Source organism: Streptomyces sp. NPDC096176 (assembly GCF_044763255.1).
Taxonomy (GTDB): Bacteria; Actinomycetota; Actinomycetes; order Streptomycetales; family Streptomycetaceae; genus Streptomyces.
Genome location: NZ_JBIWFV010000004.1, coordinates 608,059 through 663,521 on the forward strand (window position 1 = coordinate 608,059; position 55,463 = coordinate 663,521).

Annotated in this window: 49 protein-coding genes, 1 tRNA gene and 4 pseudogenes (1 of these 54 running past the window's edge); 27 read left to right on the forward strand and 27 right to left on the reverse strand. The window is 70.3% G+C overall.

Going from position 1 to position 55,463, the window contains the following annotated elements; all coding sequences use genetic code 11:
* From ACIQ7Q_RS14470 to ACIQ7Q_RS14480, 3 genes are all read right to left on the reverse strand, one after another.
* Positions 1-692 carry the 5' portion of a ketoacyl-ACP synthase III gene (locus ACIQ7Q_RS14470; protein WP_403860351.1) on the reverse strand. 340 nt of this gene lie to the left of the window's left edge, so the window shows 692 of its 1,032 coding nt (coding positions 1-692); its start codon is at positions 690-692; the stop codon falls past the left edge of the window.
* 14 nt (positions 693-706) lie between these two features.
* Positions 707-1,621 (reverse strand): ACP S-malonyltransferase, encoded by a 915-nt coding sequence (locus tag ACIQ7Q_RS14475; RefSeq protein ID WP_403860354.1) that lies wholly within the window; start codon positions 1,619-1,621, stop codon positions 707-709.
* A gap of 89 nt (positions 1,622-1,710) precedes the next feature.
* The gene (locus ACIQ7Q_RS14480) at positions 1,711-2,895 is read right to left on the reverse strand and encodes a PucR family transcriptional regulator (protein ID WP_403860357.1); all 1,185 of its coding nucleotides are present in this window, start codon (positions 2,893-2,895) and stop codon (positions 1,711-1,713) included.
* Positions 2,896-2,987: 92 nt separating this feature from the next.
* Here ACIQ7Q_RS14480 and ACIQ7Q_RS14485 point away from each other — a divergent pair, with 92 nt between their 5' ends.
* The gene (locus tag ACIQ7Q_RS14485) at positions 2,988-3,644 is read left to right on the forward strand and encodes a pirin family protein (RefSeq protein WP_403860360.1); all 657 of its coding nucleotides are present in this window, start codon (positions 2,988-2,990) and stop codon (positions 3,642-3,644) included.
* 18 nt (positions 3,645-3,662) lie between these two features.
* Here ACIQ7Q_RS14485 and ACIQ7Q_RS14490 read toward each other — a convergent pair whose 3' ends face one another.
* On the reverse strand, positions 3,663-4,016 hold the full coding sequence (locus ACIQ7Q_RS14490; protein WP_403860363.1) for a hypothetical protein: 354 nt from the start codon (positions 4,014-4,016) through the stop codon (positions 3,663-3,665).
* A 659-nt stretch (positions 4,017-4,675) separates the two neighbouring features.
* On the opposite strand from ACIQ7Q_RS14490, the gene ACIQ7Q_RS14495 reads away from it, so the two are divergent.
* Both ACIQ7Q_RS14495 and ACIQ7Q_RS14500 read left to right on the forward strand, forming a co-directional pair.
* A complete protein-coding gene (locus tag ACIQ7Q_RS14495; protein WP_403860365.1) occupies positions 4,676-9,481 on the forward strand; it encodes a ricin-type beta-trefoil lectin domain protein in 4,806 nt (1,601 codons plus the stop codon).
* 13 nt (positions 9,482-9,494) lie between these two features.
* Complete coding sequence (locus ACIQ7Q_RS14500; protein ID WP_403860368.1) at positions 9,495-10,145, forward strand: hypothetical protein; 651 nt, start codon at positions 9,495-9,497, stop codon at positions 10,143-10,145.
* Positions 10,146-10,228: 83 nt separating this feature from the next.
* Here the strand turns inward: ACIQ7Q_RS14500 and ACIQ7Q_RS14505 are convergent, their stop codons facing one another.
* Positions 10,229-11,086, reverse strand: a complete 858-nt coding sequence (locus ACIQ7Q_RS14505; RefSeq protein WP_403860370.1) for a dienelactone hydrolase family protein — start codon at positions 11,084-11,086, stop codon at positions 10,229-10,231.
* Positions 11,087-11,182: 96 nt separating this feature from the next.
* Between ACIQ7Q_RS14505 and ACIQ7Q_RS14510 the strand changes: the two genes are divergently transcribed.
* Complete coding sequence (locus ACIQ7Q_RS14510; protein WP_403860373.1) at positions 11,183-12,157, forward strand: GlxA family transcriptional regulator; 975 nt, start codon at positions 11,183-11,185, stop codon at positions 12,155-12,157.
* Between the two features lie 10 nt (positions 12,158-12,167).
* Here the strand turns inward: ACIQ7Q_RS14510 and ACIQ7Q_RS14515 are convergent, their stop codons facing one another.
* Together ACIQ7Q_RS14515 and ACIQ7Q_RS14520 are read right to left on the reverse strand one after the other, a co-directional pair.
* Positions 12,168-12,431, reverse strand: coding sequence for a DUF397 domain-containing protein (locus ACIQ7Q_RS14515; RefSeq protein WP_403860376.1), 264 nt, complete (start codon positions 12,429-12,431; stop codon positions 12,168-12,170).
* Positions 12,397-13,239, reverse strand: coding sequence for a helix-turn-helix domain-containing protein (locus tag ACIQ7Q_RS14520; RefSeq protein ID WP_403860379.1), 843 nt, complete (start codon positions 13,237-13,239; stop codon positions 12,397-12,399). Before ACIQ7Q_RS14520 ends, ACIQ7Q_RS14515 begins: the two co-directional genes overlap by 35 nt.
* 83 nt (positions 13,240-13,322) lie before the next feature.
* Here ACIQ7Q_RS14520 and ACIQ7Q_RS14525 point away from each other — a divergent pair, with 83 nt between their 5' ends.
* Positions 13,323-13,739: an ATP-binding protein gene (locus ACIQ7Q_RS14525; protein ID WP_403860382.1), complete on the forward strand. Its 417-nt coding sequence runs from the start codon at positions 13,323-13,325 to the stop codon at positions 13,737-13,739.
* Positions 13,740-13,793: 54 nt separating this feature from the next.
* Here ACIQ7Q_RS14525 and ACIQ7Q_RS14530 read toward each other — a convergent pair whose 3' ends face one another.
* On the reverse strand, positions 13,794-14,981 hold the full coding sequence (locus tag ACIQ7Q_RS14530) for an Ig-like domain-containing protein (RefSeq protein WP_403860385.1): 1,188 nt from the start codon (positions 14,979-14,981) through the stop codon (positions 13,794-13,796).
* 187 nt (positions 14,982-15,168) lie between these two features.
* Here ACIQ7Q_RS14530 and ACIQ7Q_RS14535 point away from each other — a divergent pair, with 187 nt between their 5' ends.
* The 5 genes from ACIQ7Q_RS14535 to ACIQ7Q_RS14555 are packed head-to-tail and all read left to right on the forward strand — an operon-like array spanning position 15,169 to position 20,947.
* Entirely contained in the window at positions 15,169-16,341 is a 1,173-nt protein-coding gene (locus ACIQ7Q_RS14535) for a lipid II:glycine glycyltransferase FemX (RefSeq protein WP_403860388.1), read from the forward strand.
* 8 nt (positions 16,342-16,349) lie between these two features.
* Positions 16,350-18,095, forward strand: a complete 1,746-nt coding sequence (gene murJ, locus ACIQ7Q_RS14540; protein ID WP_403860391.1) for a murein biosynthesis integral membrane protein MurJ — start codon at positions 16,350-16,352, stop codon at positions 18,093-18,095.
* 37 nt (positions 18,096-18,132) lie between these two features.
* The gene (locus tag ACIQ7Q_RS14545; RefSeq protein ID WP_403860394.1) at positions 18,133-18,816 is read left to right on the forward strand and encodes a response regulator; all 684 of its coding nucleotides are present in this window, start codon (positions 18,133-18,135) and stop codon (positions 18,814-18,816) included.
* The gene (locus ACIQ7Q_RS14550; protein WP_403860397.1) at positions 18,813-20,300 is read left to right on the forward strand and encodes an ATP-binding protein; all 1,488 of its coding nucleotides are present in this window, start codon (positions 18,813-18,815) and stop codon (positions 20,298-20,300) included. The genes ACIQ7Q_RS14545 and ACIQ7Q_RS14550 overlap by 4 nt, the downstream gene beginning before the upstream one ends.
* The gene (locus ACIQ7Q_RS14555; RefSeq protein WP_403860400.1) at positions 20,297-20,947 is read left to right on the forward strand and encodes a hypothetical protein; all 651 of its coding nucleotides are present in this window, start codon (positions 20,297-20,299) and stop codon (positions 20,945-20,947) included. The genes ACIQ7Q_RS14550 and ACIQ7Q_RS14555 overlap by 4 nt, the downstream gene beginning before the upstream one ends.
* Here the strand turns inward: ACIQ7Q_RS14555 and ACIQ7Q_RS14560 are convergent.
* Positions 20,913-21,728: a serine hydrolase domain-containing protein gene (locus ACIQ7Q_RS14560; RefSeq protein WP_403860402.1), complete on the reverse strand. Its 816-nt coding sequence runs from the start codon at positions 21,726-21,728 to the stop codon at positions 20,913-20,915. The genes ACIQ7Q_RS14555 and ACIQ7Q_RS14560 overlap by 35 nt on opposite strands.
* Positions 21,729-21,886: 158 nt before the next feature.
* A complete protein-coding gene (locus tag ACIQ7Q_RS14565) occupies positions 21,887-22,351 on the reverse strand; it encodes a GNAT family N-acetyltransferase (RefSeq protein WP_403860405.1) in 465 nt (154 codons plus the stop codon).
* Between the two features lie 87 nt (positions 22,352-22,438).
* Here ACIQ7Q_RS14565 and ACIQ7Q_RS14570 point away from each other — a divergent pair, with 87 nt between their 5' ends.
* Positions 22,439-22,894, forward strand: coding sequence for a MerR family transcriptional regulator (locus ACIQ7Q_RS14570; RefSeq protein WP_403860408.1), 456 nt, complete (start codon positions 22,439-22,441; stop codon positions 22,892-22,894).
* A gap of 9 nt (positions 22,895-22,903) precedes the next feature.
* Positions 22,904-23,917 carry an aldo/keto reductase gene (locus ACIQ7Q_RS14575; protein WP_403860411.1) on the forward strand — a complete coding sequence of 338 codons (1,014 nt, stop codon included), beginning with the start codon at positions 22,904-22,906 and terminating at the stop codon, positions 23,915-23,917.
* Between the two features lie 166 nt (positions 23,918-24,083).
* Here ACIQ7Q_RS14575 and ACIQ7Q_RS14580 read toward each other — a convergent pair whose 3' ends face one another.
* The 4 genes from ACIQ7Q_RS14580 to ACIQ7Q_RS14595 form a co-directional block, all read right to left on the reverse strand.
* Positions 24,084-24,776, reverse strand: coding sequence for a hypothetical protein (locus tag ACIQ7Q_RS14580; protein ID WP_403860414.1), 693 nt, complete (start codon positions 24,774-24,776; stop codon positions 24,084-24,086).
* A gap of 171 nt (positions 24,777-24,947) precedes the next feature.
* On the reverse strand, positions 24,948-25,814 hold the full coding sequence (locus ACIQ7Q_RS14585; protein WP_403860417.1) for a DUF4429 domain-containing protein: 867 nt from the start codon (positions 25,812-25,814) through the stop codon (positions 24,948-24,950).
* 84 nt (positions 25,815-25,898) lie between these two features.
* The gene (locus tag ACIQ7Q_RS14590) at positions 25,899-27,101 is read right to left on the reverse strand and encodes an alpha/beta hydrolase (protein WP_403860420.1); all 1,203 of its coding nucleotides are present in this window, start codon (positions 27,099-27,101) and stop codon (positions 25,899-25,901) included.
* A 257-nt stretch (positions 27,102-27,358) separates the two neighbouring features.
* On the reverse strand, positions 27,359-28,006 hold the full coding sequence (locus ACIQ7Q_RS14595; protein WP_403860423.1) for a TetR/AcrR family transcriptional regulator: 648 nt from the start codon (positions 28,004-28,006) through the stop codon (positions 27,359-27,361).
* A 115-nt stretch (positions 28,007-28,121) separates the two neighbouring features.
* Here ACIQ7Q_RS14595 and ACIQ7Q_RS14600 point away from each other — a divergent pair, with 115 nt between their 5' ends.
* The gene (locus ACIQ7Q_RS14600) at positions 28,122-29,735 is read left to right on the forward strand and encodes an MFS transporter (RefSeq protein ID WP_403860425.1); all 1,614 of its coding nucleotides are present in this window, start codon (positions 28,122-28,124) and stop codon (positions 29,733-29,735) included.
* 150 nt (positions 29,736-29,885) lie between these two features.
* The gene (locus ACIQ7Q_RS14605) at positions 29,886-30,266 is read left to right on the forward strand and encodes a peptidase inhibitor family I36 protein (RefSeq protein WP_403860428.1); all 381 of its coding nucleotides are present in this window, start codon (positions 29,886-29,888) and stop codon (positions 30,264-30,266) included.
* 444 nt (positions 30,267-30,710) lie between these two features.
* Here the strand turns inward: ACIQ7Q_RS14605 and ACIQ7Q_RS14610 are convergent, their stop codons facing one another.
* Positions 30,711-30,905, reverse strand: coding sequence for a hypothetical protein (locus tag ACIQ7Q_RS14610; RefSeq protein ID WP_403860432.1), 195 nt, complete (start codon positions 30,903-30,905; stop codon positions 30,711-30,713).
* A 170-nt stretch (positions 30,906-31,075) separates the two neighbouring features.
* Between ACIQ7Q_RS14610 and ACIQ7Q_RS14615 the strand changes: the two genes are divergently transcribed.
* A complete protein-coding gene (locus ACIQ7Q_RS14615) occupies positions 31,076-32,209 on the forward strand; it encodes a glutathione-independent formaldehyde dehydrogenase (protein WP_403860435.1) in 1,134 nt (377 codons plus the stop codon).
* Positions 32,210-32,449: 240 nt separating this feature from the next.
* On the opposite strand, the gene ACIQ7Q_RS14620 is transcribed toward ACIQ7Q_RS14615, so the two are convergent.
* Positions 32,450-33,232, reverse strand: a complete 783-nt coding sequence (locus tag ACIQ7Q_RS14620) for a potassium channel family protein (RefSeq protein WP_403860438.1) — start codon at positions 33,230-33,232, stop codon at positions 32,450-32,452.
* A 71-nt stretch (positions 33,233-33,303) separates the two neighbouring features.
* Positions 33,304-36,036, reverse strand: coding sequence for a pyruvate dehydrogenase (acetyl-transferring), homodimeric type (aceE, locus tag ACIQ7Q_RS14625; RefSeq protein WP_403860441.1), 2,733 nt, complete (start codon positions 36,034-36,036; stop codon positions 33,304-33,306).
* Positions 36,037-36,474: 438 nt separating this feature from the next.
* On the opposite strand from aceE, the gene ACIQ7Q_RS14630 reads away from it, so the two are divergent.
* The 6 genes from ACIQ7Q_RS14630 to ACIQ7Q_RS14655 all read left to right on the forward strand — a co-directional run bounded on the left by ACIQ7Q_RS14630 (position 36,475) and on the right by ACIQ7Q_RS14655 (position 40,974).
* A complete protein-coding gene (locus ACIQ7Q_RS14630) occupies positions 36,475-36,915 on the forward strand; it encodes a DUF3052 domain-containing protein (RefSeq protein WP_356640238.1) in 441 nt (146 codons plus the stop codon).
* A gap of 134 nt (positions 36,916-37,049) precedes the next feature.
* Positions 37,050-37,508, forward strand: a complete 459-nt coding sequence (locus tag ACIQ7Q_RS14635; protein ID WP_403860444.1) for a peroxiredoxin — start codon at positions 37,050-37,052, stop codon at positions 37,506-37,508.
* A gap of 135 nt (positions 37,509-37,643) precedes the next feature.
* Positions 37,644-38,219 (forward strand): TerD family protein, encoded by a 576-nt coding sequence (locus ACIQ7Q_RS14640; protein WP_403860447.1) that lies wholly within the window; start codon positions 37,644-37,646, stop codon positions 38,217-38,219.
* A 109-nt stretch (positions 38,220-38,328) separates the two neighbouring features.
* A complete protein-coding gene (locus ACIQ7Q_RS14645) occupies positions 38,329-38,904 on the forward strand; it encodes a TerD family protein (protein ID WP_403860450.1) in 576 nt (191 codons plus the stop codon).
* 71 nt (positions 38,905-38,975) lie between these two features.
* Positions 38,976-40,121 carry a DUF475 domain-containing protein gene (locus ACIQ7Q_RS14650; RefSeq protein WP_403860452.1) on the forward strand — a complete coding sequence of 382 codons (1,146 nt, stop codon included), beginning with the start codon at positions 38,976-38,978 and terminating at the stop codon, positions 40,119-40,121.
* A gap of 109 nt (positions 40,122-40,230) precedes the next feature.
* Positions 40,231-40,974 (forward strand): Tellurium resistance, encoded by a 744-nt coding sequence (locus ACIQ7Q_RS14655; protein WP_403860455.1) that lies wholly within the window; start codon positions 40,231-40,233, stop codon positions 40,972-40,974.
* A gap of 150 nt (positions 40,975-41,124) precedes the next feature.
* Here ACIQ7Q_RS14655 and ACIQ7Q_RS14660 read toward each other — a convergent pair whose 3' ends face one another.
* The gene (locus ACIQ7Q_RS14660) at positions 41,125-41,898 is read right to left on the reverse strand and encodes a TerD family protein (protein WP_403860458.1); all 774 of its coding nucleotides are present in this window, start codon (positions 41,896-41,898) and stop codon (positions 41,125-41,127) included.
* A 202-nt stretch (positions 41,899-42,100) separates the two neighbouring features.
* On the opposite strand from ACIQ7Q_RS14660, the gene ACIQ7Q_RS14665 reads away from it, so the two are divergent.
* From ACIQ7Q_RS14665 to ACIQ7Q_RS14675, 3 genes are read left to right on the forward strand one after another with little or no spacing between them, the layout of a single operon-like run.
* Positions 42,101-43,264, forward strand: a complete 1,164-nt coding sequence (locus tag ACIQ7Q_RS14665; protein ID WP_403860461.1) for an HpcH/HpaI aldolase/citrate lyase family protein — start codon at positions 42,101-42,103, stop codon at positions 43,262-43,264.
* The gene (locus ACIQ7Q_RS14670; protein ID WP_403860464.1) at positions 43,264-45,705 is read left to right on the forward strand and encodes a phosphoribosyltransferase; all 2,442 of its coding nucleotides are present in this window, start codon (positions 43,264-43,266) and stop codon (positions 45,703-45,705) included. Before ACIQ7Q_RS14665 ends, ACIQ7Q_RS14670 begins: the two co-directional genes overlap by 1 nt.
* Entirely contained in the window at positions 45,702-46,559 is an 858-nt protein-coding gene (locus tag ACIQ7Q_RS14675) for an HAD family hydrolase (RefSeq protein WP_403860467.1), read from the forward strand. The genes ACIQ7Q_RS14670 and ACIQ7Q_RS14675 overlap by 4 nt, the downstream gene beginning before the upstream one ends.
* On the opposite strand, the gene ACIQ7Q_RS14680 is transcribed toward ACIQ7Q_RS14675, so the two are convergent.
* Positions 46,528-47,346 (reverse strand): DedA family protein, encoded by an 819-nt coding sequence (locus ACIQ7Q_RS14680; protein WP_403860469.1) that lies wholly within the window; start codon positions 47,344-47,346, stop codon positions 46,528-46,530. The two genes, ACIQ7Q_RS14675 and ACIQ7Q_RS14680, sit on opposite strands and share 32 nt — an antisense overlap.
* A gap of 43 nt (positions 47,347-47,389) precedes the next feature.
* Between ACIQ7Q_RS14680 and ACIQ7Q_RS14685 the strand changes: the two are divergent.
* Together ACIQ7Q_RS14685 and ACIQ7Q_RS14690 are read left to right on the forward strand one after the other, a co-directional pair.
* Positions 47,390-48,016 (forward strand): annotated as a pseudogene (locus ACIQ7Q_RS14685) (sensor histidine kinase); the annotation flags it as partial.
* A pseudogene (locus ACIQ7Q_RS14690) lies at positions 48,007-48,650 on the forward strand (response regulator). The pseudogenes ACIQ7Q_RS14685 and ACIQ7Q_RS14690, both read left to right, overlap by 10 nt.
* Positions 48,651-48,726: 76 nt before the next feature.
* Here the strand turns inward: ACIQ7Q_RS14690 and ACIQ7Q_RS14695 are convergent.
* From ACIQ7Q_RS14695 to ACIQ7Q_RS14710, 4 genes are all read right to left on the reverse strand, one after another.
* Entirely contained in the window at positions 48,727-48,954 is a 228-nt protein-coding gene (locus ACIQ7Q_RS14695) for a zinc ribbon domain-containing protein (RefSeq protein WP_403860472.1), read from the reverse strand.
* Between the two features lie 9 nt (positions 48,955-48,963).
* Entirely contained in the window at positions 48,964-49,725 is a 762-nt protein-coding gene (locus ACIQ7Q_RS14700; protein WP_403860475.1) for a DUF4383 domain-containing protein, read from the reverse strand.
* A 176-nt stretch (positions 49,726-49,901) separates the two neighbouring features.
* Positions 49,902-51,302 carry a hypothetical protein gene (locus ACIQ7Q_RS14705; protein WP_403860478.1) on the reverse strand — a complete coding sequence of 467 codons (1,401 nt, stop codon included), beginning with the start codon at positions 51,300-51,302 and terminating at the stop codon, positions 49,902-49,904.
* Between the two features lie 83 nt (positions 51,303-51,385).
* Positions 51,386-52,174 (reverse strand): DUF4097 family beta strand repeat-containing protein, encoded by a 789-nt coding sequence (locus ACIQ7Q_RS14710; RefSeq protein ID WP_403860480.1) that lies wholly within the window; start codon positions 52,172-52,174, stop codon positions 51,386-51,388.
* Between the two features lie 288 nt (positions 52,175-52,462).
* On the opposite strand from ACIQ7Q_RS14710, the gene ACIQ7Q_RS14715 reads away from it, so the two are divergent.
* A tRNA-Val gene (locus tag ACIQ7Q_RS14715) sits at positions 52,463-52,537 on the forward strand.
* Positions 52,538-52,632: 95 nt separating this feature from the next.
* Here the strand turns inward: ACIQ7Q_RS14715 and ACIQ7Q_RS14720 are convergent.
* The 4 genes and pseudogenes from ACIQ7Q_RS14720 to ACIQ7Q_RS14735 form a co-directional block, all read right to left on the reverse strand.
* Positions 52,633-53,892, reverse strand: coding sequence for a tyrosine-type recombinase/integrase (locus ACIQ7Q_RS14720; protein WP_403860483.1), 1,260 nt, complete (start codon positions 53,890-53,892; stop codon positions 52,633-52,635).
* A 48-nt stretch (positions 53,893-53,940) separates the two neighbouring features.
* Positions 53,941-54,195: pseudogene (locus tag ACIQ7Q_RS14725) on the reverse strand (Arm DNA-binding domain-containing protein); the annotation flags it as partial.
* 26 nt (positions 54,196-54,221) lie between these two features.
* Complete coding sequence (locus tag ACIQ7Q_RS14730) at positions 54,222-54,800, reverse strand: GNAT family N-acetyltransferase (protein WP_403860486.1); 579 nt, start codon at positions 54,798-54,800, stop codon at positions 54,222-54,224.
* Positions 54,801-54,865: 65 nt separating this feature from the next.
* A pseudogene (locus ACIQ7Q_RS14735) lies at positions 54,866-55,315 on the reverse strand (transposase); the annotation flags it as partial.
* Between the last annotated feature and the right edge of the window lie 148 nt (positions 55,316-55,463).

Genomic DNA, 55,463 nt, shown 5'->3' on the forward strand with positions numbered 1-55,463 from the left:
TGCGTGATGGCGGGGAACTTGACCTCGCCACGCTCGTTGAGCGGCAGCTTCGAGACGTCGCCGAGGTGGAAGTCGTTCCACGGCACGGTCTGCTTGATGGTCTCGGACTTGTCGCCCTCGGAACCCCAGACCGTGGGGCCGATGTGCGGCTCGTCCGAGGGGCCGACGACGACCGCGCCCGCGCCGTCACCGAACAGGAAGGCCGTGGCGCGGTCTTCGAGGTCGGTCAGGTCGCTCAGCCGCTCGACGCCGATGACAAGCACGTACTCCGCGGAGCCCTCGACGATCATTCCCTTGGCGAGGGTCAGGCCGTAGCCGAAACCCGCGCAGCCGGCGGAGATGTCGAACGCGGCCGGCTTGCCGGCGCCGACCTTGTCTGCGATCTCGGTGGCCACGGCCGGGGTCTGCTTGAAGTGCGAGACGGTGGAGACGATGACGGCGCCGATCTGTTCGGCGGCGATCCCGGCATCGGCGATCGCCTTGCCGGAGGCCTCGACCGACATCGCGGTCACGGTCTCCTCGGGGGAGGCCCAGTGACGGGTGGCGATACCGGAGCGGGAGCGGATCCACTCGTCCGACGAGTCGATCTTCTCGAGGATCACCTCGTTGGGCACGACCCGGGTCGGACGGTAGCCGCCGACACCCAGGATGCGTGCGTACGGGGCGCCCTTGCTGGGCTTGATCTTCGACATGCTCTACGGCTCCTTCAGGCAGTGTGCTCGGCGAGCAGCGTGCGGGCCGCGTCGAGGTCGTCGGGGGTCTTCAGCGCCAGCGTCGCGACGCCCGGCAGGGCACGCTTGGCCAGGCCCGTGAGAGTACCGCCGGGGCAGACCTCGACCAGGGCGGTGACGCCCTGCTTCTTGAAGGTCTCCATGCACAGGTCCCAGCGGACCGGGTTGGCGACCTGACCCACCAGACGGGAGATGACGTCGGCGCCGTCGGCGACGATCTGCCCGTCCTTGTTCGAAACGTACGGGACGGCCGGGGCGGAGACCGAGAGGGCCTTGGCGGCCTCCTCGAGCTTCGCGACCGCGGGCGCCATGTGGTGCGTGTGGAACGCTCCGGCCACCTGCAGCGGCAGCACGCGGCGGACGCCTTCCGGCTTGTCCTCCGCGAGCGCGGCGAGCTGTTCGGCGGTGCCGGCGGCGACGATCTGGCCGGCGCCGTTGACGTTCGCCGGGGTCAGACCGAGCTTCTCGAGGTGCGCGACGACCGTCTCCGCCTCGCCGCCCAGGATGGCCGACATGCCGGTCTCGGTGATCGCGGCCGCCTCGGCCATCGCGAGGCCACGGGCGCGAACGAGTCGCAGCGCGGAGGTGTCGTCGATGACACCGGCGAACGCGGCGGCCGTGATCTCGCCGACGCTGTGGCCGGCGACCGCGCCGGGATTCACCTCGCCGAGGGCGGCCGCGGACAGCAGTCCGGCGGCGACGAGCAGCGGTTGGGCGACCGCGGTGTCGCGGATCTCGTCCGCGTCGGCCTTCGTGCCGTAGTGGGCAAGGTCGAGCCCGATGGCGTCGGACCACTCCGCGATGCGGGCGGCGGCGCCGGGAAGGTCGAGCCAGGGAGTCAGGAAGCCGGGCGTCTGAGCGCCTTGGCCGGGAGCGACGAGTACGAGCACCCTCACACTCTCTCTTGTGGACGGCTTCCCCCGCCCGTGAGGACAGGGACGAAGAACCGTCAGGGGAATTGTCGGTGTTCCACAAAAGTCTAGAGCTGGGCATCTCCGTCGGCCAGACGCCCGAGGATGAGGGCGATTCGCAGTGTGAAGGCGGAGCGTACATCGGAGGGTGACCAGCCGGTGACGTCTGTCACACGTCGGAGCCGGTAGCGCACGGTGTTGGGGTGAACGAACAGCATGCGTGCCGCGCCTTCGAGGCTGCTCGCCTGCTCCAGATAGACACTCAGAGTTTCCAGCAGAGCCGACCCGGCCTCTTCCAGTGGTCTGTAGATCTCCTCCACCAACTGCTCACGCGCCGCAGGGTCGGAGGCGATGGCGCGTTCCGGCAGCAGATCGTCCGCGAGTACCGGCCGCGGCGCGTCCTGCCACGCGGAACACGCCTTGAGCCCCGCCGCGGCGGCCTGCGCGGACCGGGTCGCGGCCAGCAGGTCGGGCACGATCGGGCCGGCGACGACGGGCCCCGCCGCGTAGGGGCCGATGAGGGCCTTGGCGACATGGAGCGGGTTGTCGCTGCCTCCGGCGATGACGACGAGCCGGTCGCCGAGCACTCCGGTCAGCACTTGGAGCTTGGCGTGCCGCGCGGCACGGCGGATGGCCTCGACGGTCAACTCGCTGTCGCCGTCCGGTGCGGTGCCGAGGATCACACACACGTACTCGGGCGAGTTCCAGCCGAGTGCCGCGGCACGGGAGACGGCGCCCTCGTCGGCCTCGCCGGACAGCACCGCGTTCACCACGAGCGACTCGAGCCGGGCGTCCCAGGCGCCGCGGGCCTCGGCGGCCTGGGCGTACACCTGGGCGGTGGCGAAGGCGATCTCCCGTGCGTAGACGAGCAGCGCCTCGCGCAGGACGGACTCGTCGCCGGGAGCGGCGACCTCCTCGATCGCCGTCTCCATGACCTCGATGGTGGTGCGCACCATCTCGACGGTCTGGCGCAAGGTGATGGCCCGGGTCAGCTCCCGCGGGGCCGTGCCGAAGACGTCGGTCGAGATCGCCTGCGGGGTCTCCGGATGCCGGAACCACTCGGTGAACGCCGCGATACCGGCCTGGGCGACCAGTCCGATCCACGACCGGTTCTCCGGTGGCATCGCCCGGTACCAGGGCAGTGACTCGTCCATGCGGGCGATGGCGTTCGCGGCGAGCCGGCCGGCGGACTGCTCGAGGCGGCGCAGGGTCGCGGAGTGCGGGTGGGAGGAGTTCGCTGCAGGTTCGGGCACGGGACAAGAGTGCCTTATCAGGACGCGGGGGCTGAGTGCCGGGTTCTTCTTCATCGCGCCGACACCTGCCGGCTCCCGGCTACGGTGGGGGCGTGATTTCCGTTCGGCGCGCCGGCGAGCGCTACAGCGGCGGCGACCCCGCGGCCGGCATCGAGTCCCTGCACGCCTTCTCCTTCGGGCGCCACTACGATCCGGACAATCTGCGCTTCGGCACGATCCTCGCCTGCAACGAGGAGCGCCTCGCTCCGGGCGCCGGCTTCGACGAGCACCCGCACAGCCACACCGAGATCGTCACCTGGGTCGTCGAGGGCGAACTCACCCACCGCGACTCGGCCGGGCACGCCACCGTCGTCGGCCCCGGCGACGTCCAGCGCCTCAGCTCGGCGGGCGGGGTGCGGCATGTGGAGCGCAACGACGCGGACGTGCCGCTGGTCTTCGTGCAGATGTGGCTCGCCCCGCTGGAGCCGGGCGGGGAGCCGTCGTACGAGATCGTGCGCGGCATAGCCGACTCCACGCCCTACGCCCTGCCCGAGGCGGGCGCGATGCTCCACGTGCGGCGGCTCGCGGCCGACGAGCGGACGGCCGTGCCGGACGCGGCGTTCGTGTACGCCCACGTGGTGCGCGGCCAGATACGCCTGGGCGAGGCCGCGTTGGGGCCGGGAGACGCGGCGCGGATCACGGACGCGGACGGCCTGGAGCTGACGGCTGAGGGGACGGCGGAGGTGCTGCTGTGGGAGATGAGCCGGTGAGCGGCTCCGGGCCACGGGTCAGTCCTGCGAGGAGAACAGCAGCGTCCCGACACTCAGAGGGTTCCGGTCGCCGACGTAGTAGACGCACAGGTCGGTGACCGTGATGCCGCTGGTCGTGTCGTCGATCCAGCGGAAGCCGGCGGCTTCGAGGGCGTCGCGGGAGGAGCCGCAGCGGCGCCCCGTGGCGAACGGGCCCAGGGTGCTGATCAGGACCGCGTTGTCGGCCTCGCCGTAGGCGATGCGGTGGTACGTGCCGCCGCCCTGCTTGTATTCGTCACCGCAGGAGACCGGCGGCTCAGGGAAAAGACTGCACAGTTGTTCGGGATCGACTCGGCGTCCCCCGCGCGGGAGTAGCGCCTCTATGTATCGCATCGCGGGGCTGCTGCGTGCCAAGTCTTGGGCACGGGGCGGCATTTCATGCCCCCGTGCCGGTGATGACGCGGGACGGAGCATCGGCCCGGCTACCGATGAGTACGCGACTTCCGGTCAATTTATGACAGAGAACCATCGCTGTCTACACGTCTTCCTTACACATCTCACACATGTAAGGCCCGGTTTGAGCGGGGAGTTCAGGCGTCTCGAGCCGCACGGGAGCACGCAAGGGGTTTTCCCGTTCCGCGGCCCGGATGCCGAAGTCAGTGCTTGCCAGAACCAGTTGGCCCGTGTCTAAGGTGAGCGCCGCGCTCATGGGCGGACCTAGACCACCTGGCCATGACGCGCGCACGTCATTCGGCGGCCGGGGGATCGGTGCCGCTGTGGGGGAGGGATGGTTCGTCATGCCGCGATACCGGCTCGCTGTGAACGCCTGCTCGGCCGCTGCTGCCTGCTGCCCCTGTTCCCGCGCCGGGTCAGAGGGCTGACCCGCGCGTTTCGCCACCGCCTCTCGGGGCGGTCACCCCCGCCTGCCCTCGTTCGCTACGAAGGATGCTCCTTTGCGTCTCAGACCGGGCTTGTTCCCACCCAGATCACGAATCTCCGCAACGCTCACCTCAGCCGTCACGTCCGTCGTCGCCTTGGCCGTCCTCGGTGGCATGGCCGTCCAGCCCGGGTCGCTCGGCCGGAATGCCGAACTGCCCGTGGACCTGGTGGCTGATTCGTACGACGGCTATGACACCAAGGCGGCCGAACGGCTGCGTGAGGACCAGTGCCTGGCCGGCGAAGCCCTGCGCACGGGCGGACCCAGCATGTTCGCCCTTGCACGGGAGGCCCTCGCGCTGCCGCCCGATCAGCTTCACGAGAAGCTCGAACGGGACATCTTCAGCGACAAGACTCCGCTGCATCAGGCCTACAGAGCGGACAGCGACAGCAAGGATCAATGGGTCGACAAGGTCCAGAAGCAGGGGTACGCGTGGTCGAGTGCCACAAGCGGCCTGGAGTCCTACCCCGGCGAACCGCGCGACGCGAACAAGATCTACGACCGGATCGGGCTGCTGTCGTGGCTGTGGCAGTCGTACTCCAGTCCGGAGTTGGGGGTTCTCAACCCGTTCTGGGACCCGTCGCCCACCGCTGACGACAAGACGAAAGCCGCCGCGCTCGCGATCGGCGACCCGCTGTACACCACAGGCGGGACGCCGAAGGAACGGGAGGCGTGGGAACTGTGGAAGAAGAACTCGGGGAAGGTCGAACCCAACCAGTTCTTCGTTCCCAGGGTGTTCGCCGATGACGCCCGGATCTTCCTCGCCTCCGGCGGCTTCCCCCGCACGGCACCGGCCCCGGGCACGCCGGAGTCCCGCATCGCGGTCGAGGACCTGAAGGCCCGCTTCGCGTCGTGTGCGTGGCACGACCCGATCGACCCGAACCGCGTTCTCGGCAAGGAGGTGGCGCAGGCGTCCTCCGAGTGGCAGCAGGAGATCGCCTCGCAGGCCACGCAGCGGCAGCAGATTCTCGCGGCCGGCGCGACTGCCACGAAGGCGCTGCAGGACGGCACCTTCACCCTGGGGCAGATCGTCGGGCAGTCGTGGCTCGCGGACTACCACACCCGCTGGCAGGACTACTGGACCGCGGGCGGTGTGGGCTGGATCGGCGACAGCCATGTGACGATCGAGGTGCCTGGCGCCAGGGGCAGCTGCCTGGACGTTCAGGGCGGCGGCAAGACCAACGGCACGCCGGTCCAGATCTACACCTGCAACGGCGGCGCTGCCCAGCAGTGGACGCTCGAGGGCAGTGAGGACGACCTCCACCTGCGCAACGTCGGTTCGCAGAAGTGCCTGGACGTGGCGGGGAACGCGTCGGCGAGCGGCACGAAGATCCAGATCTCGGACTGCTACGAGTCCAAGGGCCAGTCGTGGCAGGGCGACGTCCGTGCCACCTCGCCTCTGAAGAGCGTGTCCACGGGCAAGTGCCTGGACCTGAGCGCGTTCACCAAGAGCACGGACGCGCGGCTGTGGGACTGCAAGGACGCCAGTGCGCAGAAGTTCCTGATCAAGCCGTCCGGCCACAAGGGCACCGACAGCCTTTCGTACCCGGAGAAGGCGCAGTTCGACCGGGCGAAGAAGAGCATCGCCGACGCCCAGGCGGCGGCGAAGAAGCACCTGGCCGCGCTCAAGACCCAGCTGGAGAACGCCAAGAAGTCGGCCACCACGTCGGACGCCGCCGAACAGGCCGCGTACGGTATCGCGGATGCCGCTGGTGCGCCGCGGGGTCGTGGTCTTCTCGTCGGTCAGCAGAAGGCACAGGTCACCAAGGGTTCCGTGGCCGCGCTGACGGCGATGGTGAAGGCCGGCGAGACCGCCGAGGCCGCCACCCGTGCCGCCGCCGGTGACAGCAAGACCATCGCCCAGCGCGCGCTGGCTCAGGCCGCGCAGGTGAACGCGGAGTTCCGTAAAGAGGCCGCTCACAAGGCGGAGTTGCAGGCGAAGGCGGCGGCGGACGCGGCCAAGCTGCACCGGGACAACGCCAAGAAGGACAAGGAGACGGCCGAGGCCAAGCTCGCGGTCACGCTGAAGGCGGAAGCCGACGCGAAGGCGGCCGCCGCCGACGCGCACGCCAAGCGGCTTGCGGCCGAGGCCGAGGAGAAGACGGCCAAGGCGGAGAAGGACACCGCGGCGGCCAAGCAGGCCGAGGCCAATCAGCACAAGCAGACCGCGCAGGCCGAGGCGGCGAACGCCAAGGACGCCAAGGAGAAGGCCGAAGCGGCCGAGGCGACCGCGGTCGAGAAGAAGAATGGCGCGGTCAAGGCCCGTGACAAGGCCCGCGATCTGCGGGACGACGCGTGGGACGCCGCGCAGAAGGCCGACGCGGCCCGTGCCAAGGCGCACGCGAAGGAGGCGTTCGCCGAGGCTCACGAGTCCGACAGCAACGCCAAGGAGTCCAGGGCGGCAGCGGACGCGGCGAACGCGCACGCGAACGACGCCGAAGCGGCGGCCGGCCGTGCCCGCACCGCGGCGGATGCCGCGACCGAGGCGGCGGCCGAGGCAGATGCCGCGGCGACCCGTGCCGAGGCGGCGGCCAAGCGGGCCCGTTCGAACGCGGACGCCGCCCAGGCGGCCAAGCTGAAGGCCGACGCCGCCGTCAAGACCGCGACGAGCGCTGCGGCCGATGCCATCGACGCCTCCCAGCACGCAGCCTCCGAGGCCAACACAGCTGTCAAGCTCGCGGACGAGGCCGAGAAGGAGGCGAAGGCCGCCAAGTCCCACGCGGACGAGGCGAGCAAGGAGGTCGTCAAGGCGCTGGCCGCGGCGGCGAAAGCGGCGGGCTTCGCTCACGTCACGGCGCAGGCCGCCGTCGACGCCGGGAACGCCGCCGCGCAGGTCGCCAAGCCCGCCAACGACGCGATCCAGCTCGGCTCCCCGTACGTCACTACCGACTCGGCCGCGAGCCTGGTCGTGCTGACCGGGCAGGCGTCGAAGTCGATCGCCGAACAGCAGAAGGCCGTCGCCGACGCCCACGCCACAAACGCACAGGCCGAGGCCGCCGCGGCGAAGAACATCGCCGACCAGGCATCCGGCGACGCCAAGATCGCCTACCAGCACGCGGCCAACGCCGCCGGCCACGCCGCGACCGCCCGCACGTACTCCAAGGAGGCTCTGGGCTACGCCGCCGGCGCCGCCGCAGCCGCCGCCAAGGCATCGGCGTCACTGGCCCGCACGATCGAGTACGACCGCCAGGCCACCGCCGACGCCGCCGCGGCCGACAAGGCCGCAGGCCGTGCCGAGGGCTACGCCAAGGACGCCCGTGACTCCGCCGACCAGGCCGCCCTCGACGCCCAGGCCGCACGCGACGCCGCAACCGCGGCCGAGCAGTCTGCCAAGGAGGCACGCGCAGCCGCCGACCGCGCCGCCACCGCCGCCACCGAGGCCGAGCAGGCCGCCAAGGACGCACTGAAGTACGCGAAGGAGGCGCAGAAGGCAGCGGAGGAAGCGGCACGCAACGCCGCGAACAAGCAGGTCTCCACCGGTGCGGGCACCGGAGTCGGCGGCACGTGGTACGTCGTCGACGAGGACACCATCGAGATCACTGACGCCAAGCAGCATGAACCCTGCGTGATCACCGTCGGTTTCGAAGGCTGCACCACCACGTTCACGGTCACCTTCAGCGCGGTGGTCGACTTCTTCCTCTGCACCAACCCCGACACGACGGCCGGTGCCGACGCCTGCTCGCCGCAAGACACGCTTCTCATCGAGAGCAAGCGCATCCCGGGTCTGAAGAAGGACGTCACCAGGTACTTCTCCAAGCTGGAGCTGATCCAGCAGACCCTCACCTACAAGCTCATCAAGGCGGTCCTGGTCCAGGACTTCGTCGACTGCTGGCACGGCAGCGCCAGCGGCTGCGCCTGGGCCGCGTCCAACTTCATCCCCGGCAAGGCGTTCGGCAAGGTCTTCGAGGGAATCCGCGCCCTGGACGCCGCCATGAAGACCGGCGTCGGTGTCCGTGACGCGTTCAAGGCGCTCAAGGCCCTCGACCTGGACCCCGCGACCCTCGCCATGCTCGAACGCTCGGTGAACGTCTACGAGGACGCGTTCACGGCCTGCACGCGCAACAGCTTCCCCGCCGCGACCCCCGTGCTGATGGCGGACGGTTCACACCGGCCCATCAGCCAGGTGGGCGTGGGTGACCTCGTCCAGGCCGCGGACCCGGCATCCGGCAGGCTGCGGGCCCGGCAGGTCACCGACACCTTCCAGCACGACACCGAGCGGCTGGTCGACCTCACCATCGCCGGCGGCGGCACGCTGACCAGCACCGCGGGTCACAAGTTCTACGTCGTCGGCCGTGGCTGGACGCTCGTCTCCGATCTGAGCGTCGGTGACCGTCTGCGCACCCCGGACGGCTCCGTCCGCGCGCTGACGGCCCTCCGTGACCGCTCGGGCCTGGCTCCACGCACGGTCTACGACCTCACTGTCGACGACCTGCACACGTTCTTCGTGCGCACGAAGGGGCAGCGGCCGGACGACGTACTCGTCCACAACTGCCTGAACCTCACGCTGCACGAGGGCGACCGGGGTGCACACACGATCAGGGACCATGTGACCATCAGCCCGCAGGACGCGGTTCAGAAGGCCATCGACGACCTCGCGAGGAACCCCAGGCACCGTGGTGTGACCGGTGTCTGGACGGACCTCGCAACGGCCCAGGCCTCCGTGGACGCGGCCTTCGCGAAGTGGTACTCCACCCACCGGTCCGAGCTGGAAACGTGGATGAAGAACACTCCCAAGGATTCGGAGAACGCCCTGCACCTCAAGTCGTTCAGAATCCAGCTGGACACCCCGGGTTCGCTGGGAACCCTCTACCCGACCACCGGCGTCGCGCACGCGCGTCCGGCCGGGAACTGGGTCTCCATCACCCTGAAGAGGTCCAAGCACAAGCCTGGGTACATGGTCTACACGTCGCACCCGGAGTGAGAGTGACCTGGTAATGGAGCGCAAGGACGTCTGGATCGATTTCGGCTTCAGCGGCCTCACCAAGTGGTTCGGCAGCCCCTGGGCCGGCGAACACACCCCGCTGGAGATCGTCGTGCTGGCCGCCGACTGGGGCGAGGGTGCTTACGCATCCACCCTCCTCGAGGACGCCGCCGGGCTGTTGGACTCACCGCTGCCCACCAGGGTGATCGACATCCTGTGGTGTGCGGCCGTCGGCATGGAATTCGTCCCGGATGCGCGATGGATGGACGGACGCGACTGGCTCCGCCAGATCGTGGACGTCTGCGAGGAACGCATCCGCCGGGACGAACCGCGATCCGTTGCCCACCCGCAGGCACCCGCGTGGGACCCGGAACTGAAGGACGCCGTCCTCGCCGAGGTGCGAGCTCTCGCACCGGAGTTGGACCGCGCCACCGCCGGTCACCCCTACTACGGGGTTCCGGAAGTGGTCCCGTCGCTGGAACGGGTGGTCACCGAGGTCGACCCCGACCTCGGGTTCAGGCTGTTCCTGCGGGTCCTCAAGGCGTACTTGGTTCCGATCAGCGAGTCGCAGCACCTCCGGTACCGCGAGCTGGGCGAGAGATTCGGGTACAACGAGTCCGTTGTCGATGACGGCACTCTCCAGTTCATGCCGCGTGCGAACTGACCGCTGAGCAGTACCACCGAGGGCGGCATCCGGTCTTCCACGGGTACCGCCCTCGGTCTCGTTTCCTGGGCGCCCACGGCGGCTCAGGACCGGGCCTGATCCTCACAGCGCTCGGCGGGGAGCAGGCGGTCGGTCAGGAAGGAGAGGATCTCGTCCCTGGCCGTCACCGTGGGATGTCCGTCCTCGTCGACGAAGTGGGCGGTGACCACACTGTGTGGTGTGCCGACCATGTCCCGGAAGAACGGCGGCGGGGCGGTGTTCGCTGCACTGCCCGGCAGGACGCGGCCGTCGAAGGCGTCGCCGAGGAGTGCCCGGTAGGCGGCGAAGCGACGGTCGGTGCACCAGCGGTCGTTGTCGAAGCGGTAGGCGAGAACCTTCAGGCCGTCCCGTGTGACGCGCTCGCGGACTGCACGTGCGTCCTCGTCGCCGATCTCGAGCCCGGCGGGGTCGTCCAGCGGCAGCGAAGGGTGACCCAGGACCGGTGCGACGACGGCCGGCTCCAGCGCCATGGTGAGGGCGAAGTTCCCGGTGAAGCACAGGCCGATCGCACCGACTCCCGGGCCACCGCATTGGGCGTGGGCCCTGCGCGCGAGCTCGCGCAGCCACGCTGTGACAGGGCTGGTGCCACCCCCGGCGAACGCGCGGAACTCGGCGCTGACGCAGGCACGGCGGACGACCTTCTCGTTCTCCGCGACGGTGGGGTACGCGCCGTCGGTCCCGAAGAGCGAGGGGATGTGGACGGTGAAGCCGGCGTCCCGCACCCAGCGGGCCAGCCGCAGTACGTCGGGGCTGATGCCGGGCATCTCCGGCATCAGCACGACGGCGGGACCCGAACCCGCCACGTACACCGTCTTCACCACCCCCTCCACGTCCACGAGCCATCGGGAGAAGTCCGCGATCGGGTCGTCGCGGTGTCCGTCGTGTCCATCGCCAGCAGTCATGGCGACAGCGTGGCCCGATGCGCCGGTGCGGGGGATGGGCCGGATCGCCAGGTGTGCGGGTAATCTCGCCACACCCAGCAGAGGGAGGGGGCAGGCGTGAGCGCGCTGCGGGTCGGAGTTCTGGCCTATCCGGGCTGTTTCGCGTCCGAAGTGTTCGGGGTCCCCGACCTGTTGACCATGGCCACGCACGTCGCCGGGCCGGACGGCGCCGGATACGAGGTGTCGGTCCTGTCGCCGCGTCGCAGGGTTGCGGCATCGGGCGGTGCGGCGCTGGCCGTCTCTCCGCTGCGTGAGGTCGACGTCCTCGTCGTGCCGGGGTTCGAGCTCGTGCCGGGCCGCCTCGACCTGGACGCAAGACTTGCCGCACTCGCCCCCGAGGTCGCCGCGATCCGCGCGCACGCGGCCGAGGGCCGCGCCGTCGTCTCGATCTGTGTCGGAGCCTTCCTGCTCGCCGAGGCCGGCCTGCTGGCGGGGCGCCGGGCCACGACGGCATGGCTGTTCGCCGACGAACTGGCCCGGCGCTGCCCGGACACCGACGTCCGGCCCGAGCGCCTCGTCGTCACCGACCGGGGTGTGACGACGACCGCCGCCTTCAGTGCCATGTACGACTTCGCGCTGCAACTGATCCGCCGGCACAGTGGGGCCCGCGTGGCGCGGACCACCGCGCGGGTGGCGCTCGTCGACGACGCGCGGTCGTCCCAGACGCCGTACGTCGACGCGCGGCTACTGCCTCAGCCCGGACATGAGTTCTCCCGCAGGGTCATGCGGTACCTCGACCAGCACCTTGCCACGCCGTACGACCTCGCCGCGCTGGCGGACGCGTTCGACGTCAGCTCGCGCACGCTACTGCGGCGATTCGCGGCCGAGACCGGTCTCAGCCCCCTCGGACACCTGCAGTCGTCGCGCGTCCGCCGCGCCCGCCACCTCCTGGAGACCACGGACCGGACGGTGGCCGCCATCGCCGCGACGGTCGGATACCGGGATCCCGGTACCTTCACCACCCTCTTCGCCCGGCACACCGGCCGGCGACCGAGCGCCTACCGGGCCACGTTCCGGCGCGATGCGCCGTGAGCCCGGGGAGTTACCGGAGGCCGTTCACGAACGACCGCCAGGCGTTTGCGCTGATGGTGATGACCGGGCCGTCGGGGTTCTTGCTGTCCCGGACGGGGACAGCCGCGGTGGGGCAGCCGTCGGCCACCTCGACGCAGTCGCCGCCGTTTGGGCCGCTGTAGGTGGAGGTGCGCCAGGTGGCGCCGCCGGTGACGGTGCACTCGACGCAGTCGCCGCCGCTGGAACCGCTGTAGCTGGACTTACGCCACTGTGCGCTGCTCAGGCTGGTCTCCATAGCGTTCCTCCATCACGCGGGCGATCAGCGCCGCCGAGTCCCTTAAGGAGAGGGCGGCTGCTTGCAAGTGAGCGTAATGGAGGTTGGCTTCTCTGATGGTCTCCGGGTTGGCCGTCATATGGCCGGACATCATGTCCTCCGTGTAGAAGACGTCCGGGTGGTCCTCGAAGCGCAGGATGTTGAACGCCCCCGCAAGCCCGGGGTGTTCGCCGGCAGACAGCGGCAGCACCTGGATGCGCATCCAGCGATGGTTGGTGAACTCCAACAGGCGCACCAGTTGTCTGTACATGACGTCGGCGCCCCCGATGGGGCGCAGCAGCACCGCCTCGTCCAGAACCGCCCAGGCCAGGGGTGGCTGCTCACGCTCCAGGATGCGCTGGCGTTCCATTCGGGCTGCCAGCAGCCCGTCCAAGTCCACGGGCTTGCCAGCTGTCAGCACCGCCCGCGCGTACTCCTCTGTCTGCAACAGCCCGTACACCAACTGCGCCTGGTACGTGGAGATGTACGCCGCCTTCGCCTCCATCTCCGCATACGGCTGGAACCAGTTGGGCAGTTGGCTGCGCAGCACCAGGCCGATCAGGCGGGAGAAGACGCCGTCCGTGCCGAGGGCCGCGTCCACGCGCTCGGAGAAGTCGCGCGTCGGGACCTTCTTCGTCGTCTCGATCTGGCCGATCAGTGAGCCCGTGCAGAAGATGATGTCGCCCAGCTGGCCCTGTCTGAGGCCGCTGGCCTCGCGCTGGCGGCGCAGTTCCCAGCCGTAGTAGTCGAGCGGCGACGCGCTGGGGTCGAGTGACTGGATGTTGGCCACGGCGGCACCTCCGGCCTGCAACGCCTCGCGGCGTTCGGTTCGTTCAGTAGCACAGCGTAGTCAGCGGGTCGCACGCTGGTGGCATGAATCACGTAACTGACCAGCAGTCCGGCTACCGCGCCGAGTTCGCCGTCGGCGAGCATTCGGCTCGGCATCTGCGCCGCATTCTGCGCGCGTACCTCACGAGCTGGGAGCTGCTGGAGGTGGCCGACGCCGCCGAGTTGGCGCTGACCGAGCTGGTCGCGAACGTCGTGCGGCATGTTCCGGGCCGGCGTTGTCAGACGCTGATGCTGCTCCAGGGCGAGGGCGTACGCGTCGAGGTGTCGGACGGTTGTCCGCGACTGCCCCGACCGTCCGTGTGTGGCGAACTGGCCGCCGGCGGACGGGGCTTGCTGCTCGTCGAGGCGGTCAGCGACTCGTGGGGTGTGGAACCGCACCCCGGGGGGCGCGGCAAGACGGTCTGGTTCGAGTGCCTCGCCAAGGGTGAGGGCGGTCGGTGAGCAGGCGGGCGGTGCCTGGTTCGGCGCGCCGCCCGCACCCCGCCGGTGAGGCCGTCAGCGCAGCGCGCTCTTCGTCTTCCACTCGTCCCAGGACAGGTTCCACTCGCCGAAGCCGTTGCCGGGGGCCGGGACGCCCTTGGTGTCCTTGCCGGTGATCTCGAACGGGTCGCCCGGCCGGACCTGGGCGTAGAACCAGGCGGCGTTCGCGTCGCTCATGCCGATGCAGCCGGAGCTCCTGTTGGCCCTGCCCATCCAGTTGTTGTTCCAGGGCGCCGCGTGGGCGTACATGCCCGACCAGGTCAGGCGCATCGAGTAATCGACCATCTTGTCGTAGGCGTCCGCGAGGCCGACCGTCTCGGAGTTCATGTTGATGGTCCCCTCCTTCGACATGAGGACCGTCGTGCCGCGCCACGAGCGCTTGTCGCCGCCGGGGGTGCCGCCGGAGACGGGAATGGTCCGTACGGTGCGGCCGTCGCGGTCCAGGGTGAGTTGCTTGCGGTCGAGGTCGACCTTGACGACCTGGCCCGCGCCGATCGTGAACGTCGTCGCGTAGTCACGGACGAACCAGCCGCCGTCGCCGGAGTCCGTGCCGTTCAGCTCGGCGGTCAGCGTGACCTTCGTGCCGGGCTTCCAGTACTCCTTGGGCCGCCAGTCGATCCGGTCGCGGCCGGACCAGTCCTTGATCCAGCCCCAGGAGCCCTCCGTGGCGACGGACGTGGTGATCTTCAGCTGCTTCTCGACCTCGGCCTTGTCGGCGACCGGGTTGTCGAAGACGAGGGAGATCGGCTGGGCGACGCCGACGGTCGTGCCCGTGCCGGGCCGCCAGTCGACCTTGTTGACCTTGTCGGCCTCGGCGGTGGTGAAGCCGGACTTGGTGGTGCGCTTCGTGCCGGCCTTCGTGGTGGTCGTGGCGGTGACCGTGTACGAGGCGCCGGGTGCCGCCTTGCGTGCGGAGGTCCAACTCGTTCCGTCCGCAGCGACCTTGCCTCCGAGTGTGCGGCCCTTGGCGTCGGCGACGGCGACCGAGGTGAGGGTGCCGCCCGCCGCGGTGACCTTCACCGTCTCACCGGCCTTCACGCCCTTGCCCTTCGGTGTCACGGTCACGGTCGCGGGGCGGTCCTCGGCCGCCCTCGTACCGCCGCCCTTGGCGTCCGCGGCCGGTATGCCGGATCCGGACGAACAGGCGGCGAGCGGCGCCAGTAGCACCGCGACCGCCGCTCTGCGCACACGTATGTGGCTCAACGGATTCCCCCGTCACGAGTAGTGGATGTACCGGCGACTGTAGAGCGGAGGAACCGCAGGTGAGCGGTGCTGCGGCCATGTGACGGCGACTGCAGGGGAACGGTCGTCGTCCGGTCACATTCGCCGCGCGGAGCGGTCACGGACGCCTGTGAACATCCTCGGCATTCCCCAGAGAGAGGCTCACACCGTGTCAGCGCTGCTCGTGACGGCCGCCCGCGGCCAGGAAACCCCGCTGGGGCCCATAACCGCCGCCGCGTACCACGCGTTCCTGGCGTCCCGTACGGGGGCGGACCTCGGTGCGGGCTTTCTTCAGTGCCCGTCCTGGGCGCAGGTCAAGGGGGGCTGGCGCGCCCAGCTCCTCGGGTGGGGGCCGGACCCGGCGTCCGGCAGGCTGTCGGGTGTCGCGCTCGTCCTCCTGCGGCAACTGCCCGGCACGCGGAAGTACTTCGCGTATCTGCCGGAAGGGCCGGTCGCCGACTGGGCGGCCCCGGACGTCGACAGCTGGCTCGATCCGCTGCTGCGGCATCTGCGCGCCGCCGGTGCGTTCGCCGTGCGGATCGGGCCCTCGCCCGCCTACCGCCGCTGGAGCGCTGCCCGGCTCAAGGCGGCGACAGGGCCCGGCCGGCGGCTGGCCGACGTCCTTGCGAGCGAGGTGGACCCCTTGGGCACGGCGGTCGCGGAGCGGCTGCGGGCGCGGGGCTGGTCGCGGTGCGGCGGAGAGGAGGACGGGGACGCGCAACCGCGCCACGTCTTCCGGGTCCCGCTCGCCGGACGCACCACGGACGACCTGTGGGCCGGGCTCAACCAGGAGTGGCGGCGCAACGTCCGCCGTGCGCAGAAGTCCGGGGTCGAGGTCGTCGTCGGCAGCGCGGCCGAGATCCCCGAGTTCTACCGGCTGCTGCGGATCACGGAGGAGCGCGACGGCTTTCGGCTCGGTCGGTCGCTCGCCTACTACGAGCGCCAGTACGTGGCCCTCAACGCGGAGGAGCCGGGCCGGATGCAGCTCTACCTGGCCCGCCACGAGGGCGAGATACTCGCCGCGCACACCATGGTCCGCGTGGGTCGCCGCGTCTGGTACCAGACGGGTGCCTCCGCCGACCACCGTCGCGAGGTCCGCCCGTCCAACCTGCTCCAGTGGCGGATGATGCTCGACGCCCACGCACTCGGCGCAGACGTCTACGACATGCGCGGAGTACCCTCCACCCTCGACCCCGACGACCGGCCGTACGGGCTGCTGCGCTGGAAGCTCGGTACCGGAGGCGAGGTCGTCGAGACCCTGGGGGAATGGGAGAGACCGTTGGACGGCACGGCCAACCACGCGCTGTATCGCGCATTCCAGACATATCTGGCGCGCCGATGAGTGCGCCGATGAGTGCGGGGAGCACAACGACGGCGGCGTCCGGTGCGAAGTCCGGCGAGGCGGCACCGGCCAGGAGCCCGTCCGTGCTGCGGAGCGGCGCGATCATGGCCGCCGGGTCCGTCGTCTCCCGGGCGACCGGGTTCGTGCGGTCCGCCGTCGTCGCCGCCGCACTCGGGCTCGGCCTGACCGCCGACGGATACGCCGTCGGCAACTCCGTACCCACCATCGTCTACATGCTGCTCCTCGGCGGCGCGCTCAACGCCGTCTTCGTGCCCGAGCTCGTCAAAGCAGCCAAGCAGCACGAGGACGGCGGCGCCGCCTACACGGACCGGCTGCTGACCGTCTGCGTCGTCGCGCTGCTGGCGATCACCGCCGCCGCGGTCTGGGCGGCACCGGCGATCGTCGACGCGTACACCGACTACACGGGCGAACAGGCGGCCATGACGGTCGCCTTCGCCCGCTACTGCCTGCCGCAGATCTTCTTCCTCGGCCTGTTCACTCTGCTCGGCCAGGTCCTCAACGCCCGCGGCCGCTTCGGCGCGATGATGTGGACGCCCGTCCTCAACAACGTGGTCGTCATCGCCGTCTTCGGCCTGTATCTCGCAACCGGCGACGGCGGCGCGCTCACCGCCGCCGAGACCGCTCTGCTCGGCTGGGGCACCACCACGGGCATCGCCGTCCAGGCCCTCGCCCTGCTGCCCGCGCTGCGCGCGGCCCGCTTCCGCTTCCGGCCCCGCTTCGACTGGCGCGGCAGCGGGCTCACCAGGCCGCTGCGCTCGGCGGGCTGGCTGGTGCTGCTGGTGCTCACCAACCAGGCCGCCTACTGGGTCACGACCCGGCTGGCCACGGCGGCCGGCCTCAGCGCGCACGCGCAAGGCGTCGACGGCGGCGCCGGGTTCAGCGCGTACAACAACGCCTATCTGCTCTGGGCCGTGCCGCACGGCATCATCACCGTATCGCTGGTGACCGCGCTGATGCCCCGGATGAGCGCGGCGGCGGCCGACGGCGACACGGCCGGGATACGGCGCGACGTGTCGTACGCCCTGCGCAACAGCGCCGCGGCCGTCGTCCCCGCGGCGTGCGTGCTGCTGGCACTCGCGCAGCCCGTGATGGCGCTGGTCTTCCAGTACGGCGAGACGGACGCGAAGGACATCGCCGTCATGGCGAGCACGCTGATGGCGTTCGCACCCGGCCTGATCGCCTTCTCCGGGCAGTACGCCCTCTCCCGCACCTTCTACGCCCTGTCCGACACCCGCACGCCCTTCCTCCTCAACCTGGTGATCGCGGGCCTCAACGCGGGCCTGTCCGTGACCGCCTACCTGGTCCTCCCCGCCCGCTGGGCGGTGACCGGCATCGCCGGGGCGTACTCGCTGGCCCTGTGGGCCGGCTGGGCCGTCACGGCCCTGGTGCTCCACCGCCGCCTCGCGCAGCGCGCGGTGGCGCCGGAGGCCGCCCTGCCGGGCGACCCGGCGACCGGCGCCGGCGCGCACCCGAGCCCCGGCGCGTCCGGCCGCCTGTGGCGTTCCGCCACCGCAGCCGCGCAGGCGCGGCTGCTGCTCGCCGCCGTGCCGGCGACGCTGCTCGGACACCTCGCCGCCCGCTGGACGGCCCCGGCCGGAGCGCCGGCGGCGACCGCGGCGGGGGTGCTCGTGATCGCCGCCGTCTTCGTGCTCCTCGCCCGCCCCCTCCGGCTCGCCGAGGTCGACTCCCTCGTCCGCGGCGCGACCGCCCGCCTCCGCCGTGGCCGGTCCTGACGACGGTCCACCTCCGACCTCCAGGGATACTGCGCACATGCCTCGCGTGCTCCTCATCGAAGACGACCCCTCCGTGCGCGAAGGGGTCGAGCTAGGGCTGCGCCGACGCGGCCACGAGGTGCGGACCGCCGCCACCGGTGAGGCCGGGCTCGCCGCGCTCCGCGAGTACCGGCCCGACCTGCTGCTGCTGGACCTGATGCTGCCCGGCATGAACGGAGTGCAGGTCTGCCGCCGGGTGCGGGAGGACAGCCAGCTGCCGATCATCATGCTCACGGCCCGCGGCGACGACTTCGACGTGGTCATCGGCCTCGAGGCGGGCGCCGACGACTACATCGTCAAACCGGCCCGCACCGAGGTCATCGAGGCCCGCATCCGCGCCGTGCTGCGCAGGCTCGAGGTGCCCGGCGCCGGACGGCCCGCCGTCGAGTTCCACGGCGAACTCGCCATCGACCGAGCCGGCCTCGCCGTCGCGAAGAACGGCGAGCGGCTCGCCCTCGCGCCCTCCGAGATGAAACTGCTGCTGCACCTGTCGGCCGCGCCGGAGCAGGTGTTCAGCCGCCAGCAGCTGCTGGAGCACGTGTGGGAGCACAGCTACCACGGCGACGCACGGCTGGTGGACGCCTGCGTACGGCGGCTGCGCAACAAGATCGAGGACACCCCGGGCAGCCCGCGCTACATACAGACCCTGCGGGGCTTCGGCTACCGCTTCGGGCCGCTGTGACGACCGCCCGCGCCCGGCTCCGGCGGGTCACGCCCTTCGGGCTGCGCACCCGCCTGGTGCTCGCGTTCCTGCTGGTGGCCTTCGTCAGTGCCGCGACGACCGCCGCGCTCACCTACCGCGAGGCGCGCAGCGCCGTGCTCGCCAGCGCGCAGGACACCGCCGTCGTCTCCTTCCGTGAGCAGGTCGAGGGGCTCGGCACCGGGCTGCCCGTCGACCCGCAGTCGCTCCGCGAGCTGCTGTTCGTGATAGCGAGCAAGTCAAAGCCCCACCCGTGGGTCGTCTTCGCCGAATACGGCTCGCTGCGTGTCTCCTCCGGTCAGAACCCGACCTCCACCGTCATCACCCCCGAACTGCGCCGCACCGCGCTCACCTCCTCGCACGGCAGCTTCGAACGGGTCGTCCGCGACGGGATCCCGTATCTGACCATCGCCATGCCCGTCGCCGTCAAGACCGGGGACACCACCTCGCTGCCCAGTGGGCTCGTCCTGTTCGCCGTGATGCGGATGACCGACGAAGAGGCCAACGTCGACGCCCTCCTCACCGCCGCCCGCGACGGCGCCCTGCCCGGACTCGCTGTCGCCCTCGTGCCCGCCCTGCTTGCCGCGCGCAGCGTCCTGCGTCCCGTACGCGAACTTCGGGGCGCGGCCCAATCCATGGGCAACGGCAGGTTCGACACCCGGATCAAGGTCCGGGGACGCGACGAACTCGCCGATCTGGCACGGACGTTCAACGAATCGGCGGGCGAACTCGAACGGTCCGTCGACGAACTCCAGCAGGCCGAGGCCCGGGCCCGCCGCTTCGCCTCCGACGTCTCGCACGAACTGCGCACCCCGCTCGCCGGGATGCTCGCCGTCACCGAGGTCCTCGACGAGGACGCGGACGGCCTCGACCCGGACACCGCCCGCGCGGTGCGGCTCATCAGCACCGAGACCGGCAAACTCGCCGACCTCGTCGAGGACCTGATGGAGATCTCGCGCTTCGACGCGCGCGCCGCCGAACTGAACACCGACGAGGTGGACGCCGCGGAGACCGTCCGCAAGACCCTGCACAACCGGCACTGGGACGGCCGCGTCCGCACCGACCTGCCCGACGGCATCCGCGTCCGCCTCGACCCGCGCCGCTTCGACGTCGTTGTCGCCAACCTCGTCGGCAACGCCCTGCGCCACGGGGCCGAGCCCGTCACCGTGCGGATGTCCGTCAGCGTGCGGATGTCCGTCAGCGAGGTCATGCTCGTCACCGAGGTCGCCGACAGCGGGTCCGGCATCCGGCCCGAGGTGCTGCCGCACATCTTCGACCGGTTCTACAAGGCCGACGCCGCCCGTACGCGGTCGGCGGGCAGCGGACTCGGGCTCGCGATCACCCAGGAGAACGTACGACTGCACGGCGGCACCGTCCGGGCCGCCAACGGGCCGCACGGCGGGGCCGTGTTCACGGTCGAGATGCCGCTCATGGGCGTCCCCGACGCCGAGGAGGCGACAGCATGAGAAGGACCCTGCGCACGGCCGCCGTGCTCGCGGCGCTGCTGCCCCTCACCGCGTGCGGCATCGGCATCCAGGAGACGGACGTCATCGAGGCCGGCGGACCTGCGACGATCGACGTGCTGCCCGCGCGCGAGGTGCGGATGCTGCTCTTCTTCCTGTCGCCGGACGGCGTGCTGTCACCCGTGCCGCGCATCGTCGAGAACGAGGGCGGCGCATTCGACAGCGGCCTCGGCGGCGGATACACCCGGTCAGAGGCGGCCGTACCGGTCCGCCCGGCGACCGAGAAGGTCGTCGCCGCGCTGCTGGCCGGCCCCAACGAGGCCGAACGGCGGGCCGGGCTGCGCAACGCGGCCGGGATGCCCGCGCCGACCGTCATGAAGAAGATCACCGTGTCCGGAGGCGTCGCGGAGGCCTTCGTGCCGGCCCGACTGGCCGGTATGCCCGACCTCGCGAAACGTCAGCTCGTCTGCACGATCGCGTACGCCGAGAGCGCGCAGGGCACCATCCAGGTCAGGCTCACGGGCGTGGACGGCGCCCTCACACCGGCGTACTGCGACGCCCGGTCCGCCGCGGCGCCGACGACCACGGCCGACCAGGTCGTCCCGCCGCCGGCGGTCAGCCCCGCAGCTGGGACAACACCGAGTCAGTGAACGGCGGCCACGCCTCGACCGCCCACGGCCCGAAATCCCGGTCGGTCAGCGCCACGCACGCCGCCCGGGCGTCCGGGTCGATCCACAGGAACGTGCCGGACTGGCCGAAGTGGCCGAAGGTGCGCGGCGAGGACGAAGAACCCGTCCAGTGCGGGGACTTGGCGTCGCGGATCTCGAAACCGAGACCCCAGTCGTTCGGCTTCTGGTTCCCGTAGCCCGGCAGTATCCCGGACAGCCCCGGGTGCACGATGGACATGGCCTCGAGGACCGTACGGGCGTCCAGCAGCCGCGGCGCCTGCACCTCGGCCGCGAACCGCACCAGGTCGTCGACGGTGGAGACGCCGTCCTTGGCGGGGGAGCCGTCGAGGGTCGTCGCCGTCATACCGAGCGGCTCCAGCACGGCCTGGCGGAGGTAGTCGGAGAAGGGGATGTCGGTCGCCTTGGCGATGTGGTCACCGAGCACCTCGAAGCCCGCGTTCGAGTACAGCCGGCGGGTGCCGGGCGCGGCCACGGCGCGGTGCTCGTCGAAGGCGAGACCGGAAGTGTGGGCGAGCAGATGCCGGACCGTGGAGCCCTCGGGGCCGGCCGGCTCGTCGAGCTCGATCGCCCCCTCCTCGTACGCGACGAGCGCCGCGTAGGCCGCGAGCGGCTTGGTGACGGAGGCGAGGGGGAAGCGGTGGCCGGTCGGACCGTACGAGCCGGCGACCGTGCCGTCCGCTCGTACGACGGCGGCCGCCGCGGTCGGTACCGGCCAGTTCTCGATCATCGCCAGGCTCTGCATGCGTACGAGCCTAAACGGTAGGGGAGAGTGCCAGGGCCTCTCGTTCGGACCATGCCGGGCTCGCGGGTCCCGGCACGCACGCTCGCTGATCCGGCCTGATCTCAACGAAAGACCCTGGAGGCTGAGCAGCATCGCCGGGTCCGGGGTGCGGGAAAGCGTCAGAGGCTGAGCCGCATCGCCGGGTCCGGGGTGCGGACGAATCCCAGCGAGGTGTACAGCGATTCCCCCTCCGAGGAGGTCCGCAGGTCGACCTTGCGGACGCCCCGCTCGCGGAACCAGTCGAGCAGCCCCTCCAGGCACCCCCGCGAGTACCCGCGGCGGCGCATGTCCCGGTCCGTGGCGACGCTGAAGACGTAGCCGCAGGCGCCGTCCGGGGAGCCCGGCCCGCTGAGCCGGTACTCGACGGTGCCCACCGCGCATGCCGCGAGCCCGCCGCCGGGCCGGTCGACGACATAGGCGGTGAGCGTGCTGTCGGGGTCGGCGAGCCGGTCGCGCAGCGTTGCCACCGCCGCCGGCTGCCAACTGACGTCGGGGTCCGACCCGGTGATCGAGTCCAGCATGACCTTGCGCAGGCGGACGAGCTCCTCGGCATCTGCGGGCACGGCGCGGCGGGGAGCAGTCATGGTGGAGCAGGCTGATTCGGACCGCGTCGAGAACGCCACCCGATTCTGCTTGCTTGGAGTGCACTTTAAGGTTTTAGCGTTGAGGTCATGACGGTGATCGAGAGCACCCCGGCACGGACCGATCTCTGCGCGGCAGCACCTCGCGCCCACCCACGTCCCGACGGACAGGACCGCTACACGATCAGCGAGGTCGCCGCCTTCACCGGACTCACCGCGCACACCCTGCGCTGGTACGAACGCATCGGACTGATGCCGCACATCGACCGATCGCACACCGGCCAACGGCGGTTCAGCAACCGCGACCTGGACTGGCTCGCCTTCGTCGGCAAACTGCGGCTGACCGGGATGCCCGTCGCCGACATGGTCACGTACGCCGAGATGGTCCGGGAGGGCGAGTCCACCTTCGAGGCGCGCGCGGAACTGCTGCAGCGCACCCGCCGCGACGTCCTCGAGCGGATCGCCGAACTCCAGGACACGCTGGCCGTACTGGACCACAAGATCGAGTTCTACGCGGACGCCCGCACGGCGTCGGAGAGGGTCTGACCCCCAGTGATGAGCAACAGCAAGATCCCACAGGCACGTCTCGGCACGGGCGGACCGCTCGTAGGAGTCCAGGGCCTGGGCTGCATGGGCATGAGCGAGTTCTACGGCGACACCGACGAGGCCGCGGCCAGGGACACCCTCGAGGTCGCGCTCGCCGAAGGCGTCACGCTCTTCGACACGGCGGACGTCTACGGGCGCGGCGCCAACGAGGAGTTCGTCGCGCCGTTCGTCGCCGCCCACCGTGACGAGATCACGCTCGCCACGAAGTTCGCCATAGTGCGCAGCGACGACCCCCACTACCGGGCGGTGCGCAACGACGCCGCGTACATCCGCACGGCGGTCGAGGCGAGTCTGCGCCGGCTCGGCGTCGACGTGATCGACCTCTACTACATGCACCGGCGCGACCCGGCCGTGCCGCTCGCCGAGTCCGTCGGCGCGATGGCGGAGCTGGTCGAACGCGGCCTCGTCAAGCACCTGGGGCTGAGCGAGGTCACCGGCACGGAACTGCGCGAAGCGCACGCCGTGCACCCGATCGCGGCCCTTCAGTCGGAGTGGTCCCTGTTCAGCCGGGACGTCGAACGCAGCGCGGTCGGCGCGGCGGCCGAACTCGGTGTCGCGCTGGTGCCGTACTCGCCGCTGGGCCGGGGCTTCCTCACGGGCGCGTTCACGGACGCGGGCAAGGACCTGACGCAGAACGACTTCCGCCGCCACCAGCCGCGCTTCACCGGCGAGAACGCCCGGACGAACGCGGCGCTGCTGGAGCCCGTCCACAAGATCGCGGCGGCGCACGGCGTGAGCGCGGCGCAGGTGGCGCTGGCGTGGGTGCAACAGCGGGCGGACGTACACGGCCTGACGGTCGTTCCGATCCCGGGGACGCGGAAGGCCGCGCGGCTGCGGGAGAACGTGGCGGCGACGCGGGTCGTCCTGACGGAGGAGGAGCTGGCGGTGCTGGAGCCGATCGGCGGGCGGGTGGCGGGGGACCGGTATCCGGACATGTCGTCGACGTCGACGGTGCGCGAGTAGCGCGTGGCCGGGGGGCGGGGGGCGTTGCTCGGCCGGGGGCGCTGCCCCCGGGTGCCCTGCGCCTCAATCGCCGGCGGGGCTTGAGTTGCCCTCGTCCGGCGGGGCTGGAAGTGGTCGGTCTTGTCGGGGCGCTGCCCCGAACCCCGCGTCCGGGAGAGATGGGCGCTCATGCCCATCCCACCGCGTACAACGTGAACGCCGCCGCCAGCACGCCCGCTCCCACTCGGACCGCTCGGCCGGCCCTTCGGGGCCATGGTGACTCCAGTAGTCGGGCGTAGCGGCCGAGCAGTACGAGGAGGGCGGCGAAGAGCGGGAGCCAGGCCGTCCTGCACAGGATCCAGTCCAGGGTGTCGGGCGGCGTGGTGAGGCCCGGGACCGCACCGGCGAAGGACGCCGGGACGGCGGCCGCCAGCATCGCCGTCTGGTGCCAGCACAGGATCGTCATCGCCGACAGGTTGACCACGACGACCGGGGTCCACGGCCATGACCTGCCGGCTGTGCCGGCGCCCATCAGGGCGAAGCCGCCTGCGACGTCCGCGGCGAGGACGATCCACCAGGCCTGCAGCGGCCGTGTCACGGCGAGCAGCAGCGGCGCGGTCTGCGCGGTGGCGAGAGCGCCGGCGACGGCGCCGCCCAACCGGTAGTCCTGGGTCAGCACGGACGCCGTGACGGGCAGCAGCGTGACGACGAACACGAACACGACCGCGTACGGCATCAGCCTCAACCACCGGGCCCCGGCCTCGCCGAAGAGGGGCGCGGTGGACGCGGAAGGCGTCCCGAGCTCGGCGACGACCAGCCGCCCGCTGCGCCGTGCGGCGTCCAGGGCGCGGGAGCGGAGGGGGGTGGGTGACTGCGGCATGACTGCTTCAGGGTAGGCGGGGGCGCGGGGCCGCGCGTCGTACTCCGGGGGTCGTCGCACGTCATACCGTGGTCCGACATCACATCCGGGGGCGTCGGCCCCGGTGCTGCGAGGTCGGCTCGTCCGGCGGCGGGAAGGGGCGTCACGGGGAGGTGGCCCCGCCCCACCCCCTCACAGCTCCGCCAGCAACTCCGCCTTCTTCTTGGTGAATTCCTCGTCCGTCACCAGCCCGGCCAGGTGCAGATCCCCCAAGTGCCGTATCCGGTCCGCGATGTCCGCCGGGTCGCGGCGGGCCGACGGGGCCGTGAGGGCAGGGGCGGGGGTCTGGGTCCGGCTGCGGACGGACTCGAGCACCGCCGCCGCGAACGGCAGCGACTCGTGCACCGGCCCGTACCCGAGTCCGAAGACGACCGCGGCCGGGTCCTGGTCCGCCTGGCCGGCGTCCTGCGTGCCGTCCGCGCCTCGGCGCAGCAGTCGCAAGTACCCCTCGAAGACCTCGGGCGAGCGCCATTCGACGCCGCTCAACTCCGACACCGGGAAACTCTGGTCGCCGGCCTTCCACTTGGCGGACGAGGCCCCCGTCCAGAACCAGCGGAACGCCACGTTCGCGCCGTCGAAGGACGCCTTGCCGTCATACGCCTTGAAGCCCAGCGGGGCCTGTGGCGCGCTGACCAGATAGCGGTCGGAGGGCTGGTCGGCGTCCGGTTGCAGCACGGCGCGCAGTTCGTCGACGTAGTACTCGGCGAGCGTCTCGCGCTCCGCCGGCAGCACCAGCCGGTACGGGTCGCACCCTTCCTTGAGTTGCCCGGCGGCCGCCTCCATCAGCGGATCCGCGCCGGGTCTGGGGACAGCGTGCAGCACCACCGTGCCGCGCTTGCCCGGGGAGAGCGTCACCGATGCCAACGCCTCGTGCGGAATGCGGCGTTCGCGCAACGAGGACAGGAGCTTCGGCGTGCGGATCCCCCGTTCGAAGCGGATGAGCACGGAGTCGGTGTCGAACTCCCAGGTGGCTTGAATTCCGGCCAGCACATCACCCATGTGCCTCATCGTATGCGGCTCGCGCCCACACGTCGCCCCTCGGCGGCAACCCCTTTTCGGCGCGATCTACGCGCGTCCGCCCGCTCAGGCACCGGAAATACCACTGCGGCACGTGTCACCGTCGCCTGCGCAGCTCAGGTTGGCGTAGGCGCCCACGCCTATGTGGGCGAAGTTGCGGACGCTTTCGGTTCCCGGCTCGAAATAGCCGGTATGGCCGACGGCGCCCGCCGCCGACAGGACTCGCGCGCCGAACGCGGGAGTCACCGGGTCCTCGCCGTGGCCGAGCCCGCCGACTTCCATGTGGGGGACGTCCTCGATCCAGTCGTCGGCGTCGCGCATCGCCCATACCCGCGCGCTGGAGTGCAGGTCGGCGACGTTCTCGGCCCGCATGCCGGGGCTGCCGGCCACGGCGACGTCGGCGACGCGCGCGGGCAGTTGGCGGGCGGCGACCCCGCACACCACGGAGCCGTAGCTGTGGCAGAACAGCGAAACCTTGGACCGACCGGGCAGCGCGTCGGTCAACGAGACCAACCGCACGGCCCCGTTCGCGGCGAGCCGCCCGATGGCGGACTCCATCCCGACCCCGACCGGAGTCGTGTAGTCGGCCCAGGCGATGACGGCCGTACGGAGACGGGGCGCGGCGGCCCGCTGCGCTGCGTACAGGGACTGGGCCATGCCGACCGGCGCGCTGTACTTGCGGGCGGTCCTTTGGAAGGTCAGCAGATTGGTGTCGACCCCGGGCACGATCACCGAGACCCGCTGCGCCTTGTCGAGGTCGCCGAAGACCTCGGCCACCCGTCCCGAGCCGGACGGGTCGAAGGCGAGGATCTGCCGTTCGGGACTCATGAGCGCCTCGAACCGGTGCATCCGCCGCACGGCCTGGTGGTGGCCTGCCGCCGTCAGGCCGGCGTCCGCCACCCGCTTGCGCTCATGGGCGAGGGACGCGGACAGCGCCTTGCGGTTGGCGCTGTAGCGCAGTGCGACGGGCGCGCCGTTGAGGTTGCCGACGACGTGCGGGTACTCGTCGGCGATACGGGCGCTGCGGGCGCTGCCGAGCGACTCGAAGAAGGCGGCGAGGCGGTGCGGCGGCGTGTCGAGGCCGGGCAGCTCGCGTGCGCCGATCCGGGCCTGGTTCCAGCCCGCCAGCTCGGCGGCGAGGGCGTCGCGAGGCCCGCGCTCGTGTCGTACCGCGGTCCAGCCGGTGGCTGTCAGCATCACGAACACCACTGCGAGGGCCAGTAGGGCGCGCCAAACGGTCGGGGTGGGGGAGGGGTCGAAGGAAGTCACTGCGGGACACCCTAGGAGAAGGGTGCGGGGCCACGCGAAGAGCGTGAGGCAGATCACGTGTCGGAAGAGGAATTGGCGGGGAGGAGGGTGACGTTCAGTGCGCCCGAGGCGCACGCTCCGGCGCATCCGCCCTGCGTGCGGCCCTCGTTGGCACCTTGGCGACCGTGGCGGGGGTCACATCGGCGCGCACGGTGGCGACAGTCCGACGCGCCGGGGGGCGTGCGGCCCCCTTGCGCGATACGCCGGGTTCCGGTGCGTCAGGACCCGTCCGGTGTACGCCAGCTCTGCGCGAGCGCCGGTCCTATCTGGTCGAGGTACGTCTCCGTGAGCGAGCGGATCGCCTCCAGGGTGGGGTCCCCGCTCTGCCCCCACAGCCGCCCTGTGACTCGCATCACCCCGCTGAACGCCGCCACCACGACCCGTGGCCTGGGATCGGTGTCGACGTCGAGTCCCTCACGGTCGGCGATGAGCCGGGCCAGCGCCTCCTCCATCTCCGTGGAGCGGCGCATATGGGCGGCGAGCAGCGCGGGAGTCGACTCGATCATCTGGAAGCTGCGCATGTGGAGATCGACCGGGACGATCTCCTCGACGGCCTCCCCGATGGAGTCCCAGGACGCGAACACCGCGTTGCGCAGCGCGTCGAAGGGCCCTTCCTGTGTGGGCCGGCGGCGCAGGGCCGCGACGTAGTGCGACTCCATGATCTCCTGGACGGCGAGGGCGACCTCCTCCTTGGAGGCGAAGTACCGGAAGAAGGTGCGCTGGGAGACCTCGACCGCGTCGGCGATCTCGTCGACCGTCGTCCGTTCGTACCCCTGGGTGGTGAACAACTCGAGGGCGACGCGCACCAGCGCATCGCGGGTGCGCTGCTTCTTGCGGGCACGCAGTCCGGTCGGTTCGACCGTCACGTCATCGTCCTCATTTCCACGCTCTGACCTGCTCAGATTATCGCCTGGGCAACTGTCAGTCAGCGACTAGTGAACCCGTTTGTCAATTGTCAGTCGCTGACATTAATCTCATTGCATGACTAGTCAGACCACCGTCCAAAAGGCGCCGAGAGATCCCCAGGACTCCGCTCCGGCACCGGTCAAGGGGCTTCGCGGCCACCCCTGGCTGACCCTGTTCTCCGTGGCCATCGGCGTGATGATGGTCGCGCTGGACGGCACGATCGTCGCGATCGCCAACCCCGCGATCCAGAAGGACCTCGGTGCGTCGCTCTCCGAGGTCCAGTGGATCACCAACGGCTATCTGCTCGCCCTCGCCGTCTCGCTGATCACGGCGGGCAAGCTCGGTGACCGCTTCGGGCACCGACAGACCTTCCTGATCGGTATCGCCGGCTTCGCCGCCGCGTCCGCGGCCATCGGTCTGGCCGACTCCATCGCCCTCGTCATCGTCTTCCGCGTGCTCCAGGGCCTTTTCGGCGCTCTGCTCATGCCGGCCGCGCTCGGCCTGCTGCGCGCCACCTTCCCCGCCGAGAAGCTGAACATGGCGATCGGCATCTGGGGCATGGTCATCGGCGCCTCCACGGCGGGCGGCCCGATCCTCGGCGGTGTGCTGGTCGAGCACGTCAGCTGGCAGTCGGTGTTCTTCATCAACGTGCCGGTCGGTGTCGTCGCGCTCGTCTTCGGCCTGCTGATCCTCAAGGACCACCGAGCGGAGAACGCGCCGCGCTCGTTCGACATCCCGGGCATCGTCCTGCTGTCGGCCGCGATGGGTGCGCTGGTCTACGGCCTCATCAAGGCGGGGGAGTCCTGGGGCTGGGGCGGCTTCAACACCTGGATGTGCCTGGGCGGCGCGATCGTCCTCTTCGCCCTGTTCGCCTTCTGGGAGACGCGCGTCAAGGAACCGCTCATCCCGCTCGGCATGTTCCGCTCGATCCCGCTCTCCGCCGGCGCCGTGCTGATGGTGCTGATGGCGTTCGCCTTCATGGGCGGGCTGTTCTTCGTGACGTTCTTCCTGCAGGGCGTCCAGGGCCTCAGCCCCGTGGACAGCGGACTGCGGCTGCTGCCGCTGACCGCCATGATGATCGTCTCATCGCCGCTGGCGGGTGTGCTGATCACCAAGTTCGGACCGCGCGTGCCGCTCGTCGGCGGCATGGTCTGCACCGCGGTCGCGATGTTCGGGATGACCACCCTCACCGAGAGCACGAGCACGCTCACCGTCTCTCTGTGGTTCGGCCTCCTCGGACTCGGCCTCGCCCCGGTCATGGTCGGCGCCACCGAGGTCATCGTCGGCAACGCCCCGCTGGAGCTCTCCGGCGTGGCAGGCGGCCTCCAGCAGGCCGCGATGCAGGTCGGCGGCGCGCTCGGCACGGCCGTGCTCGGCGCGGTGATGTCCTCCAAGGTCAGCGCCGAGTTCTCGGACAACTGGCAGGCCGCGGGCATCCCGGTTCCGCCGGACCCGAGGCTCGAGGAGGCCGCCGAGTTCGGCGCCGTTCCCGAGGAGCTCGCCAAGGCCCCCGGCATGACCCCGGACCTCGCCACCAAGATCGGTGACGTCATCCACGACACGTTCATGTCCGGCATGGGCCTGGCCTTCACCGTCGCGGGCGTCGTGGCGGGCGTCGCCGCCCTGGTCGCGATGCTGACCAAGCGCGGCGACAACGCGGAGGCCGGTGCGGGCGCGGCCCACATCTGACGTCGACCGCATGACTGCGACAGCCCCGCCGGGCGCTCCCGGCGGGGCTGTCCCCCATCCGGATGATCTTCGCCCGCCGGTCTTCCGGACGTCCGTCGCGTCAGGTCAGGCTGCGGTCGATCCATCAGTCACCGCACGGGGTTGATCCATATGCGCACGACATCTCTCGCCGTCGCCCTGGCCGCGACCGCACTCGTACCACTGCTGCTCCACCCGCCGCAGACCTCCCACGCCGCGCCGGCGCCCCTGCTCGGGGCGTGCGCGGCCGGCGAGCTGTGCCTGTGGGCGGAGAACGACTTCCGGGGCGCACGCAGCACCCATGAGCTCGCCGGCACCGACATCGAGAGCTGTGTCCGCCTGGCGGCGGGCACCTCGGCGCAGGCGCTCGCCAACCGCACCGGCCGGCCCGTCACCACGTACCAGTCGGTGGAGTGCGCGGAGACGGGCGAGTTCGAGACCTACCCCGGCAGCGGCACCTGGGTGCCCAGGTCCCCGTACCGGGTGAGGGCCTTCAAGGTCTGGGAGAGCTGAGGGCCGGGAGAGCCGGCGTCCTGCGCCGGCTCCGCGGGCACGGGCGCGGGAGCCCCCGTCCCCGACAGCCGGGCCGCCTCCGCCCGCAGCGTCCGCACCTCCACGGTCAGGGCCGCAAGCAGCGGCGTCTGCCGCCGCCCCTCGGAGTCGTCCCGTCGAAGCGGGAGATGAACCACGCGGTGATGGAGCGCATCGCGATGCGCGCAGGGCGACGGACCACCGCCGACGGCGGCTTCTGCCCCGGCGCGGCTGCCGCGGCGGGACGGTGTCCGACGTCGTTCTGGAGTACTGGCTCGACAGCACGACGGGCGATCCCCGGCGGATCGTTTCCGGTGAGGGGGTTGCGGGCGCTTCCGCGGCGCCGAGGCACGAGGGTTCCGCCGTCATCCCGCGCCGGGGTACCCGGCCACCGGCGGGGCAGCGGCCCGTGCCCGTAGGCCGCCGTCAGCGGTCGGTGGCGAGATCCTCGCGGAGGCCGTCGGAGAACTCCCACCACGACAGCGGCAGCCAGTCACCGTCGACGAATGCGTCGACAGTCGCGCCACGCCCGCGCACAGTCACCGTGGTGCCGGGGGGGTACGTCGTGCCGGACAGTCCGGGTACGGGGACGAGCAGGGTCCCGAGCCTTTGTGCTGCCATTTCCTTTACCCTCCCTTTTCATTCAGCGGCGCCATATCCGGGCGGATATTCCTGTCGAGGCTACCGGCTTGTTCGTCGGCGTAGGCCGGAGAATCATGAGAGGTGGGTCACGCGTACAGCGGGACGGGGGCGGAAACCCCAGCGGGCATCGCCGACCGGAGGTGGCAGCCATGAAGGCCGTCGTGTACAAGGGACCGTTCACCGTGGCGGTCGAAGACGTCGAGAAGCCAAGGATCCAGCACCCCAACGACGTGGTCGTACGGGTCAGCTCGACAGCGATCTGCGGCTCCGACCTGCACATGTACGAAGGGCGTACCGCGGCCGAGCCCGGCATAGTCTTCGGCCACGAGAACATGGGTGTCGTCGAGGACGTCGGCCAGGGCGTGACCTCGCTCAAGGAGGGCGACCGTGTGGTCATGCCCTTCAACGTCGCCTGCGGATTCTGCGTCAATTGCGTCGAGGGTTACACCGGATTCTGTCAGACCGTCAATCCCGGTTTTGCGGGCGGCGCTTACGGCTACGTCGCCATGGGGCCATGGCCGGGAGGGCAGGCGGAATACCTGCGTGTTCCCTATGCCGACTTCAACTGCCTGAAGCTACCGGCAGGAAAGGAAAACGAAACCGATTTCATCCTGCTCGCCGACATCTTCCCCACCGGGTACCACGGCTGTGAACTCGCGCAGGTTCGCCCGGGCGAGAGTGTCGCCGTGTACGGAGGCGGGCCGGTCGGGCTCATGGCCGCCTACTCGGCCCTGCTCCGCGGCGCGAAGAAGGTGTTCGTCGTGGACCGGGTTCCCGAGCGGCTGGAGAAGGCACGGGAGATCGGCGCTGTTCCCATCAACTTCGCCGAGGGCGACCCCGTGGAGCAGATCAAGGAGCAGACCGACGGCGTCGGCACGGACAAGGGAGTCGACGCTGTCGGCTATCAGGCGATGGCGCACGGCACCGATCGCGAGGAACCGGCGACGGTTCTGAACTCGCTCGTCGGCACGGTTCGGCCCACTGGAGCACTCGGCGTGCCCGGACTCTACGTCCCCTCCGACCCGGGGGGCCCCGACGAGCAGGCCAAGCACGGCATGCTCCTCGTCGCGATCGGCAAGCTCTTCGAGAAGGGCCTGCGGATGGGTACGGGACAGTGCAACGTGAAGCGCTACAACCGGTACCTGCGCGACATGATCATCGAGGGCCGGGCGAAGCCGAGCTTCGTCGTCTCGCATGAACTGCCCTTGGGGCAGGCGCCGTCCGCGTACGACAAGTTCGACAAGCGGATCGAGGGCTACACGAAGGTGGTGCTGCACCCGTAGAACACATGCGGCCGGGTCGGCTCCGGAAACGGAACCGACCCGGCCGCAGTGCGTCGACGGGAAGGTGTTCCATCCGCTCGACGAGAGCCGGCGCACCCTCCCGCCGACCTGCTCCACGACGCGGATCCTCGATGTCGAGCCGGCGGCGCGGCGGTGGTCCGGCGGTGGTCGCCCTGACGGGCTGAGCAGCAGCCGGCCCAGGTCCCCGTACCGGGTGAGGGCCCTCAGGGTCTGGGTGAGCTAAGGGCTGGGAGAGCCGGCGTCCTGCGCCGGCACCTCGGGGACGGGCGCGGGAGCCCCCGTGCCCGACAGCCGGGCCACCTCCGCCCGCAGCGTCCGCACCTCCACGGTCAGAGCCTCAAGCAGCGCCGTCTGCCGCCGCTCCTCGGCGTCGTCCCGTTCGAAGCGGGAGATGAACCACGCCGCGATGTTGGCCGTCACGACACCGAGCAGCGCGATCCCGGAGATCATCAGCCCGACCGCGAGCAGCCGCCCGAGGCCCGTCGTCGGCGCGTGGTCGCCGTAGCCGACCGTCGTCATCGTGGTGAAGGACCACCACACCGCGTCGCCCAGCGTCTTTATGTTCCCGTCGGGTGCGTCCCGCTCCACGTGCAGCACCGCCAGCGAGCCGAACATCATCAGCCCCACCACCGATCCGCCGACGTAGGTCGTCAGCGTGATCTGCGGCGCCATCCTGGCCCGCCGGCCCACCAGCATCAGCGTGGACACCAGCCGCAGCAGCCGCAGCGGCTGTACCAAGGGCAGCAGCACCGCCAGCAGGTCCAGCGGGTGGCTGCGCACGAACAGCCACTTGCCGGGCGCCAACGCCAGCCGTACGAGATAGTCCGCGGCGAACGTCCCCCACACCACCCACTCCGCCCCCTGGCACGCGGTGTGCACCGCGCCAGGGGCGCCCGGCGCGACGATCGGGACCGCGTAGGCGACAGCGAAGACGAGAGCCAGCGCCAGCAGGGGCGACTGCATGCGCTGTTCCCAGCGGACCTGGGCGGTTTGCTGCTTCATGCCAGGCATCGTAGGGAAACGGCACGGCGGCGGACCCCCGCGGGTCCGCCGCCGTTCACCGGGCTGTGATGCTATGCGTCGCCGCCGGCCGGGCCCGGGTCCGCCGACGCCACGTCGAGCAGCTGGTAGCGGTCCACCGCCTGCTTGAGCACACTGCGGTCGACCTTCCCCTCGCGCGCCAGCTCGGTGAGCACCGCCAGCACGATCGACTGGGCGTCGATGTGGAAGAAACGGCGGGCTGCGCCGCGGGTGTCCGCGAAGCCGAAGCCGTCCGCGCCCAGCGACTGGTAGGTGCCGGGCACCCAGCGGGAGATCTGATCGGGCACCGAACGCATCCAGTCGGAGACCGCGACGAACGGGCCCTGCGACCCGGACAGCTTGCGTGTCACGTACGGCACGCGCTGCTCCTCCTCGGGGTGCAGCAGATTGTGCCGCTCCACCTCGACCGCCTCGCGGCGCAGCTCGTTCCACGACGTCGCGGACCACACGTCGGCGCGCACGTTCCAGTCCTCAGCGAGGATCCGCTGTGCCTCGACGGCCCACGGCACGGCCACGCCCGACGCCATGATCTGCGCCGGGATGGCGCCCTGCTCGCCCTGCTTGAAGCGGTAAATGCCCCGCAGGATGCCCTCGGCGTCCACGTCGGCCGGCTCCGCGGGGTGCTGGATCGGCTCGTTGTAGACGGTGAGGTAGTAGAAGACGTCCTCGGCCTCGGGGCCGTACATCCGGCGCAGACCGTCCTTGACGATGTGCGCGATCTCGAAGCCGAACGCCGGGTCGTAGGCGACACAGGCCGGGTTCGTCGAGGCCAGCAGCTGCGAGTGGCCGTCCGCGTGCTGCAGGCCCTCGCCGGTCAGCGTCGTACGGCCGGCGGTCGCGCCGAGCACGAAGCCGCGCGCCAGCTGGTCGGCCATCTGCCAGAACTGGTCGCCGGTCCGCTGGAAGCCGAACATCGAGTAGAAGACGTACACCGGGATCAGCGGCTCGCCGTGCGTGGCGTACGCGGAACCCGCGGCGATCAGCGAGGCCGTGCAGCCGGCCTCCGAGATGCCGTCGTGCAGCATCTGACCGGTCGGCGACTCCTTGTACGCGAGCAGCAGGTCGCGGTCCACGGCCTCGTACTGCTGCCCCAGCGGGTTGTAGATCTTCGCACTCGGGAAGAACGAGTCCATACCGAAGGTGCGGTACTCGTCGGGCGCGATCAGCACGAACCGCTTGCCGATCTCCTTGTCCCGCATGAGGTCCTTCAGCAGCCGGACGAACGCCATGGTGGTGGCGATCGACTGCTGTCCCGAACCCTTCTTCACAGCCGCGTACGTCTTTTCGTCGGGGAGCTCCAGCGGCTCCGCCCGCACGATCCGGGTCGGCACATAACCGCCGCAGGCCTTGCGGTGGTCGTGCATGTACTGGATCTCTTCGGAGTCGCGGCCCGGGTGGTAGTACGGCGGAGCCCCGGACTCGAGCTGCTGGTCCGTGATCGGGATGTGCAGCCGGTCGCGGAAGCGCTTCAGGTCGTCGACCGTCAGCTTCTTCATCTGGTGCGTGGCGTTGCGGCCCTCGAAGTTCGGGCCCAGCGTCCAGCCCTTGATCGTCTGCGCGAGGATCACCGTCGGCTGGCCCTTGTGTGCCTTGGCCGCCGTGTAGGCCGCGAAGACCTTGCGGTGGTCGTGACCGCCGCGGCCCAGGTGCAGGATCTGCTCGTCGGTCATGTTCTCGACCATGGCGCGCAGCCGCTGGTCGCCGCCGAAGAAGTGCTGTCGGATGTACGCACCGGTCTCCGTGGCGTACGTCTGGAACTGCCCGTCGGGCGTGGTGTTCAGCTTGTTGACCAGCACCCCGTCGCGGTCCTGGGCGAGCAGCGGGTCCCAGGAGCGGTCCCACACCAGCTTGATGACGTTCCAGCCGGCGCCGCGGAACTGCGACTCCAGCTCCTGGATGATCTTTCCGTTGCCGCGGACCGGGCCGTCGAGGCGCTGCAGGTTGCAGTTGACCACGAAGGTCAGGTTGTCCAGGCCCTCTCGCGCGGCGATGGACAGCTGACCGAGCGACTCCGGCTCGTCCATCTCGCCGTCACCCAGGTAGGCCCACACATGCGACTCGGAGGTGTCCGCGATGCCGCGCGCCTCCATGTAGCGGTTCATGCGCGCCTGGTAGATCGCGCCCAGCGGGCCGAGGCCCATGGAGACCGTCGGGAACTCCCAGAAGTCCGGCATCGACCGCGGGTGCGGGTAGCTGGACAGCCCGTACGGCTCCTTCGACTTCTCCTGGCGGAAGCCGTCCAGCTGCTGCTCGCTCAGCCGGTCCAGCAGAAAGGCGCGGGCGTAGATGCCGGGGGAGGCGTGCCCCTGGAAGAAGATCTGGTCGCCCCCCTTGCCGTCGTCCTTGCCGCGGAAGAAGTGGTTGAAGCCCACGTCGTAGAGCGAGGCCGAGGAGGCGAAGGTGGCGATGTGGCCGCCGACGCCGATGCCGGGGCGCTGCGCCCGGGAGACCATCACCGCGGCGTTCCACCGGGTCGCGTTGAGGATCCTGCGCTCGATCTCCTCGTTGCCGGGGAAGAACGGCTCGTCCTTGGTCGCGATGGTGTTGACGTAGTCCGTGCTGCGCATCTCGGGCACGGCCACGCGCTTCTCGCGCGCCCGCTCGATCAGGCGCAGCATGAGATAGCGGGCCCGCTCCCGGCCCCGCTCGTCGACGGCGGCGTCGAGGGAGTCCAGCCACTCCTGGGTCTCCTCGGGATCGAAGTCCGGGACCTGGCTGGGAAGGCCGCCAATGATGATCGGCTTGCGATCGGATCCGGAAGCCACGCTGTTCCTTCGCTGTTCGGGGGTACTGGGTCGGCAAAGCTGTCGCACCGCCTCCCATCGTGTACCGCGGGAGGGCCTACGTCATCTCTACTGAGAGGTAACCCTTGTTCTCCGAGACATCCGGTCCGAACCGCGGGTGAGGGCCGGACCAAATCGCAACCTTACGCCCGACCCGGTCATGCGCTTCGTTCGGTCGTTCGGTTCCGATTGAGATGTGAAAGGGTAGGAATGCCGCGTAGGCGGCCGAAGTGAGTAGCCACCATCGCGGTGGGGCCTCGAGCTTGCCTGGAGTTGCGCCGAGACGGCCGCAAACGTCACCGTTTCGGCGGTCCGGGCGGCCGGGTACTTGCGCGATCCGCCCCGCCCGTGTGGACTACGGCCAATGCCGCGCGTACGCGCGCGGCCGAAGCATTTCCGAAAACGATCAGGAGGCAAGCCGTGAGCGCGACCGCGGACCACGCGGAGGAGCGGACCAACCCGGCAGCGAGGCTGGGGTTCGAGCCCGGACAAGTGGTCCAGGAGATCGGCTACGACGACGACGTCGAGCAGGAGCTCCGTGAGGGCATCGAGGCCGTTACCGGCCAGGAACTCGTCGACGAGGACTACGACGACGTCGCCGACGTCGTCGTGCTGTGGTTCCGCGACGAGGACGGGGACCTCACCGACGCACTGGTGGACGCCATCGGTCTGATCGACGAGGGCGGGGTCGTCTGGCTGATGACCCCCAAGACCGGCCGTGACGGCTATGTCGAGCCCAGCGACATCAACGAGGCCGCTCAGACCGCGGGTCTCTCCCAGACCAAGAGCATCACCGCCGGCAAGGACTGGAGTGGCAGTCGGCTGGTCACCCCCAAGGGGGCCAAGACGGGGAAGCGCTGAGCCGCCGAGCCGCGAAGAGCAGGCACCAGGCCCCCGCCGACACAGGTCGGCGGGGGCCTTCTGCGTAGGCTGGTCTTCACTGGACCGGCCCCACGGAAGGCCGGCTGACGAATTGACGAAGGGATGCGCTCCCCATGGCGATCGAGGTCGGCGACAAGGCGCCGGAGTTCGAGCTCAAGGACAACCACGGCCGCACCGTGGCCCTCTCCGACTACGTCGGCGAGAAGAACGTCGTGCTCCTCTTCTATCCCTTCGCCTTCACCGGCGTGTGCACCGGCGAGCTGTGCGCCCTGCGCGACGAGCTGCCGAAGTTCGTCAACGACGACACCCAGCTGCTCGCCGTTTCCAACGACTCGATCCACACCCTGCGCGTCTTCGGCGAGCAGGAAGCCCTCGAGTACCCGCTGCTGTCCGACTTCTGGCCGCACGGCGAGACGTCGCGCGCCTACGGCGTCTTCGACGAGGAGAAGGGCTGCGCGGTGCGCGGCACGTTCATCATCGACAAGGAGGGCGTCGTGCGATGGAGCGTCGTCAACGGCCTGCCCGACGCCCGCGATCTGAACGACTACGTCAAGGCGCTGGACGCCCTCTGATCCCCCCGCGAGGGTTTCAGCAGGCATCCCCCTGAAATAGCACTGCGAGTGGGAACCGGTCACTAGGATCCCTTCGTTGATCCGATAGCCAACGCACGACGGGGGCGCTGCCCCTGAAAACCAATGGAGGGACTCGTGGGAGTCAGCCTCAGCAAGGGCGGCAACGTCTCGCTGACCAAGGCCGCGCCGAATCTGACAGCGGTCACCGTGGGCCTGGGCTGGGACGTCCGCACCACCACCGGCACCGACTTCGACCTCGACGCCAGCGCCCTGCTGACCAACGCCGAGGGCAAGGTCACCAACGACGGCAACTTCGTCTTCTTCAACAACCTCAAGAGCGTCGACGGCTCTGTGGAGCACACCGGTGACAACCTCACCGGTGAGGGCGAGGGCGACGACGAGCAGATCAAGGTCAACCTGGCCGCGGTCCCCGCCGACGTCGACAAGATCGTCTTCCCGGTCTCGATCTACGAGGCCGAGAGCCGCCAGCAGTCCTTCGGCCAGGTGCGCAACGCCTTCATCCGCGTCGTCGACCAGGCCGACAACAACGAGCTCGCCCGCTACGACCTGAGCGAGGACGCCTCGACCGAGACCGCCATGGTCTTCGGCGAGCTGTACCGCAACGGCGCGGAGTGGAAGTTCCGTGCCATCGGCCAGGGTTACGCCTCGGGCCTGCGCGGCATCGCGCAGGACTTCGGTGTGAACGTCTGAGCCAGGCAGCACTCTCCACGTCCGGCGCCGCACTCCTACGTGCGGCGCCGGACGTGCCTGAAGATCCGCTGCAGACGGCAGCAAAGCCACCAGGGGAGGACTCACCATCATGGGCGTCACGCTCGCCAAGGGAGGCAATGTCTCCCTCTCCAAGGCCGCACCCAATCTCACTCAGGTGCTCGTAGGGCTCGGCTGGGACGCGCGCTCCACCACCGGAGCGCCCTTCGACCTCGACGCCAGCGCGCTGCTCTGCCAGAACGGGCGGGTGCTCGGCGACGAGTGGTTCGTCTTCTACAACCAGCTCAAGAGTCCCGAGGGCTCCGTCGAGCACACCGGTGACAACCTCACCGGCGAGGGCGACGGCGACGACGAGTCGCTCCTGGTGGACCTCGTCAAGGTCCCGGCCAACGTCGACAAGATCGTCTTTCCGGTCTCCATCCACGACGCCGACAACCGCGGTCAGACCTTCGGCCAGGTCAGCAACGCCTTCATCCGCGTCGTCAACCAGGCGGACGGCCAAGAGCTGGCGCGCTACGACCTCAGCGAGGACGCCTCCACCGAGACCGCGATGATCTTCGGCGAGCTCTACCGCTACGGCGGCGAGTGGAAGTTCCGAGCCGTGGGGCAGGGGTACGCGTCAGGGCTGAGGGGCATCGCTCTAGACTTCGGGGTCAACGTTTCGTAAAGCCGCGTGCGGCGCGGGGGAGAACCTCCCCCAGGCTTCGCCCGGGGGACAATTACACGATTGGGTAGCCAGTGGTTCTGAAAACCTTCGGCTGGTCGTTTGCCGTCACGGCGCTCGGCCTCGCATTCGCCGCCTGGCAGTGGGGCTGGGAAGCGTTCGGGGTCGTACTGATCCTGTCGATCCTCGAGATCTCGCTGTCGTTCGACAACGCGGTCGTCAACGCCGGGATCCTCAAGAAGATGAACGCCTTCTGGCAGAAGATCTTCCTGACGATCGGCATTCTGATCGCCGTCTTCGGTATGCGACTGGTCTTCCCCGTCGTGATCGTCGCCATCAGCGCCAAGGTCGGACCGATCGAAGCGGTCCAGCTGGCCTTGGACCAGCCGGCCCAGTACGAGGCCCTGGTCACCGACGCGCACGCGGCCATCGCTGCGTTCGGTGGCATGTTCCTGCTCATGATCTTCCTCGACTTCGTCTTCGAGGAGCGGGAGCACAAGTGGCTGGCCTGGCTGGAGCGGCCGCTGGCCAAGCTCGGCAAGGTCGACATGCTGTCGGTCTGCATCGCCCTGATCATCCTGCTGATCAGCGCCGTCACCTTCGCCACCCAAGCCCATACCAGCACCGGCCACGCCGACAAGTCGGCCACGGTGCTCCTCTCCGGCGTCGCCGGTCTGATCACCTACCTCGTTGTCGGCGGTCTCTCCGGGTACTTCGAGGACAAGCTTGAGGAAGAGGAGGAGCGCGAGCACGAGGAGGAGGAGCAGGCCAAGAAGGAAGGCAAGCCCGTCTCCGCGGTCGGCCTGGCCGGCAAGGCGGCGTTCTTCCTGTTCCTGTACCTCGAGGTGCTTGACGCGTCGTTCTCGTTCGACGGCGTCATCGGCGCGTTCGCCATCACCAACCACATCTTCTGGATGGCGCTCGGCCTCGGTATCGGCGCGATGTACGTCCGGTCGCTCACGGTCTACCTGGTCCGCCAGGGCACCCTCGACGACTACGTCTACCTCGAGCACGGCGCCCACTACGCGATCGGTGCGCTGGCGGTCATCCTGCTCGTCACCATCCAGCACGAGATCCACGAGATCATCACCGGCCTCGTCGGTGTCTTGCTGATCGCCGCCTCGTTCTGGTCGTCCCTGCGCCGCAACAAGGCGCTGGAGGCGGCAGAGGGAAAGCCCGGGGGACCGGGGGACAAGGCTGAGGTCTCCTCCGGGGTGTGACACCCCCACCAGTGAGGAACGCTTCCTTGCGGGGCGGCCGGGTGCTCCCGGCCGCCCCGCTCGCGTGTGTGTGGGGCACCGGGCGACCAGTGACGACAAGGGGTGGGGCATGGCCATCTGGGACAACCTGTGGCGGGGCAGGGCGGCGCAGTTCGACTCGGGCAGCTCCGCGACCAACTCCATCGAGCTGACCAAGCGCAACCCGACCGTCTCGCTCACCAAACAGGGCGCGGCCAGCGGCAACCTGCGCGTCAACCTGTCCTGGCGGATGCGCACCTCCGACATCGAGGGGCGCTCGCGGCAGAGCGGCAGGCTGCTGCGGAACCCGATGAAGCTCTTCCAGCCGGATGTGGTCCAGGCCCATACCCAGGGCGTGGTCAACGTCGACCTCGACCTCGGCTGCCTGTACGAGCTGACCGACGGCAGCAAGGGTGTGGTGCAGCCCCTCGGGAGCTTCTTCGGCGACCTGAACGGGCCGCCGTTCGTGAAGCTCAGCGGCGACGACCGGTTCGGCGCACCCTCCGGCGAGACGATCTTCGTCAATCTCGACCACCGGGAGTCGATCAAGCGGCTGCTGTTCTTCGTCTACATCTACGACCAGACCCCGGCCTTCGACCGCACCCACGCGCACGTCACGCTCTACCCGAGCAACGGGCCGCGCGTCGAGATCGAACTCGACGAGCGGGCCCCGCAGGCCCGCTCGTGCGCCGTGTTCTCCGTCGAGAACAGCAAGGGCGATCTGACGGTGCGGCGCGAGGTGAAGTTCGTGTACGGCTTCCAGGCGGAGCTCGACCGTCTGTACGGGTGGGGGCTGCAGTGGGGGCGCGGCTACAAGTCGCAGACCCGCGCGTAGCCCCTGGGCGGGCTGCGCGTCGGTGCCGGCCCGGGCTCCGGAGGCCCAGGCGTGCGCCCCTCGCGGGAGGGACGCGCCGGGCGGCTTCGGTGCTGTCGGCGAGGCGCGGTGCCAGAGGCCGCGAGCCCGGCACGATCCAAACGAGGGGCCCTACGGGCGCTGGAACTGCGGGCCCATCGGCGGCAGCCGGAACGCCGGGTCCGGCGCGTACGCCGCCGCTGCGGCCGGTTGCGGGTAGCCGTAGGCCGGCTGCGGCGCCGGTGCGTAAGCAGGCGCTGGCGCGGGCTGGGTCACGTCCGACGGAGGGTAGCCGTACGCCGGCTGCGGCTGCGGCGCGGCGGAGTGCGCCGACTCGTCCGGCTCTCCAGCCGCCTCGTCCACCGAGATGCCGAACGCGGTCGCGAGCCCCACCAGCCCGGTCGGATAGCCCTGGGCCACCGCACGGAACTTCCATCCGTCGCCGCGCCGGTAGAGCTCGCCGCAGATGATCGCCGTTTCCTCGCCGGTCTCGGGCTTCACGTCGAAGACGGCCAGCGGTTCGCCGCCGTCCGGTGTTGCGGCGTCGTGGAGCAGTATCCGCAGGTCACGTACGTGCTCGAAGGTGGCGCCGTCCGACGACGCCGCGATGACGACCTGGTCGACCGACGGGTCCAGCGCCGCCAGGTCGGCCTCCACGGTGTCGGTCAGATGCTCCGCGACACGTTTCTTCGGCAGCCGCCGCACCAGGCCGGACGGATGGCGCGGCTGGTTGTAGAAGACGAAGTCCTCGTCGGAGCGCACGCGGCCGTCGGCGCCGAGCAGCAGGGCGGAGGCGTCGACATCCGGCACCCCCGCGCCCGGCGTCCAGCGCAGCACGGCCCGTACGGCCGTGGCTTCAAGAGGGACGTTCGAGCCCTTCAGCATCGCGTGCGTCATGTCCGTCATCCTGCCTGCCCGAGGGGGGAAGGGACAACGCGGGGCCCAGTTCCCGGCGCCGGCGCGCCTCGGGCGGCCATCCGCAGGGCAGGGGCGAGAAACGGACGAGTTACCTGGATTTCATGCACTTGGGGAACTCTTGACACCTGTGCTTACGTACTATTACCGGCCACATGGTGTGAGGGTCGAAGCGGCATACGGGGGACTGTATATGCGTCATTTCGGGCACATTGCGCCCGCTGTCCGTGAGCGGTTGTTCCACCAGGAGCCGTGCGGCTTCGGCGCGGACTCACCCGCACGGACACTGGCGGCTGCCCTGGGCGCCACGCTCTACAGCCCGGCGACCCGGCCGAAGCTGGCCGACGACGTGCTCAAGCAGGCCGGGCGCGGTGTCGTCTCCATGGTGCTCTGCCTGGAGGATTCCATCGACGACGCCGATGTGGAGGACGCGGAGGCGAACCTCGTCCGGCAGTTCGCGGACCTCGAAGCGCGCGGCGCCGAAGCGCCGCTCCTGTTCATCCGCGTCCGCAACGCGGAGCAGATTCCGGACCTCGTGGGACGCCTGGGGCAGGCGGGACGCCTGTTGTCCGGATTCGTACTTCCGAAGTTCACCGAGGAGCGAGGCGCCCCGTTCCTCGAGGCGCTCGCGACCGCGGAGGCCGACAGCGGCCGGCGGCTCTTCGCGATGCCCGTCCTCGAGTCGCCCGAGCTGCTCCACCTGGAGACCAGGACCGAGGCGCTGAGCGGCATCGCCCGCACCGTCGCCAAGTACCGCGACCGGGTCCTCGCCCTGCGCCTCGGCGTCACCGACTTCTGCTCCGCGTACGGGCTGCGACGCTCGCCCGACATGACGGCCTACGACGTACGGATCGTCACGTCCGTCATCGCCGACGTGGTCAATGTGCTCGGCCGGTCCGACGGGACCGGCTTCACCATCACCGGCCCGGTGTGGGAGTACTTCAGGTCCCAGGAGCGCATGTTCAAGCCGCAGCTGCGCCGCAGCCCGTTCCTCGAGGGCCGGGCGGAGGAGCTCCGTACCGCCCTCATCGAGCACGACCTCGACGGCCTGCTCCGCGAGATCGAGCTGGACCGTGCCAACGGTCTGCTCGGCAAGACCTGCATCCACCCCTCCCACGTGCTGCCGGTGCACGCACTGTCCGTGGTCAGCCACGAGGAGTTCAGTGACGCCCAGGACATCCTGCGCCCGGAGCGCGGCGGCGGCGGAGTGCTGCGCTCCGCGTACACGAACAAGATGAACGAAGTGAAGCCGCACCGGGCCTGGGCCGAGCGGACCCTGCTGCGGGCCGAGGTGTTCGGCGTCGCCAAGGAGGACGTCGGGTTCGTGGAACTGCTCGCGGCCGGGCTGGCGGACTGATGACGACGAGAGGTGAAGAGAACGTGGTGTGGTCGGGAAGCTGGGTCGCCGAGCGGCTCGGAGTCGGGCTCGACGGTGACGAGCGGCTCCGCGAGCTACTGGGCCTCGCCCTGCGCCGCAACCCCAAACGCGCCCACCTCCTGGTGTCGAACGTGCTGGGCAAGCATGTGCCGCAGAGCCCCGGGGCGGTGTACGGGCACGCGTACGCGCTCGGACTGCGCGTGCGCGATCTGCTCGGCCCCGAGGAGGCCGCCCGCGCGGTCGTCCTCGGATACGCGGAGACGGCGACGGGGCTCGGCCACTGCGTCGCCGACGGCATCGGCCTCGTGCCGTATCTGCACTCCACCCGCCGCCCGGTCGACGGGGTGGCCCCCGCGGGCGGCTTCGAGGAGTCCCACTCGCACGCCACCTCGCACCTGCTGCTGCCCGAGGACCCGAAGCTGCTGGCGGGCTCGGGCCCGCTGGTGCTCGTCGACGACGAGTTCTCCACGGGCAACACCGTCCTCAACACCGTCCGCGATCTCCACGAGCGCCACCCGCGCGAGCGGTACGTGGTCGTGGCACTGGTCGACATGCGTTCCGAGGCGGATCTGGGCCGCCTGGAGACCTTCGCCGAGGAGATAGGCGCCCGCGTCGATCTGGTGACCATGGCCTCCGGCACGGTGAGCCTCCCGGACGGCGTCCTGGCGAAGGGCCGAGACCTCGTCGCACGGCACGAGCCCGCGGTGAAGGACACGCCCCCGGCCGCGGACCCCCGCCATGTCCGGGTGGTCCTGGACTGGCCCGCAGGCGTCCCCGACGGGGGCCGGCACGGCTTCTCCCCGGCCCACCGGGTCGCGCTGGAGGCCGCGCTGCCCGGTATGACGGCCCGGGTCGCCGAGGCCGTCGGCGACGCACGCCGCGTCCTGGTCCTCGGCTGCGAGGAACTGATGTACGCGCCCCTGCGCCTTGCCCTCGCCCTGGAGCGGGCCGGGACCGTGCCGGAGGTGCGGTACTCCACCACCACCCGCTCGCCCGTCCTCGCCGTCGACGACCCCGGCTACGCGATACGCACCCGGCTCGTCTTCCCCGCCCACGACGACCCGGCGGACGGCCAGGGCGACCGCTACGCCTACAACGTGGCGGGCGGCGGCTTCGACGCGGTCGTCGCCGTCGTCGACTCGGTCGCCGACACCGCGCACCTGCACGCCCCGGACGGCCTGCTGGCGCAGCTCGCCGCCCACACCCCGCACGTCGTGCTCGCCGTCGTGCCCAGCTACGTACCCCACGGTGACGTATCCGAAGGACCTGAAAGGCCCTCCATGCTGCCCCAGCCGCTCCGCGGACCGGACTTCTCCTCCTACGCGCCGGAGGAGGTCGGCTGGCTGCTCCAGGACCTCTCTGACGTGGAGCTCGAAGCGCCCACGGAGGAGCGCGAGGAGGCCATCCAGAGCGGCGGCGCGCACTACGCCGAGTCGCTGCCCGTCGAGTACCAGCCGAGCGAGCAGTACCAGCAGCTGTTCGAGGCCGCGCTCACAGCCTCCGCCGCCCGCATCGCCCGCGCCGTCGGCACCGTCACCGACACCGTTCTCGCCGAGCGGACACCGCGCCCCGTGCTCGTCTCGCTTGCCCGCGCCGGCACCCCCGTGGGCGTGCTGATGCGGCGCTGGGCCCGGCACCGGCACGGCCTGGACCTGCCGCACTACGCCGTGTCCATCGTGCGCGGCCGCGGTATCGACGCCAACGCACTGCGCTGGCTCGCCGAGAACCACGACCCGGCCGACGTCGTCTTCCTCGACGGCTGGACCGGCAAGGGCGCCATCACCCGCGAACTCGCCGAAGCCCTGCGGGACTTCCCCGGCTTCGACCCGGAGATCGCCGTCCTCGCCGACCCGGGCGGCTGTGTGCGCACATACGGCACACGTGAGGACTTCCTGATCCCCTCCGCCTGCCTCAACTCCACGGTCTCCGGCCTGATATCCCGCACGGTCCTGCGTGCCGACCTGGTCGGCCCCGACGACTTCCACGGCGCGAAGTTCTACCGCGAGCTCGCCGGCTCCGACGTCTCCGGCCACTTCCTCGACACCGTCGCCGCCCACTTCGACGAGGTCACCGCCGCCGTCGACGCCGACGTGAAGGAACTGCTGTCCGCCGACCGCACCCCCACCTGGGAGGGCTGGGGCGCCGTCGAGCGGATCAGCGAGGAGTACGGCATCCACGACGTCAACCTCGTCAAGCCGGGCGTCGGCGAGACCACGCGGGTCCTGCTGCGCCGGGTCCCCTGGAAGATCCTCGCGAGCCGCGGCGCCGGCGCCGACCTCGACCACGTACGGCTCCTGGCGGAGCAGCGTGGCGTACCCGTCGAGGAGGTCGACGAACTCCCTTACAGCTGCGTCGGGTTGATCCACCCCAAGTACACACGCGGGGCCACGGGCGCCGACGGCAGGGCGGTGACGCAGTGACCGTGCTCGTCGCCAGCGACCTCGACCGTACGCTCATCTACTCGAACGCGGCCCTGGGTCTCGGCATGCCCGACGCGGTCGCACCGCGGCTGCTGTGCGTCGAAGTGCACGAGCACAAGCCCCTGTCGTACATGACCGAGCGTGCCGCCGGGCTGCTGACCAAGCTCGCCCAGGACACCGTCTTCGTCCCCACGACGACCCGCACCCGCAAGCAGTACCAGCGCATCAGCCTGCCCGGCCTGCCGCCCAAGTACGCGATCTGCGCCAACGGCGGGCATCTGCTCGTCGACGGCATCAGCGACCGCGACTGGCGCGAGTCGGTCGCGGCGCGGCTCGCCGCGGAGTGCGCACCCCTCGCGGAGATCCGGGCGCACCTCCGCGACACCGCCGACCCGGCCTGGCTGCGCAAGGAACGCGTCGCGGAGGACCTCTTCGCCTACCTCGTCGTCGAGCGGTCGCTGCTGCCCGACGGCTGGGTCGCAGAGCTCGGCGCGTGGGCGGAGGTCCGCGGCTGGACCGTCTCCCTCCAGGGACGCAAGGTCTACGCCGTGCCGAAACCGCTCACCAAGAGCGCAGCGGTGCGCGAAGTCGCGCTCCGTACCGGAGCGCGGCTGACGCTGGCGGCGGGCGACTCGCTCCTCGACGCGGACCTGCTGCTCGCCGCCGACCTGGCCTGGCGGCCGGGCCACGGCGAGCTCGCGGAGGCCGACTGGCGCGCGCCGCACGTCGTGGCGCTGCCGCAGATGGGCGTGGCGGCCGGCGAGGAGATCCTGCGCCTGCTGCGGCAGGAGTCGCGCCGGTTCGGGCGGGAACGGCAGGGCATCAGGTCGGTCGTCGTCCGGCCGCCTGTCTGAGGGGCGTTGCAGTCGTGGCGGGGGCCGTCCCGGGTTCGCGCACCCGGGCCGGGGGCGGCTCAGCCGCGTCCGTCCCGGGCTCGGCGGGTGCTTCAGCCGCGTCGTGAACGGGGCCGGTCGGCGGGTGCTTCAGCCGCGTCGCCCCGGCTCGCCGCCTGAATAGCCGGACGGCGACGAACACCAGCACCGCGAGCACGGCGACGACGAGCACCACCTTCGAGTACGCGGAGACACAGCCGGTCACCTCCTCCCACCTCTCGCCCAGTGCGTAACCGGCGAGGACGAAGACCGCGTTCCAGATCGCGCTGCCGAGGGTGGTGAGCGTCAGGAAGAGCGGCAGCGGCATCCGCTCCACCCCGGCCGGCACGGAGATGAGGGACCGGAAGACCGGGATCATCCGCCCGAAGAACACCGCCTTCGCGCCGTGCCGGGCGAACCACCCCTCCGTGCGCTCGATGTCCGAGACCTTCAGCAGCGGCAGCCTGGCCGCCATGGCGACCGTACGGTCCCGGCCCAGCAGCGCCCCGATGCCGTAGAGGGCGAGAGCACCGATCACCGAACCGGCCGTCGTCCACAGCAGTACGGCGACCAGGCACATCTGCCCGGTGCTCGCCGCGAAACCCGCCAGCGGCAGGATCACCTCGCTGGGCAGGGGAGGGAAGAGGTTCTCCAGAGCGATGGCGATACCCGCCCCCGGCGCCCCCAGAGCGTCCATGAGGCCGTTGACCCAGCCTTCGATGCCGCCGCTCGTCCCGCCGCCCGTCCCACTGCGCATGCTGCTGCTCATGCCCTGAACCTAGGAAACCGCACCTGAAGCCACCCTGAAGGCGGAACGGCGCATCACCCAACTCGCCACCACCCGCACCCAGATGATGAACGCCGTCGACGAGGAACGCCGTCGTATCGAACGCGACCTCCACGACGGAGTGCAGCAGCGCCTCGTCGCACTCGGCATGCTCGTCGGCCGCGCCCGCCGCAGCAGGGACGCGGAACGGGCCGACCAACTTCTGCTCCAGGCCCAGGAGGAGAGCCGCCGCGCCCTCGCCGAACTGCGTGAGGTCGCCTGGCGCATCTACCCGACCGTGCTCGACGAGGCCGGGCTGCGTGCCGCCCTGGAGTCCGTTGCCGAACGCACCCCGCTGCCCGTGCACCTGCGGTACGAGGGTGAGGAGGCTCCTGTCTCCCGGCAGGTCAAGACCGTCGCGTACTTCGTCGTCTCCGAGGCCGTCACCAATGTCGTGAAGCACTCGGGAGCCACCCGCATCGCGGTCGCGCTGCACAGCGACGGCGCGACACTCGCACTCCGCGTCGAGGACGACGGGGTTGGCGGCGCCGACCCGGTGGGCGGCGGACTGACCGGCCTGGCGAGCCGGATCGCCGCACTCGACGGCCGGTTCCGGGTGGACGGCCCGGCCGGCGGACCCACTGCGATCACCGCGGAGCTGCCGTGCGCGTAATCCTTGCCGAGGACTCCACCCTGCTGCGCGAGGGCCTGGTGCGGCTGCTCGCCGAGGAGGGGCACGAGGTGCTCGCCGCGGTCGCGACGCCGAGCAGCTCCTCGCGGCCGTGGACGCGTCCCCGCCGGACGTCGTCATCGCCGACGTACGCATGCCGCCCACCCACACCGACGAGGGCCTGCGCGCCGCCCTGGACATCCGGCGGCGCCGACCCGAGGTGGGGGTGCTGGTGCTGTCCCAGTACGTCGAGAAGCGGTACGCGACAGAACTGCTCGCGTCCGACGACGGGGGCGTGGGCTACCTGCTCAAGGACCGGGTCGTGCAGGTGGAGGAATTCCTCGACGCGCTGGAACGCGTCGGCAGGGGGCGGGCGGCGTTCGACCCCGAGGTCGTACGGCAGCTCCTGGCCCGCAGCACCCGCACCGACCCGCTGTCGCGGCTGACGGTGCGGGAGCGGGACGTCCTGGCGGAGATGGCGGAGGGCCACACCAACGCGACCATCGCGGGTCATCTGCCCGTCTCGCAGAGCGCGGTCGAGAAACACATCAACGCGATCTTCGACAAGCTCGAGCTGACGGGCACGACGGGCTACTCGCGACGGGTGCTCGCGGTGCTGCGCTACCTCGGCTCGTGACGGGCGGGCCCGCTGCGGGCGTGCGGGCGGGTGGGCCCGCCGGCACCCCCGCGGCACGATACGGGCGGGTGGTGCGTCAGCCGCAGCAGCCGCCACCACAGCAGCCGCCCCCACCGCCCCCACCGCCCCCGCCGCCGGTGGGCGCGGGGGCCGACTTCGTGCCGCCGACGGCGACCGCCGAGAGCAACTTGACGGTGTCGTCGTGTCCCTCCGGGCAGTTCGCGGGGGCGGAGGACTCGGCCATGGGGCGGTTCACTTCGAAGGTGTCGCCGCAGGTCCGGCAGCGGAATTCATAACGAGGCATGGCGTCAGGCTAGCGGCGCCGACGTGTCATACGGGAGAGCAGGCCGCGCCGGGTTGCCCGGCTGCCGGTCTCGGTCGTCGAGCGCGCGGCGGTCGTCGCGCCCGGACCGGCGGCAGGGCTGGTACTGGTAGCGCCGGGACCGGTTGTCGCGCCCTGACCGGTTACGACGCCCGGACTGGTTGTCATGCCGAGGGCGGCCTGCTGTCGCGCGGCGAGCTCGGCGCGGCGGCGCGCGGCGCGCCGCTCCGACTCGGCCTCCTCGGGGTGGCGGGCTCTCCAGTACGGGTTGTCGTGCGGCAGGGTCGCGCTGACGCGCCCGTACATGCCGAAGAACATCAGCATGACGCCCACCACGAAGCTGAACATCACGTTCTGGATGCGGAAGGCGAGCGGGTTGAAGCTGCGGTCGAGCAGAGCGAGATTCACGAACCCGCTGAGGATGAAGAGAATGCCCAGCACCATGTTCAGCGTCGAGGCGATGTTGCCGCCGATCACCATGCCGACGAAGAGCAGCAGTCCGACGGCGATGGACAGGACGCTCAGCGCGCCGTTGGTGTTGAGGCCCGCGACGGTGTCGCCGCGGGTGTCGAAGAAGCCGATGCGGTTGATGAGACCGAGGACGCCGAACGCGACCAGTACCAGGCCCATCAGCCCGGCACCGACCCGGTAGAAACGGCTGAGGCGGTGGTCCATAGGCAGATGTTCGTCGAGCTTGATGCGCGGGCGGCTGCTCCGGCCGGTTCTCCTCGAGTGCAGTACGTGTGCGGCCATGTCCGGCCTCCTTCGTACGGGCGCGTACACCGACTCCCGTGGTGCCCCGGGGCCGGGGTTCGCCCCGGGGGCGGCCGGACTCCGGCGTTGCCCGGGGCGGCCCGGGTCCTTCCCAGGATCCGCCCGGGTCCTTCCCAGGATCCGCCCGGGGGCGAACCGGTACAAACGCAGTCAGGTCAAGCGCCGCCGGTGCCCCGCTCCTCGCGGATCTGCTCGACAACCCGCGCGACCGTGCGGCGTACCGCCTCGGTCTCCGTGAGGAAGTGCCAGTAGTCGGGATGCCGCCCCTCGAGCCCGGCGACCGCCCGGTCCAGCCGCGCCACGGAGTCGTCCAGGGGCCGGGCGTGGCGCGGGTCGGGCGTGTTGCGCCCGGCCATGGCGAGACGCTGGGCGTCGCGGATCGCGAAACGGGTCCGCTCGATCTCGTGCTGCGGGTCCTTGGCCACGGCATCCAGCCGCTGGAGACGGTCGCGGGCCGCGGACACGGCCTCGTCCGTGGCGTTCAGCAGTGCGCGGACGGTGGCGAGCAGGGCGGTGGCGTCCGGCCAGCGTTGCTCCTCACGTGCCTTGCCGGCCTCCTTCAGCTTCTCCTCGGCCTGGTGGACACCGCGCGCCGCCTGTTCGGGAACGGGCTGCAGGTCCTGCCAGCAGGCGACCGTGAAGCGCCGACGCAGCTCGCTGAGCACCGGCTCGACCTGAGTGGACCGGGTGGTCAGCGCCTGCGCGCGGGTGCGGAGCGACACGAGACGCTTGTCGATCTCGGCGGCGCGCTGCGGAAGGCGTTCGGCTTCTGTGCGTACGGCTTCGGCGTCGCGCAGCACACGGTCGGCGCGCTGCAGTGTCTCGGGGACGCCGTGTCTGCCCGCGCCCTCGTTGAGCTTCGTCAGCTCAGGGGCGAGGGCGGCGAGGCGGGCGGCGAGATCGTCCGCTCTCAGGCCGGAGCTGCGCACCGAATCGAGAGCATCGCTCGCGGCAATGAGCGCCTGCCGCGCCCGCTCGACGGCCGGGGCGAGCCGCGCCAGCTGCGTCTCCGCCTTGTCGAGCAGCGGCCCGAGCCCCTGCTCGAACCGGTCGAGCTCCCCCTTGACCCGCACCAGCTCGTCCTTGGCGCGGTTCAACTGCGCCCGCGCCTGCGCGGCCACCGACGCATCCAGGTCGTCCCGGTCCAGGTCGTGCGCGTCGACCGCGGTGATGTAGGCGTGACTGACCTCGTCGATGCGCCGCCCGAGGGCGGCGAAGTCATCGACGGCGCGCCGGGCGCCCGGCGAACCGTCCACCGCCGTGATCGTCTCGATCGAGATCCGCAGGTCGCGCTGCGCGGTGTCCAGCTCGTAGAACGCCGCGGCCGCGGCGTCCTTCGCGGCCTGCGCATCCGCCCGCTGACTCTCGCCCCGCCCGCCGAACCAGCGGCGTGTTCCCCCGCTCGCGAAGGCGGCGGGCAGTGCGACGGCCGCGGCGGCGGCGAGCAGCGGCAGCGGGAGCAGCATCAGCGCGAGCGCGACCCGGGCGTTTTCCCGCACATCCCTGACGGCGTTCGCTCGTGCCTTGTGGTGCGGCCGTGCGTTTCTTGCCGTCACATGCCTCTCCCGTGCTGTGTCCGCCTTGCCCGGTCCCGGTCCGGTCAATTCTCCCACCAGGAAAGGACGAACACACGGGCCTGTCAGTTCGCGCTGCACACCACGATTTTCCCGTTGTCGCTGCGGGCCTTGACGATGTGGCGGCTGCCGTCGTCGGTCGGGACGGTGACGTCCACGTCCCCATTGTCGCTCTCGGCGGCCACGGCGTACGGCGCCCCGGCGCCCGGCAGCGCGATCTCGATCCACCCGTTGTCGCTCACGGCCTCCACCCGGTCGGGCACCCCGGCCGGCTCGAGCCGCACGGACCCGTTGTCCGACGTGGCCACGACACTCTTCCCGGTCACGCGCTGTGCGACGACACTGCCGTTCTCACTGTCCAGCCGGAGCGGACCGCTGGAGTCGGTGACCTCGATCGCGCCGTTGTCCGACCGGAGCTTCAGCGCCGTGTCGAACCCGCTCGCGGTCACCTTCCCGTTGTCGTCTTCCACGGTCACGGCCGTCCCCCGCGGCACCTTCACGGTGTGCCGGGCGACGCAGTCGCCGGCGACGGCGTCGCAGTCCACCTTGAGCGTGAGGGTTGCGCCCTCCATCTTCCAGACGGCCTCGGGCCCCTCCCCGAGAAATACCCACCCGTCCACCTGCCGGGTCACCTCCACCTCCTCGACGTCGGCCGGCACAAGCGTGATGTCCGAGTTGTCGGAGTCGATGGTCAGAGTCTTCCCGCTGAGCCTGAACGACTTCTCCTCGACGGGCGCCCCACTCGCATCCGCACTCCCGCACCCGGCCGGCCCGAACCCGAGCAGCACGGCCCCGGAAGCGGCGACGACGGTCCGGACCGCGCGACGGTGATGACGACGGAGTCGGCTTGGCATGGCGATCGTTCCCCCTGATAACTCTGCGTGATGCCCTTACGGTACGAGGCCCGCCCCGCCATATCGATGCGGACGCCTACCGTCTCGCTGGTGGGGCTGTCCCCAGTGCGGGACGGGGGATGGACGCCACGGGACGTACGACAGCGGGGCCGGGACGTACGACAGCGGGGGCGGAGGGCACGGGGGACGTAGGGCACGGGAACGTAAGGCACGGGGGACGTCCTCACGGGGGCCGGGAACGGTTTGGATCTGGGCGGTGTGCGCCATGTACGCTGTTGCTTCATCCACGGGTGCGTAGCTCAGGGGTAGAGCGCTGCTCTTACAAAGCAGATGTCGGCGGTTCGAAACCGTCCGCGCCCACCAACGCTTGACCAGGCAAAATAATTCGAACAGCCCCTCGGAATGATCTTCCGAGGGGCTGTTTTCATGTGTGCTGGGAACGTCCTGGGAACATGGCGTCAGGCAGCCGCCTCATCGGGAACGTCCTCGGGAACATCGGTTTCCCCACTCGGCTGCTGGGCCGTGGTCTTGCGTGGCACCAGTTGCACCGGGGCCTCAGCCTGCGCCTTCTCGAACTGCGGGAGTACGGAGGTGTAGGTATCCGCGGTGAGCTGGTACGACGAGTGCCCGAGCATCGCCTGGATCGCTTTCATGTGGACGCCGGCCGCCAGCGACAGCGTGGCAGCGCAGTGGCGCAGGTCGTGCAGTCGGATCGGGGGAAGGCCATGCTTGCTCAGGAGGCGGTCGAAGACCTGACGCAGGTACTCGGGGTGGTAGGCCCGACCGTCCTCCCAAGTGAAGACCCGGCCAGTGTCATGCCAGATCTTCGGCTGCTCCCCGTTCCTGCGCTTAGCCTGCTGATGTTCTTCCCATTCCTTGCGCTCCTCCTGCTGGCGCTCCTTCCAGAGTCGGAGCAGCTCGAGCGTCTGGGAGTCCAGCGAGACGGTGCGGGCGCCGCTGTCGCTCTTGGGTGTGTCCTCCCACACCTCGTAGGACAGCGCGACCAGTTGCTCGCTGATGTGCACTACGCCTGCATCGAGGTTGACTTCGCTCCAGGGCAGGCCGCATGCCTCGCCGCGGCGTACTCCCCGGAAGACCATGAGGTGGAACATGAGGTAGAGGCGGTGCTCGGCTACGGCGTCGAGGAACTGCCCGGTCTGCTCGGGCGTCCAGACCATGACCTTGCCGGGCTTCTTACCGGTCTTCCGCCACGCTTCGACGCGTTCGGGTGTCCAGACGTGCGGCTTGGGCTTGCGGTAGCTCGGCAGGACCACGTCCTTGGTCCAGTTCTGCGGGATCAAGCGGGCTTTCACTGCGTCGTCGAGAGCGGCGCTGAGCGTGTTGTTCATCCGCAGCTGTGTGCCTGCTCCGGTGATGTGGCGGGGCTTCTTCCTGGCTTCGCGTAGTGCTTCCTTGGCCTTGTTCCAAGCCTGTCGCAGCTCCCGGCGCTGCGGCTTGGCCGCTTGGCGCCACTTCTGGTGGGTGGTCCGCTCGACAGCCAGTGCCGCCCCCGCTGCGTCGATGTTCTTCGCGTGCTGTTCGTTGCGTGCCCAGATGGCTTCGAACATTTCCTGTATCTGGCGGGTGCGAAGGTCGCGGAGCTTGATGTGGCCGATTGCGGGGTTGAAGACGCGCTCGATGTAGTCCTCGTAGCCGAGGCGGGTGGACCGTTTCAGGTCTACCCGGGTCGCGATCCAGCGGCGCAGGTAGTCGGCCACGGTCTCGTCGGAGAGGACATCGATGCCGTCTTGTGCGGCTTCCCAGACCTCTTTCGCTGCGTCGGCGGCTTGCTTTTGCGTGCGGTAGCCGCCCTTCTTGGCTCGCCTGCGCTTGCCGCCAGGGCCGGTTGGGAGTTCGAAGCTGTAGTACCAGGAGCCGTGGTCGCGCTCCCCGCTGCTGCCGCCCGCGTCGCCGATCAGTGTGCGGCGATCAACGGGATCCTTCCTCCCGCGAACCCACTGTTCCCCCGGATCAGCGAGGGCACGGCTTAGAGGTCGCCTCCTTTGGGACCGAAGCGACAGGAGTTGAGCTCGGCCGGTTCAGATGTTCAGGGGGAGGGAGTGCCGTTAACGGGCGACGTAGGGCGGTTCAGCCGCCAGATCACGTCGATCCCACAGTCTGAGGGAGCTGCGGGCGGCGTTACTTGTTCACGCCGGGCTTCGGTGAAGCCCAACCGGCGTGGTATGGCGCCGCTGGAGATGTTGGCCAGGTCGTGCGCGATTTCCAGGTACTGCACGTTCGGCAAGGCGAATGCCTCGGTCACCATGGCCGCCGTCGCTCTCGTGGCGATGCCCTGGCCGGTGGCGGCAGGGTGCAGCCAGTACCCCATGCTCCAGCCCTGAGGTCCGGCCCCGCGGTAGGTCGAACACATGCCGATGAGCGTGCCGTCCCTGGTGATGGCGTAGTTGTACGCGTCACCGCTGTCCCACTTCGAGTCGGACTTCGCGAGGAAGTCTCGGGTGCTCTCCTCGCTGTGGCGGGCGACCCACGGCATCCACGGGCGCAGGTGGTCCAGAGACTCCTCGATCAACCTGAACACCGGATCGAAGTCGCTCTGTCTCTGCCAGCGTCGCAGAGCGAAGTCTCCACACTCGACGATCTGCCTCGGCCGCTCCATGACGGTCATGATTGTCCCGTAGAACGGCTCACTGCAACGGGATATAGAAGGCCCGGTGGGCCCTCTACCTGGCCAAGACGGCGATAGCAGATCAGAGCAGCGGCGATGCCGGCGAAGGCCAGGAAGTGTGCGGCCTTACGCTCGTAGCGGCGGTGCAGGCGGCGGCACCCGGCCAGCCAAGCCGTCCGTGCGCTCCACGGTCCCCAGCGATGCCGGCCCAGCCGCTGAGAGGTCTCGATGCCTTTGCGGGCAATGCGTGGTGTGATGTGCCGCGAACGCAGCCACCGTCGCAGATGGTCGTAGTCGTACCCCTTGTCGGCATGCAGCTTGGCGGGCCGACGCGGCCCGCGCCTCGAGCGGATGGGCGGGATACCCGGCACGAGAGGTTCCAGTCCCTGGCTGTCGTGGGTGTTCACGGCGGAGATCCCGATGGAGAGGGGCAGACCGGTCCACTCGGTGATCAAGTGGATCTTTGATCCCTTCTTGCCGCGATCTACGGGATTCGGACCCGTCAGGTCCCCCCTTTCGTTGCCCGCACGTCTCCTTCCGTACGTGAGCCCTCGCAGCCACGGCCGTCCCACGACGCGGCGTCGGAAGCGGCTGAATCGTCATGCTGTTGCTGGACGCTGTAGTCGCCGCGGTCTTGTTGAGGGAGCGCGCGTGCGTCCGGGC

What these genes read in the sequence shown, in the direction of transcription:
- ACIQ7Q_RS14490 (WP_403860363.1), bottom strand. Translation starts at nt 4,016, where the DNA reads ATGCGATACATAGAGGCGCTACTCCCGCGCGGGGGACGCCGAGTCGAT.
- ACIQ7Q_RS14495 (WP_403860365.1), top strand. Translation starts at nt 4,676, where the DNA reads ATGGCCGTCCAGCCCGGGTCGCTCGGCCGGAATGCCGAACTGCCCGTG.
- ACIQ7Q_RS14500 (WP_403860368.1), top strand. Translation starts at nt 9,495, where the DNA reads ATGGAGCGCAAGGACGTCTGGATCGATTTCGGCTTCAGCGGCCTCACC.
- ACIQ7Q_RS14505 (WP_403860370.1), bottom strand. Translation starts at nt 11,086, where the DNA reads ATGACTGCTGGCGATGGACACGACGGACACCGCGACGACCCGATCGCG.
- ACIQ7Q_RS14515 (WP_403860376.1), bottom strand. Translation starts at nt 12,431, where the DNA reads ATGGAGACCAGCCTGAGCAGCGCACAGTGGCGTAAGTCCAGCTACAGC.
- ACIQ7Q_RS14525 (WP_403860382.1), top strand. Translation starts at nt 13,323, where the DNA reads ATGAATCACGTAACTGACCAGCAGTCCGGCTACCGCGCCGAGTTCGCC.
- murJ (WP_403860391.1), top strand. Translation starts at nt 16,350, where the DNA reads ATGAGTGCGGGGAGCACAACGACGGCGGCGTCCGGTGCGAAGTCCGGC.
- ACIQ7Q_RS14545 (WP_403860394.1), top strand. Translation starts at nt 18,133, where the DNA reads ATGCCTCGCGTGCTCCTCATCGAAGACGACCCCTCCGTGCGCGAAGGG.
- ACIQ7Q_RS14555 (WP_403860400.1), top strand. Translation starts at nt 20,297, where the DNA reads ATGAGAAGGACCCTGCGCACGGCCGCCGTGCTCGCGGCGCTGCTGCCC.
- ACIQ7Q_RS14560 (WP_403860402.1), bottom strand. Translation starts at nt 21,728, where the DNA reads ATGCAGAGCCTGGCGATGATCGAGAACTGGCCGGTACCGACCGCGGCG.
- ACIQ7Q_RS14565 (WP_403860405.1), bottom strand. Translation starts at nt 22,351, where the DNA reads ATGACTGCTCCCCGCCGCGCCGTGCCCGCAGATGCCGAGGAGCTCGTC.
- ACIQ7Q_RS14570 (WP_403860408.1), top strand. Translation starts at nt 22,439, where the DNA reads ATGACGGTGATCGAGAGCACCCCGGCACGGACCGATCTCTGCGCGGCA.
- ACIQ7Q_RS14575 (WP_403860411.1), top strand. Translation starts at nt 22,904, where the DNA reads ATGAGCAACAGCAAGATCCCACAGGCACGTCTCGGCACGGGCGGACCG.
- ACIQ7Q_RS14580 (WP_403860414.1), bottom strand. Translation starts at nt 24,776, where the DNA reads ATGCCGCAGTCACCCACCCCCCTCCGCTCCCGCGCCCTGGACGCCGCA.
- ACIQ7Q_RS14585 (WP_403860417.1), bottom strand. Translation starts at nt 25,814, where the DNA reads ATGGGTGATGTGCTGGCCGGAATTCAAGCCACCTGGGAGTTCGACACC.
- ACIQ7Q_RS14600 (WP_403860425.1), top strand. Translation starts at nt 28,122, where the DNA reads ATGACTAGTCAGACCACCGTCCAAAAGGCGCCGAGAGATCCCCAGGAC.
- ACIQ7Q_RS14605 (WP_403860428.1), top strand. Translation starts at nt 29,886, where the DNA reads ATGCGCACGACATCTCTCGCCGTCGCCCTGGCCGCGACCGCACTCGTA.
- ACIQ7Q_RS14610 (WP_403860432.1), bottom strand. Translation starts at nt 30,905, where the DNA reads ATGGCAGCACAAAGGCTCGGGACCCTGCTCGTCCCCGTACCCGGACTG.
- ACIQ7Q_RS14615 (WP_403860435.1), top strand. Translation starts at nt 31,076, where the DNA reads ATGAAGGCCGTCGTGTACAAGGGACCGTTCACCGTGGCGGTCGAAGAC.
- ACIQ7Q_RS14620 (WP_403860438.1), bottom strand. Translation starts at nt 33,232, where the DNA reads ATGAAGCAGCAAACCGCCCAGGTCCGCTGGGAACAGCGCATGCAGTCG.
- ACIQ7Q_RS14635 (WP_403860444.1), top strand. Translation starts at nt 37,050, where the DNA reads ATGGCGATCGAGGTCGGCGACAAGGCGCCGGAGTTCGAGCTCAAGGAC.
- ACIQ7Q_RS14645 (WP_403860450.1), top strand. Translation starts at nt 38,329, where the DNA reads ATGGGCGTCACGCTCGCCAAGGGAGGCAATGTCTCCCTCTCCAAGGCC.
- ACIQ7Q_RS14655 (WP_403860455.1), top strand. Translation starts at nt 40,231, where the DNA reads ATGGCCATCTGGGACAACCTGTGGCGGGGCAGGGCGGCGCAGTTCGAC.
- ACIQ7Q_RS14660 (WP_403860458.1), bottom strand. Translation starts at nt 41,898, where the DNA reads ATGACGGACATGACGCACGCGATGCTGAAGGGCTCGAACGTCCCTCTT.
- ACIQ7Q_RS14665 (WP_403860461.1), top strand. Translation starts at nt 42,101, where the DNA reads ATGCGTCATTTCGGGCACATTGCGCCCGCTGTCCGTGAGCGGTTGTTC.
- ACIQ7Q_RS14670 (WP_403860464.1), top strand. Translation starts at nt 43,264, where the DNA reads ATGACGACGAGAGGTGAAGAGAACGTGGTGTGGTCGGGAAGCTGGGTC.
- ACIQ7Q_RS14680 (WP_403860469.1), bottom strand. Translation starts at nt 47,346, where the DNA reads ATGAGCAGCAGCATGCGCAGTGGGACGGGCGGCGGGACGAGCGGCGGC.
- ACIQ7Q_RS14695 (WP_403860472.1), bottom strand. Translation starts at nt 48,954, where the DNA reads ATGCCTCGTTATGAATTCCGCTGCCGGACCTGCGGCGACACCTTCGAA.
- ACIQ7Q_RS14700 (WP_403860475.1), bottom strand. Translation starts at nt 49,725, where the DNA reads ATGGCCGCACACGTACTGCACTCGAGGAGAACCGGCCGGAGCAGCCGC.
- ACIQ7Q_RS14710 (WP_403860480.1), bottom strand. Translation starts at nt 52,174, where the DNA reads ATGCCAAGCCGACTCCGTCGTCATCACCGTCGCGCGGTCCGGACCGTC.
- ACIQ7Q_RS14730 (WP_403860486.1), bottom strand. Translation starts at nt 54,800, where the DNA reads ATGACCGTCATGGAGCGGCCGAGGCAGATCGTCGAGTGTGGAGACTTC.